Raw genomic sequence first — 57,671 nt, forward strand, 5'->3', positions numbered from 1 at the left:
TTGTTGTCTTCGCTGAGCAGGTTCTGGGCGACACCGACCGCACGCGAGGCGTCTTTCACGTATACGGTGGTGCCGTGGTAGCCGGGTTCGATTTTCACGGCGGTGTGCACGCGTGAGGTGGTGGCGCCGCCGATCATCAACGGGACTTCAAAACCTTCGCGCTCCATTTCCTTCGCCATGTGCGCCATCTCATCGAGACTGGGGGTGATGAGGCCGCTGAGGCCGATAATATCGACCCCGTGTTCGCGCGCCGCCTCCAGGATTTTCTGCGCCGGCACCATGACGCCAAGGTCAATGACTTCGAAGTTGTTGCATTGCAGCACCACGCCGACGATGTTTTTGCCGATGTCGTGGACGTCGCCCTTGACGGTGGCCATGAGGATCTTGCCCTTGGCGCGGGTGTTCTCGTCTTTTTCCGCTTCGATGTAGGGCAGCAGGTAGGCGACGGCTTTTTTCATCACGCGTGCGCTCTTGACCACCTGCGGCAGGAACATTTTACCTTCGCCGAACAGGTCGCCGACCACGTTCATGCCGTCCATCAGCGGGCCTTCGATGACCTGGATGGGGCGGTCGAATTGCTGGCGGCATTCTTCGGTGTCTTCTTCCACGAAGGCGTCTATGCCCTTGACCAGCGCGTGTTCAAGGCGTTTCACGACCGGCCAGCTGCGCCACTCCAGGTCTTCTTTCTTTTCGGCGGTGCTGCCGTCGCCCTTGTATTTACCGGCGATCTCCAGCAGGCGCTCGGTGGCGTCGTCGCGGCGGTTGAGTACCACGTCTTCGACGCGTTCGCGCAGTTCTTCCGGCAGGTCGTCGTAGATGGCCAGCTGGCCGGCGTTGACGATACCCATGTCCATACCGGCCTTGATGGCGTGGTACAGGAACACGGCGTGGATGGCTTCGCGCACCGGGTTGTTGCCGCGGAACGAGAAGGACACGTTGCTGACGCCGCCGGAGACCCTGGCGTGCGGCAAGGTCTGCTTGATCTCGCGCGTGGCTTCGATGAAGTCGACGCCGTAGTTGTTGTGCTCATCGATGCCGGTGGCGACGGCGAAAATGTTCGGGTCGAAGATAATCTCTTCCGGCGGGAAACCGATCTGCTCGGTAAGGATCTTGTAGGCGCGCGTGCAGATCTCGACCTTGCGCTCGCGGGTATCGGCCTGGCCGACTTCGTCGAAGGCCATGACGATAATGGCGGCGCCATACTTGCGGCACAGCTTCGCGTGTTTGATAAAGGCTTCTTCGCCTTCCTTCATGCTGATGGAGTTGACGACGCCCTTGCCCTGGATGCGCTTCAGGCCCGCTTCGATGATGTGCCACTTGGACGAGTCGACCATGATCGGCACGCGCGAGATGTCCGGTTCGCTGGCGATCAGGTTGAGGAAGGTGATCATGGCTTTTTCGCCATCGAGCATGCCTTCGTCCATGTTGATGTCGATGATCTGCGCGCCGTTCTCGACCTGCTCGCGCGCCACGTCCAGCGCTTCGTCGTACTGTTCTTCGAGGATCAGGCGTTTGAACCTGGCTGAGCCGGTGACGTTGGTGCGTTCGCCGACATTCACAAACAGCGAGTCATCGCGGATGTTGCAGGGCTCAAGACCGGACAGGCGCAGGGTGAAGTCGTGCTCGACCTTCTTGCGCGGTGGATATTTCGACACCGCCTCGGCAATCGCCTTGATATGCGGCGGGGTGGTGCCGCAGCAGCCGCCGATGATGTTGAGGAAACCGCTCTTTGCCCATTCGCCCAGTTCTTTGGCCATTTCTTCCGGCGATTCGTCGTACTCGCCAAACTCGTTGGGCAGGCCGGCGTTGGGGTGGGCGTTGACGTAACAGTCCGCGGTGCCGGCCAGCTCGTCGATGTACTGGCGCAATTGTTTGGCGCCCAGCGCGCAGTTGAAGCCCAGCGAAATCGGTTTGACGTGGCGCAGTGAGTTGAAGAAGGCTTCGGCGGTCTGGCCGGACAGGGTGCGGCCGGAGGCATCGGTAATGGTGCCGGAGATCATTACCGGCAGGGTTTTGCCCAGGTCCTCGAAACAGGTCTCCACTGCGAAGGTGGCGGCCTTGGCGTTGAGGGTGTCAAAAATGGTTTCGACCAGGATGATGTCAGCGCCACCCTCGATCAGTGCTTTGGTGGCTTCGTAATAGGTGTCGCGCAACTCGTCGAAGGTGATGTTGCGGAAGCCGGGGTCGTTGACATCCGGGCTTAGCGAACAGGTGCGGCTGGTGGGGCCGAGCACACCGGCGACGAAACGGGGTTTGTCTTCGCTGCTGAATTCATCGCAGGCGGCGCGCGCGAGTCGCGCGCCTTCGTAGTTCAGTTCGTAGACCAGCACTTCCTGCTGGTAGTCCGCCAGCGATACGCTGGTGGAATTAAAAGTGTTGGTCTCGACGATGTCCGCACCGGCCTCAAGGTAGGCCTTGTGGATGTCGCTGATGATCTGCGGCTGGGTCAGCGACAGCAGGTCGTTGTTGCCCTTCAGGTCGGTCGGCCAATCGGCAAAGCGCTCGCCGCGGTAGTCGGCTTCGTCCAGTTTATAGCGCTGGATCATGGTGCCCATGGCGCCGTCCAGGATGAGAATGCGTTCTTCGAGGAGTTGTTCGAGTGTTTTCATGAGCCTGGGCGAACAGTCAAAAGAAACGCATTATACCAGCGTCGTCAGGAGGATGCCGGAATACCGGCATTCGTGGCTCAGGCCCGTCCCTGCACGCCTGTTCAGGGTCAGTTCTTGCGGAGGACTTCCAGAATCGTCCCATCCACGCCGGTAACCTCGATCCGGGTGCCAGCAGGGCAGTCCTCGCCGCGTACCTTCCAGGTGGAGTCATCCACGCGGATCTTGCCGATACCGTCGACGATCGGTTCTTCCAGCGTGAAAACCCGGCCGACGTACTGCTCACCACGCCGGTTCAGGTGTGGCTGGTCGGTATCAGCGGGAGTGGATCGAAAGTACTTGCGCCAGATGACAATGCTGATAACCGACAGTACCGAGAACAGTAACAACTGGTATTCCCAGCCCATGTCCGGAGCCAGATAAACCATGCCACCGACCGCCACGGCGGAAATACCCAGCCAGAGAAAAAAGGCACCCGGCGCAAACACTTCCAGAATGATCAATACAGCGGCGAGAATCCACCAGTGCCAGTGGCCGATTGACTCCATCATACCCCGGGATTCCCTCTCGACCGATCTCCGGCCTCAGCTTGTTTCTGTTTACCCAGTGCATCTTTGGCCAGCTCGGCGATGCCGCCGATGGCGCCGATGACACTGGCTGCCTCGAGTGGCATCAATACCAGTTTCTGATTGGGTGAGGTGGCGATGGCCTGTAACGAGTCAATATATTTTGTCGCCACGAAATAGTTGATGGCGTTGATGTCACCGCTGGCAATGGCCGTGGAAACCATCTCCGTTGCCCGGGCTTCGGCTTCTGCCTGGCGTTCGCGCGCCTCGGCATCGAGGAAGGCCGCCTGGCGGTTACCCTCGGCATCCAGGATGACGGCCTGTTTCTCACCTTCCGCCTTGAGGATTTCCGCCTGGCGGAAGCCCTCCGCCTCAAGGATGTTGGCGCGCTTCTCTCGCTCGGCTTTCATCTGCCGCGCCATGGCGTCGACCAGGTCACGCGGCGGGGTGATATCCTTGATCTCGATGCGTGTCACCTTGACGCCCCACGGCGTGGTGGCGTCGTCGACCACGTGCAGCAGTTGTGCATTGATGGTGTCGCGTTGCGACAGCAGCGCGTCGAGATCCATGGAGCCCATGACAGTACGGATATTGGTCATGGTCAGGTTGAGGATAGCGAGTTCCAGCTGGTTGACCTCGTAGGCGGCCCTGGCGGCATCGAGCACCTGGAAGAACACCACGCCGTCGACGGTTACCATGGCGTTGTCGCGGGTGATGACTTCCTGCGAGGGCACGTCCATGACGCGTTCCATCATGTTCAGTTTTGCACCGACGCGGTCAATGATCGGTACGATGATATTGAGTCCCGGGCGCAGGGTTCTGGTATAACGGCCGAAACGTTCAACCGTATATTCTGTACCCTGTGGCACGGACTTGACGCCCATAATGACCAGCGCAACAGCCAGCACCAGTATGAGAATGACAAATTCCTGAAATCCGAACATGGTCTCTCCTTGTTTTAGCGAACGCGCTCAGCTTTTATCCAGATGCTTTCGCTGTAGCGGTCCCGGGTTGAATAGTGCTTGCCTGTCTGCGTGGAAGAACGTTTGATCTGGCTGGTGGTTCCACCCAGCGGAATCCACTCACCCAGACGGCCGCTGATGGTTGTGGCGGCACTGCGGGTATTGATGGCCCCGGCAGTGGATGCATCAAGTGAATCACGGTGGGGGCCGATATCCATAACGACCCGCTCCCCGTTCACGCGGGGCCGTACGTAGAACCCGCTGGTTACATCCTTGTAGGCGATACTGGACTCAACGATCTGCCGGTTGTCCTGCTGGTAGACATTGCCGGAGAAGTAGGGGATGGATTTGCCTGTTTCGATGTAGCCGGTGGTTCCCTCAGTGATACGCAGACGATGCACGGGATTGTCCTGCATGCGTGTACGCGTGCCGATGATCTTGCCTGTCGCCTGAATGCCATGCCCTTCTGTCGTGGTACTGCCCTTACCGATCTGGATGGTCGTGTCTCCATCCTGGTAGCGGATGCCGGCATCGACACCGAGTGCCTGCAGGTCGCGTTCGCTGCCGTGAAACACGGAGATCATGAGTTGTGCAGCGGCACGATCCAGCTTGCTGACCAGTGCGCGAATCTGTGCCTGACGTGTACTGTCAGCCTTGAGTATCAACTGGAACCCCCGTCCGCTGATCGACTCACCGGGATTCAGCATGGGTTTGAGCAGCGGGATGATGTCTTCCGCGGGACGATGGCGTAGTTCAATGACATCCAGTTCACTGGCAGCGATCGCAGTGGCCTGGAGCAGTAACAGCAGGGCGACAAGCATTCGCATGGCTACTAGAGGTACAGCCTGCGAAATTCAGGGTGGACTGCGCTGCGGTCCCAGACTTCGGTAAAGAAATCTGCCTTGCGTCGTGCTTCAACCGGTGCGTGGAAATTAGCTGTGCCCTCGTAGCGGTCGGACAGTTTCCGGTAAACCAGACCACATTGGTCAGCCACCAGGAAGGCTTCATTATGTTGCCGGTAGTCCGGGTGGGGCTGGCGCAGTTCGATAGAGCTGCTGAGCTTGCGCGCCAGTTCCAGCAGGCGCTGGCAGCGCTTTACCGCCTCAACCGGCTGTTGCACCAGAAAGCGGATGCGTGCCTTGCGGTTGCGCAGACACAGGCCACTCAGGTTGTCGAGAAAAGTGCCTTGCTCGTAGAGGCCCGGATCGAGGTGCCTGGAAAAGATATCCAGCGCGTCCTGCGCCTGTCCGGTCATCAGGTTGGTGGCATAGGCGGCTTCAGCGCGGGTGGTGAGTTCGATGTCCAGGTCTGACAGTCCAAGCCGCAGTTTCACGAAACGCTGAAAATTTTCTTCATTGTTCATAGCGCAAGCCTACTGCGACACGGGTTTACTGTACAGTCGTGCGCCACAAGGGTGCAAAAAGTTTAAGGCTTTGACATGACCTGCCGTTATCAGTGGGAAGGACTTGCAGCCAGTTATCAAGGATAGGACGCAAGTCTTCGTATTTCAAGGAAAATTCGGCCTATCGGGCGTTTCTCAGCCCGGTACTTTCCATTTTTTGTATCCCGGGCACTGAGGATTGGCATTGATGCCTTTCGGGTGAGCGCAACGCGTTGTGCCTGAAAACAACTACATGACTCAGGGATGGAGAAACGTGAATGAAATGCATTAAAGCTGTGACCGCTATGTCACAGGGTTTTGCGAGTTTAAGGATGAGGTTGGGGGATTTGTCTGTACGTGCCGTGGCGGTTGTGTTGCTTGCCAGCACCACCACCTGGCTGGCGCTGGATGTCGTTTATGACGGAGCAATGCGTGAACAGCGCACCTGGACAATGTTGTTCTTCGGCCTGTTGCTGGTGGCAGTGGCCGTTCATCTCATGGCCCGTGTTGAACGTGTTCATCATATCGTGGAGCGCTATGCACAGCGACTTGGGATCCCGTTGCCGGATTTTTCCCGCTGTGGCGTTATTGAACGTTTGCACAAGCGACTCGAGCGGCTCAGTGAAGAAGTCGTGGCGGAAAATTATGCGCTGGAATACCAGGCGCGACATGATAGTTTGACCAACCTGCCCAATCGTTCGCTGTTACTCGAGCGCCTTGAAAGCGAGTTGCTGGCCGCGCAGGAAGCCAACGAGACGATTGCGCTCTTTATCATGGATCTCGACCAGTTCAAGGAAGTGAACGACACGCTGGGACACCACATCGGCGATCGGCTGCTACAGGAGGTCAGCCGGCGGCTGGTTTCCGTGCTGCGCCATACAGATATGGTGGCACGACTTGGCGGTGATGAATTTGCCGTGTTGTTGCCGGGTGCTGACCGTGAACATGCAAAACTCATTTGCCGCAAGATTTCTACGGCGCTCGAACAACCGATCAAGATCGAAAACCTTCGCCTGCGCGCGGGCATCAGTATTGGTGTTGCGCTATGCCCCGAACATGGCCAGGACGCCAGCCTGCTGATGCGCTTTGCCGATGTGGCCATGTATGAAGCCAAGCGCAGGCAAAAAGGCTTTACCTTCTATGCAGCGGGTCGTGACGACAAGTCCATCAGCCGCCTCGGGCTTTCAGCCGAACTCAAGGAGGCGATCGAGCAGGACCAGTTGACGCTGGACTACCAGCCAATGGTAGACATATCCAGTGGCAGGATTTTCTGTGCCGAGGCGCTGGTGCGCTGGAACCACCCGCAATACGGCCTGGTTCCGCCCGAGGAGTTTATTCCGTCTGCCGAGCAGACCGGCGTGATCCGTCCTCTCACCTTGTGGGTGATCGATCACGCACTGGCACAGGTCGCGACATGGGCTGTTGCCGGTATTGATCTGAGTATCAGTATTAATCTTTCCGTGCGCAGCCTGCAGGACAGGCGGTTGCCGTCCCAGGTTCAGAAACTGGTCAGGCGGTATAACGCCAACCCTTCACGGATCATTCTTGAAATTACCGAGAGCGCAATTATGTCGGACCCGTTGACAGCGCGCCGTGTGATGCGACGCCTGTCGAACATGGGTTTCCAGTTATCGATCGATGACTTTGGAACCGGTTACTCCTCGCTGGCCTACCTGAAACAGTTGCCGGTTGATGAGATAAAAATTGACAAGTCTTTCGTCACGCAGATGGACAGCGATGAAAATGACGCGGTTATTGTCCGCGCGACGATTGACCTGGCCCATAACCTGGGCCTGAAAGTTGTAGCAGAGGGGGTGGAAAGCACCGACGTGTGGGATCTTCTGGAAATGCTGGGTTGCGATACGGCGCAGGGTTACTTTATCCGCAAGCCTCAGAGTCCCCACAAACTGGCCGAGTGGTTATGTTCCCGCGAGTGGAAGCAGGAACGCTGGGTGACGCCCCTGGCGGTGGCCGAATAACGAGCGAAGCAGGGTGTTGAGGTATTTATCCCCGCGTTTGCGGGGATTTTTTTCAGATGGATTTTGCCTGTTCCACGGCATTACCGATGTAACTGCCCGGTGTCAGTTTTTCCAGCGCATCCTTTGCCTGCTGCGGAATATCCAGTCCCTCGATAAAGGTCTTGAGGGATTCGGCATCGATGCCCTTGCCGCGCGTCAGTTCCTTGAGCTTTTCGTAAGGCTGTTCCACGCCATAGCGGCGCATGACCGTCTGTACCGCTTCGGCGAGAACTTCCCAGGTGGCATCCAGGTCCTCGGCAAGCCTGGCCGGGTTGGGTTCGAGTTTGCCAATACCACGTATCAATGAATCGTAACCAATGGCAGAGTGTGCGATGCCCACGCCCAGGTTACGCAATACCGTGGAGTCGCTGAGGTCACGCTGCCAGCGGGAGATCGGCAGTTTCATCGACAGGTGGTCGAAGATGGCATTGGCGATGCCGAAGTTGCCCTCGGCATTCTCGAAGTCGATGGGGTTGACCTTGTGCGGCATGGTCGAGGAACCGATTTCACCGGCCACGGTTTTCTGTTTGAAATAACCGAGCGAGATGTAGCCCCACACATCACGTGCAAAGTCGATCAGAATGACGTTAAAGCGCGATACCGCATCGAACAGTTCCGCGATGTAGTCGTGCGGCTCGACCTGGATGGTATAGGGGTTCCAGTCGAGACCGAGGCGGGTAACGAATTCACGGCTGAAGGCTGGCCAGTCAATCTCGGGGTAGGCCACCATGTGTGCGTTGTAGTTGCCGACAGCGCCATTGAGCTTGCCGAGCATGGGCACGGCGGCAACCTGGTCACGCTGGCGGTGCAGGCGCGATGCCACATTGGCCATTTCCTTGCCCAGCGTGGTGGGCGAAGCGGGCTGGCCGTGGGTACGCGACAGCATGGGCAGTTCCGCGTTGTCGTGTGCGAGCTGGGTGATGGCACGGATGATTTCGTCGAGTTGCGGCAGCAGCACCTGGCCACGCGCCTCGCGCAGCATCAGTGCGTGGGCAAGATTATTGATATCCTCGGAGGTGCAGGCAAAGTGGATAAATTCACTGATGGCTTCCAGTTCGCTGTTGCCGGCAATCTTTTCCTTAAGGAAATACTCTACCGCCTTCACATCATGGTTGGTGGTGCGTTCGATGTTCTTGACGCGCTGCGCATCTTCCTCGCTGAAGTTGGCGGCGATGGCATCGAGCAGGTTGCTGGCGTGCTCGCTGAGTACCGGCACTTCGGGAATCCCGCTGTGGGCGGCAAGTGCCTGCAGCCAGCGTACCTCGACCAGTACGCGATGACGGATGAGACCGTACTCGCTGAAGATCGGGCGCAGTGCTTCGGTCTTGCGGCCATAGCGGCCGTCAACAGGAGAAACGGCAGTAAGTGAAGTCAGTTCCATGCTCATATCAGGCTGCCAGTTGACGGAGTACATAGTGCAGGATGCCACCGTGCCGGTAGTATTCGACTTCCTGCGGGGTGTCGATACGCACACGTACGGTGAAGGTCTTTTCGCTGCCGTCGTCGCTGACCGCGCGCACCGTCAGCTGTTTGGCCGAACCGTCACCGAGGCCTTCGAAGCGGAAGGTTTCCTTGCCGGTCAGGCCGAGCGATGCAGCTGTTTCCCCCTGGTTGTATTGCAGGGGCAGTATACCCATGCACACCAGGTTGGTGCGATGGATGCGTTCGTAGCTTTCGGCAATCACCGCACGCACGCCGAGCAGGCGTGGACCCTTGGCGGCCCAGTCGCGAGACGAGCCGGAGCCGTATTCCTTGCCGGCCAGTACGATCAGCGGCACATTTTCGTCCTTGTAACGCATGGCCGCATCGTAAATGCTCATCGCTTCGCCGTCGGGCAGGTGCACGGTCACGCCGCCCTCGGTACCGGGCGCCAGCAGGTTGCGCAGGCGGATATTGGCGAAGGTGCCGCGCATCATGACTTCGTGGTTGCCGCGCCGCGAACCCAGTGAGTTGAAGTCGGCTGGCTGTACGCCCTGTTCCAGCAGGTACTGGCCCGCCGGGCTGTCGGGCTTGATGGCGCCGGCCGGGGAGATGTGGTCGGTCGTAACCGAATCACCAAGCATGGCCAGCGCACGTGCGCCGGTGATATCGGAAATTTCACCCACGTCCTGGCTCATGCCTTCGAAATAGGGCGGGTTGCGGATGTAGGTGGAATCGTCTTTCCAGCCGAACAACTGACCTTGCGGGGATTCCAGCGCATTCCAGCGGTTCTCGCCCTTGAAGACGTCTTCATACACACGGGTGAATTCCTCGCGGTTGACACTGCTGCTGATCAGCGCGCTGATCTCCGCCTGGCCGGGCCAGATATCTTTCAGGAATATATCGTTGCCGTTGGCATCCTGTCCCAGGGGTTCATTGACCAGGTCTGTGTCCATGGTGCCGGCAATAGCATAGGCCACCACCAGCGGCGGAGAGGCGAGGTAGTTCATGCGCACTTCGGCGTGCACACGGCCTTCAAAATTGCGGTTGCCGGAGAGTACCGAGCAGGCGGACAGGTTGCCGTCTGCAATGGCTTTGGAAACAGCTTCCGGTAACGGGCCGGAGTTGCCGATGCAGGTTGCACAGCCGTAACCGACGACATTGAAGCCCAGTGTTTCCAGATCATCCATCAGGCCGGCCTGGTTCAGGTATTCGGTTACCACCTGCGAACCGGGCGCCAGCGAGGTTTTAACCCAGGGTTTTACTTTCAGTCCTTTTTCGACCGCCTTGCGCGCTACCAGCCCGGCGCCGAGCATGACCGACGGGTTGGAGGTGTTGGTGCAGGAGGTGATGGAGGCGATGACAACCGCGCCATCGTTCAGTTCGAAGTGCTGGCCATCGATGCTGCCGGAAGCCGTGCGGCTTTCCAGCTTGCGCTCGTTTTTCAGCGCAGTGAGCGCTTCATTGAACATGCGCTTCGAGTCACTCAGCGGCACGCGATCCTGCGGGCGCTTGGGTCCGGCGAGGCTCGGTACGACGTCTCCCATATCCAGTTCCACAACGCTGGTATAGCGGGTGTCGGGCTGCCCCTTGACGCGGAACATACCCTGCTCGCGCGCATAGGCCTCCACCAGTGCGATCTGTTCCTCGCTGCGGCCGGACAGGTGCAGGTAGTTCAGAGTTTCTCCGTCAACCGGGAAGATGCCGCAGGTGGCGCCGTATTCCGGGGCCATGTTAGCCAGCGTTGCCCGGTCGGCCAGCGACAGGTGGTCGAGACCGTCGCCGAAGAATTCCACGAACTTGCCGACCACGCCGTGCTTGCGCAGCATTTCAACCACCCGCAGTACCAGGTCAGTTGCCGTTGCACCTTCGGGCAGTTCACCATTGAGTTTGAAACCCACGACCTGCGGGATCAGCATGGAAACCGGCTGACCAAGCATGGCGGCCTCGGCCTCGATGCCGCCCACGCCCCAGCCCAGTACGCCAAGGCCATTGACCATCGTAGTGTGCGAGTCGGTACCCACCAGTGTGTCAGGGTAGGCCTGCAGCACGCCGTTGTTTTCCTGCGCGAACACCACGCGCGCCAGGTATTCGAGATTGACCTGGTGGACAATGCCGGTATCCGGCGGCACCACCTTGAAGTTGGAGAAGGCCTTCTGGCCCCACTTCAGAAAGGCGTAGCGCTCCTGGTTGCGCTGGTATTCGATTTTGGCATTCAGGTCCATCGAATCCTTGCGCCCGAAGCTGTCGATCTGCACCGAGTGGTCAATCACCAGTTCGGCAGGCTGCAGCGGGTTGATCTTTTCCGGGTCACCGCCCAGGGCCTTCATGGCGTCGCGCATGGCGGCAAGATCGACCACGGCCGGGACACCGGTGAAATCCTGCATCAGCACACGCGCAGGACGGTAGGCGATTTCCTGACTGGGTGCGGCGTTCGGCTCCCAGTTGATGAGCGCTTCGATGTCGTCACGAGTGACGGTTTTGCCGTCTTCAAAGCGCAGCAGGTTTTCCAGCAGCACCTTGAGAGAGTAGGGTAGTGTGGAAACATCCTTTTCCAGCGCCGGCAGGCGATAGATTTCGTAGTCCTTGCCGTTGCAGTTAAGTGTGCTCCGTGTGGAAAAACTGTTGCTCATTCAAAGCTCCCGTGACCCGAATTCAAGTAAGCACGCCATTATGGGCTATTTGATTTGCGCTGGGTAGATGCGTCATGGCGAGCAAAGCGCGGCAATCTGCACGCCTGAAACCAGACGGTTGGAGATTGCTTCGTCGCTTCGCTCCTCGCATTGGCAAACTAATCATATGTTTAATATATATAACAGTATGATGGTGAATATATTTAAAGTGATATCAGTATTGATTGTGCTGGGTCTTGCCGCCTGCGCCACGCCGTATCGTTATCCCTCCAGTCAGATCTCCACGGAATTGTCGCTGCAGCCGGATTATGCGCTGATGCGCGACGGTTATCGGCTGCCGCTGTCGGTCTGGCAGCCACAACAGGCGGACACCTGTCGCGCGGTGTTGCTGGCGTTGCATGGCCTGAACGACTACCGCAATGCCTTTGCCGGCGTCGGCCCTTATCTGGCCGGGCGGGGTGTTACGGTTTATGCCTATGACCAGCGTGGCTTTGGCGAAACCGACGGTGCGGGTTACTGGCATGGCTGGCAGCGCATGGTGGATGACCTGCACGACATGCTCCGCCTGCTGCGCCGTACACACCCGGACTGCCCGTTGTATGTGCTGGGCGAAAGCATGGGGGGCGGCGTTGTACTTGCCGCACAACGTGAAGCGGCACTGGATGTGGCGGGTGAAATCCTGCTGGCACCGGCGGTCTGGTCACGTGACAGCATGCCCTGGTACCAGCGCGCCGGGTTGTGGTTTGCTGCGCATACCCTGCCCGGGAAACGACTGACCGGAGAGGGGCTCAATCTTCACCCGTCTGACAACATCGACATGTTGCGTGCACTGGGGCGTGACCCGAAAATCATCAGGGCCACGCGTGTCGATGTCCTGTATGGCGTGACCAACCTGATGGATGTTGCCGCTTCTATACCGGCGGTGCATTTCAATCGCTGCCTGTTGCTGTATGGCGCTCACGACGAGATTATTCCGCGCCAGCCAACCTGCCAGTTACTGGACCGCCTGCAACAGACACCGAACGCCTCACAGGTAAGGCTTTATCCACGGGGCTATCACATGCTGACACGTGACCTGAACGCGCAGGTGGTGCTGGAGGATATCGCTGAATGGTTACTTTCACCGGACAGGCTGATGTCAGACAGCGGAAAGATCGACGGGTTTTGCAGCACCACGGACAGCCCGTTTCAACACACCGGACAACATTAAAGCCAGACGGGTAACTGTCGTTATACCGTGCAGCAGTCATTTTTCCAGATCGTGTCCTGCACCTGCACGACTCCTGGGTTCCGGCCCTAACCCCGCCAGACAACATGCATTTTCCACCGGAGATGCAAAACAAAGGCGAGGGATCTGAGCGCATGGAACTATTCGTTAAATTCACCCTGTGGGCCACGCCCGCCATCGGCCTGCTGGGCGCTTTCTGGTACTGGCGCGGTAATCGCACGCCTGAGCGGGTAGAGGTTGAAACCCTTTCCCCCCTTGCAACCGATGAGGCGCAAACCTTGTCCCGCGAGTCTGCAGCTGCAGTTGCTGACGTCTGCGACAAGGCTTTCACGCTTTGGGCAAAACAGATCCGCAATGTGCGTGACTTGTCCGGGCGGGAAATCGAGACCCTGGTGGCAGATTTCCGGGAGATTGCCACAACGCTGCAATCATCACTGGATACCTCGATCGGAAAAACAGGAACGGAGTGCCAGCGTGCGGCGGACAGTGATTGCCCCTTCTATACCAGGGGCAGCGTATGCGAGGTCGAGGCACAGTTAAAAGCCGTAATCGACTCATTGCAGTCAACCATCGATACCAAGAATGATTTCCTCGAGCAGATGCGCGGGTTGTCGGAATATACCGTGGACCTGCAGAAAATGGCGCAAGCCGTGTCTTCCATCGCGGACCAGACCAACATGCTTGCCCTCAATGCCGCGATAGAGGCCGCCCGCGCCGGTGAAGCGGGGCGGGGGTTCTCCGTGGTGGCCGATGAGGTGCGAACACTGGCAACACGCTCCGGTGAAATCAGTGGCACGATCATCGATAGTTCCAGAAAGATCAATGAGGCGATTTCCCTGGCCGTTGGCAGCGCCGAAGACAGTGTGCAGCGGGAAAACGCACTGGTAGAGGAAAGCCAGGTTATCGTCAATGCCGTATCAGAGCGTTATGCGAGTCAGGTGAATGCGCTGTCCGATACCGCTGAAACACTTTCGCTGTCGGCGGGACACATACATCGGCAGATCGGCAAGGCGCTGATTGCTTTTCAGTTCCAGGATCGTGTCGACCAGATACTGGCCAATGTGGAAACGAACATGGGCCAGCTTGCCCTGCAATTTGACAGCATCGGAAGAAACGGCGAACAGATTGATGTTGCAAGTTGCCTGGAGCAAATGAAAGCTTCGTATACCACGGCAGATGAGCGCATGGCTCACGGGGTTGTTGTGGGCGATGTGTCCAGCGATGCAGCCACTGAATCAGAGGGCGACATAACGCTGTTTTGAAGTATTCGCTTCAACCCAGGCCACCAGTTCGCTGGCGGGTAGCGGACGGCTCATGTAATAACCCTGCGCCTTGTCACAACCCAGTTCTTTCAGCGCTTCCAGCGTCCTTTCATCTTCCACACCTTCGGCTGTTACCGAGCGTCCCAGGTTGTGCCCAAGGTCAATGGTCGATTTCACAATAACGGCATGCTTCGAATTGTTCAGCATGTCTGTGACGAAAGACCGGTCTATTTTGATTTCCGCAACGGGAAGTTGTCCGAGTGCTGCCAGTGACGAATATCCCGTACCAAAATCATCAATCGAAGCGCGCACGCCGATTTCCTCCAGGCGCATGAGGATCTTGCGAGCGTGCAACGGATCATCCATGAAGGCGCTTTCGGTGATTTCGACTATCAGCCTGGAGGCTGGCACTTCCCAGGCTTCCAGCAGCCCTGCTACCTGGTCGGGCAGTCTGGATTCCGCCAGGTTACGTGCTGAAAGATTCACTGCAACATTGAGATCCAGACCCATCTTTCGCCACAGGTGGCATTGACGCAGGGCAGCATTGAGCACCCACAGGGTAAGCGGCCGGATCAGTCCGCCGCGCTCCGCCAGTGGAATGAATTCGTCCGGGCCGATAAAACCGTGCTGGGGATGTGTCCAGCGCAGTAATGCTTCAACGCCGGTCACGCGACCATTGTCGAGATCCACTTTGGGCTGGTAGTAGAGCGTCAGGCCATCGTGCTCCAGTGCATGACGCAGTTCTCCCATCAGCGCCAGTCGGCGCATGCTGTAAGGATCTGATTCCGGCTCATAGATAAAGCATCCGCTGTTTCGCTGTTTGGCCTGGTACATGGCCACATCGGCCCGCCTGATGAGTGTATCGGCTTCCTGGCCATGGTCGGGATACACGCTGATGCCAATGCTGGTTTCTATGTCAAGGTACATATTTTCGATAACAAAGGGCCGTTCCAGAACGCTGATGATGTTGCGGGCGAAACGCACCGCCTGTACGGTATCGATTCCGGGCAACAACACGGCGAATTCATCGCCACCAAGGCGTGCAACCGTGTCGCTGTCCCGGGTTGCAGTCTGGATGCGGGCGCCGACCTGCTGGAGCAACAGGTCACCGCTGGTATGCCCGAGGGTATCGTTGATGTCCTTGAACCGGTCCAGATCCATGACCATCAGCGCGCCCTGTTTGCCAGTCTGGCCGGCGTCATGAATGGTCTGTTCGAGACAGTCGTACAACAGCGTACGGTTGGGAAGATCCGTCAGGTCATCGTGAAGGGCCTGGTGAACAAGGACAGCATTCTGCCGGTCCAGGCGACGGGATATATTGGCGGCCAGCAACAATGCACTCCAGGCCGCGATCCAGATCACAACAACGCCTGTCGCCACCAGCCGCGCTCCCAGGCTTTCCATGAACGCAGTAACTTCTGTTTGTGTCCGCTGGGTAACAATCAGTTTGTAGGGAATGCCCTCAATAGCCGCCGAGGCCCAGATATAGTCCTGTCCATCGAAACTGAAGCTTCCCCCTTCATCGTCCGAACGAATAAGTGTTTCGATGGGGAACTGCCGGTAGTTTTTCCCCAGAAACTCCGGCAGGGGTATCGATGGCGTGTAGTGTTCGTGTGCATCGACCAGAAACTTGAGCTGGTTGTTGTGGCCCTTCAGCCCCGTGACCAGGGATTTTAAATAATTTTCTGAATGGTGGTCGGCGATGTGCGAGAACAGTATTCCCGCCTCCTGTCGCACAAAGGTTCGAAACAGCATCACCTCTTTTTTGATCCCGGAGTCGAGAGCAATTCTGTGGGCGACAAAACCGAAAATAGCCAGCACCAGTATCGCGATGGCGATAAAGGAAAGGATCAGCCGTGTCTTGAGCGTCATAGCAGTAAACGCGGTACAGATAACAACAATGTGCCGTCCGTTACCACCTTTTCCCGGCTAGGTTTCGGATCGTGAGGTGGCCGAGCGGGTATTGATGCCGGCCAGCCGGTAAAGCGGGCAGCGGGCGGTCAGTCCGGCAAACAGGTTGATCAGGCCGAATACACCCAGTGCGCCAGCCAGATAGGCATCCCCGATCAGTGTGGTGTCGATGAATCCTGTGTACATCAGCAACAGGCCGGCAACTATACGAATTACCTGGTCTATTCTGGAAAGGTTCTTTTGTATCATTAGGTTACCCCGTCTGTGTCCGCTGGCTCCAGTGTCAGGCGCCTTGTGTTTTCGTGATTCTCGGGCGGGGTCTTGGCTCAGGAATACCTATCCTATCGGGATCTTTACGATCATCTTTAATGGAGCCAGGTACACCTACACAAAGCAATGTTGTTGCGGCATAAAGTTTGCTTCACATGGTTCACGGCATGTTGGCGGCGAAATTTTGACATCCGCGATTGTGATCTGGTGAACCTGCTGGCGCCTCCATCCGAACCATCATTCAGCTATTGGAAGACAGACAAGGAGACCTCGTAATGAGAGTTGGAACAATAAAACACGTGCTGATACGCACCCTGCTGACCATTGTGGTGGGGATAACACCCTGCCTCGGCCAGGCCGAGTTGGTGATTATCGGTAACAAGAGCATATCAGCAGACAGTGTGACAGCCGATGAGGTGCGCAAGATCTGGCTGGGCAAGCTCCGTCGACTGTCGGGCAGCGGAAAGCTCAGTGTGGTGGATCACCCTGAGGCCAGTGATGCTTATGTTGCGTTTTACAGCAAGGTGGTGAAAAAGAAACCCGCACAGATCAAGGCCTACTGGGCCAAGCGTTCGTTCACAGGCAAGGGGTTCCCCCCGGAGCAGCTTGGCAGTGACGCGGCTGTTGTGGAATGGGTCGCCAGCCACGCGAACGGGCTGGGCTATGTGGACAGCGCATCAGTGACTGATGCCGTCAAAATTCTGTTGCGCGTGAATTAAGGAGGGATACACATCATGTCACGGATAAAAAATACAGTTTTCATTTCGGCTTTGCTGCTGGGCTCGCCGGCTATGCCGGTACAGGCAGTCAACTTCGGTCTGTTTGGTGATGTCACACTAAATGACAGTAATGCGAAGGATGACAATTCCAATTTTGCACTGGGTGGACTCGATTTCTATGCCACGCACACGATTTCAGAAACCACGCGTGGATTCGTTGAATTCGTATTCGAAAATACGGATTCGGGCATCGTCACGGATCTCGAACGGTTGTGGATTGCCCATACCTTTGACGACAGGTTCACGCTGTCCGCGGGGCGTTTCCATACGCCACTTGGACGCTGGAACCGCACTTATCATCATGGCGCGTTGCTTCAGGACACCATTTCACGTCCGTTTTTCCTGGAATTCGAGGATGGCGCTACCGGTATCTTGCCTGTCCATGTCGTGGGACTGATGGCAACCGGCGACTTCGTCGGTGCAGGTGGAGAGTTCAGCTATGAACTCTCGATCGCCAACGGACCGTCTATCGACACTTCCGGCTCGGGTTTTGGCGCCACCCCGGCAAACAAGCCTGAAATCGACATCAACGACATCAGCGATCCCAACAGTGATAAATCTGCAGTGCTGCGAGTGGTGTATGGCCCTGACAGTTTACCATTGAAAACCGGTGTGTTTGCCATGCACAATGTTGTAGCGGAATCAGCCGATACCGGCGGTGTTGCGGCAAAAGGCGATGACCTGGTCACACAGATGATTTACGGTATCGATGTCTACTATGAGGGAGAGAATTTCGACCTGCTGGCCGAATTCTATCGTTTCGAGAATGACAACGAGGTAGGACTTTCCGGTAATAACAGCGCCAATGCATATTACATCCAGCTTGGCTACCAGCTGAATGAAACGCTGAAGGCTGTGGTGCGCTACGAGGATCTCGGTTTCGATGCCGACGACACCTATTTCCGACTGCTGGGTTCGCAGGAAGCAACCCGTGGCGTTTTTGCGCTGCGCTACGACGTTGACGATACCAACTCACTCAAATTCGAGGCAGTCAAGGAAGACCCGGACAGTGGCGATGATGTGACGTCTTACAGTCTGCAATGGGCATTTCTTATCCCGTAAGCCTGGGCCACCGTCTCGTGGCCGGTTTCACTCCGGTACACGGGGCAGTGTGTTCCAGCGGGATGGATTGCCGCAGTGCGGAACGATCAGTTAAAGAACTTCCACCATTTTGCCGATCCTGTAAGGCAGGTCGTTCTTTCATTTCAATCATATCGGGTGATTCAGTATGTGGTTTCTGCAGAATTTGAAAATCAGACATAAAATACTCAGCATCGCGCTTATCGGTGTCTTCGGCTTCGCTGTACATCTGGTGATGAATTACCAGGAGGCCACAGCGAATACCGAGCGCCTGAATGCGGTCCAGAATATCTACTACCCTGTACTGGAGCGCACAAGTTTCAATATTGCCCAGACGGACCGCCTGAAGGAAACCTGGAACTCTGCCGTGACGACAGGGGATGAGGACCTGGTAGAACAGGCACAGGAAATCGCCAGCGGTATCGAATCGACCTACCGGGAAATCGCAGCCATCGATCACACGGCAAAGCCAGCCGTTGACCAGCTTCTACGGTTGTTCTCCACCTATTTTGAAAGTGCCAGGGGGCTTACCCTGGGCATGATAGGAGGGACTGTCTCCAGTGATGAAATGAGAGCACTTTCCGGGCAGTTGTCGAGGCACAGGGAAACCTATGAGTCCGCACTGAATGCCTTTCACCAGGATATGAACAGGCAGTTCAATACCGTACTGCAAAATGCTGACGAGACCAGTCGCAGAAATGTTCTGTGGGGCGTGGTGATCGGTGTTGTCGTCATGGTTATCCTCGTGGTTTCGGCACTTGTTATCAGCCGCGATGTCAGTGCCGGTGTCAACAAGATCATGCACGGTATGGGGCGCTTGTCCGAGGGAGACCTTACGACCGAGATCGAACATTCCAGTAATGACGAGATTGGTCAGCTTGTCGACTACCACAACGAAACAGCGACGAAATTAAGAGGTCTGATTGACGGCATTATCAATGGCGTAATCCAGCTTATTGCTGTATCCGACCAACTGCGGGCAGCCATGAAACAAACGTCTGACAGCGTTAACCAGCAGCAACAGGAAACCGATCAGCTGGCCGCGGCTATTACCCAGATGGCGGCCACTGTCGGCGAGGTGGCTCGCAACACCAGCGATGCGGCGCATGCCACCCAGGAGGCGGGCGACCAGGCCAGCGAGGGCCTGAAAGTGGTGACGGCCACCGGCCAGTCGATTGATAAACTGGCCAGTGATGTAGAGTCTGCCGCTTCTACCATGCAGTCCCTGCAAACTGACAGCGAAAATATCGGCACGGTGCTGGACGTGATCAAGGCGATCGCAGAACAGACCAATCTGCTGGCGCTGAATGCGGCCATTGAAGCTGCCCGTGCCGGAGAACAGGGCCGTGGTTTCGCCGTAGTGGCCGACGAAGTTCGCAGCCTGGCCAGTCGCACCCAGGAGTCGACTCTGGAGATCCAGGCGACCATCGAAAAACTGCAGGTGCGGGCACAGGATGCCGCCGTTGTGATGGAAAAAGGACGCGAGCAGGCTCAGGAATCTGTTGAGCACGCCAGCATGGCCGGTGAACTTCTGAACAATATCAACCAGTCCGTAAACGCCAGCTCCGATCTGAATATCCAGATTGCCACAGCCGCCGAACAACAGGCTGCCGTGGCCGAGGAAATCAATCGGAATATTGTCAGCATTAATACTCTTGCGGAAGAAACCGCTGGCTATGCACGGGAATCTTCCGCCAATGCGGTCGAAATGGAAACGCTTGCCGAGAACCTTACCGAACTGGTGGCCTGTTTCAAGGTGAATTAATGGTTGAGCCTGTCCAGCAGTCTGCCGGCCATTTCCACCATCTTTTTGCGCCCGAAAATCAACCCGATCCGGGTACCGCCACACTGACGCCATAACACGGCGGCGCGCATGGCAGCGAGCAGCAGGGCGCGTACCCGGTTGGCGACACCGGTGTCAGAAAGGTGTTCCGGCTGGCCATTGACCATGATGCGTGGCTGCAGCTCGCTCACTGTTTTGGTATAGAGGTCTGCAAGACTGGCGACCAGGTTGTCGTGCACCACGTCGAAGTGCCCGGCCTGCACCTGCGCACGTTCAATACCGGTAGCCAGGCGGTCGAGCAGGTCGGGGCGTTTGCTGAGTTTGCGCTCGAGGTGCAGTAGCGTGACAAGGTAACGGCTGAGTTCGGCATCCGGTTTGCGCTGTGCACCGACAAGCTGTGTTTTCAACAGCAGCAGGCCCGGGCGCAGCTTGTCCACTCCGCCATAAACGGCTTCTACCGAGTCAGCGTCGACCACCAGAATACTGCCAAGGCTGGCCTGCATGGACGCCAGGTCGCAGGGCTTGCCGTAAGCGGTTTGCTGCACCAGTTGCAATGCCTGCAGGATGCCGGCAAAGGCCAGTGTCCGGTCTTCGATACTGTGCTCACTCATTGCTGGATGGTCCCGCCGCCAAGGCAAATGTCACCCTGATAAAATACAACAGCCTGACCGGGGGTAACTGCACGTTGGGGTACATCAAATCTCACTTCACAGTGATGCTCGCCGAGTACCAGGATGTCACAGGCCTGGTCCGGCTGTCGGTAGCGTATGCGGGCATGGCAGCGCAGCGGGATTTCCGGTTGTGTGCCCGCGATCCAGTGCATGTCGCCGGCGCTCAGTGATGACCGGAACAGGGCGGGATGTTGCCTGCCCTGTGCAACGATAAGCCGGTTGCTGCCGATATCCTTGCCGCAGACGTACCAGGGTTCGCCGCTGTGGTGCTGCATGCCGCCTATCCCGAGTCCCTGGCGTTGCCCGATGGTATGAAACATCAATCCATCATGGCGGCCGATGATATGCCCTTCGGTATCGACAATGTCTCCCGGTTGAGCCGGGATGAAACGTTGCAGAAAGGTTTTGAACTTGCGCTCACCGATAAAACAGATGCCGGTGCTGTCTTTCTTTGCGAAGTTCGGGAAACCTTCGCGTTTTGCCAGCGCACGGACTTCCGGCTTGTGCAGTTCGCCCAGCGGGAACAGGGTGTAGTTGAGTGCATGCTGACCGAGCCGGTACAGGAAGTAACTCTGGTCCTTGTCCGGGTCAAGGCCCTTCAGCAGTTGACGGCTGTTTTTTTCACCGCTGACACGCGCGTAATGGCCGGTTGCAATCCAGTCTGCACCGAGATCCAGGGCGTAGTCGAGAAAGGCGCGGAACTTGATTTCCTGGTTACAGAGAATGTCAGGGTTGGGTGTGCGGCCGGCGCGGTATTCGGCAAGAAAATATTCAAACACTCTGTCCCAGTATTCACTGGAAAAACTGATCGTACGCAGTTCAATGCCGAGTTGTTCGGCAACGGCCCGGGCATCGGCCAGATCCTGCTCGGCCGGGCAATGGTCTTCCTCGTCGTCCTCATCCCAGTTTTTCATGAACAGGGCTTCGACCTCATAGCCCTGTTGCAGAAGCCGGTGCGCGGCAACGGCAGAATCCACGCCGCCGGACAGACCGACGATAACTTTTTCCTTTTTCATGACAGGGTGTCAGGTGACATCAACAAGCAGGTCGAGTGGGTAGCGTTTACCGGCGAGGTAATCTTGCAGTGAACGCAGTACCAGCGGGCTGCGCAGTTGCGCTTTATGCGCATGAATCTCATCGAGTGTCATCCAGTGCGCGGCAATAATGTCCTCGTCCAGCGGACGTCCGTGTTCGGGGCCGGTACATTCGCCACAGAAGGTTGCCCGCAGGTAGGTGTCGTTGTTGTTGCTGTTGCGCCAGCGATAGAGGCCGACCAGTGCCTGTGGTTTGAAAAACCAGGCCGTCTCTTCGAGACATTCACGCACGGCGGCATCGATCAGGCTCTCCCGGTCTTCGAGGTGTCCGGCAGGCTGATTGAAGCGTGTCTTGCCATGCACCTTTTCCTCAACCATAAGAAATTGTCCGTTTTTTTCGCAGATAATGGCAACAGTGGCGCGTGGTTTCCAGATCATGATGTTTGTAATATGCCCGAATAAGATTATGATTTAAAAGTATAAACAATCAGTTATCCGTTGTAATTGTGTTACCGCGCGAAAATAATTGATCGGCAGATGCGTCATAGACTTGACATTACCTGCCGGCAACATAAAGTAACACCCATGACCGACGCTGATTTGCGCGGGTTCGCCTCCGGTTCCTCAGGAACGTCAGCAGGTTTACGAACCCGGGGAGCCGGCAAAGAGGCGAAGGCCATAATAATAATGCAGGAATTGCCCCGCGCAAATTCCCGCAGTAACCTAAATCTATAAAGATCTATCACGACAAAACGTGAGGAGGAGTCATCATGCTAAAAGTCGTAAAACAGTTGTTCCTGTCCGGCGCCCTGGTTGCGCTTACGTTCGGCAATGCCTTTGCCGAAGAAGTTCTCAAACCGTTTGTACTGGGTTACAAGACCAGTGGTGATATCCAGGCCATCGCCGACGAAGTCAAGGGCAAGGTTGAAGCGGCCGGTTTTGAAATTGCCGGTTCCTACTCGCCTTACGATGGCGCCATTGTTATGGCTATCACCAATGACGACCTGAAAAAAGCGGCAGCCAGCACCGAGTTTGGTGGGTATGTTGCCGGTCAGCGCGTTACCGTGACCAGGGTCGGTGACGAAGTCCAGGTCAGCTACACCAACCCGATGTACCTCGCCAACACCTACCGTCTGGAAGATACCGCGGGACCGGCCAATGCACTGAAGAGTCTTGAAGCTGCTCTGGGTAAGGAAACCGAATATGGCACGGGCGAGAAGCAGCTGTCGGCTGCCGACCTGCGCAAGTACCACTACATGTTCGGTATGGAATACTTCGACGATCCCAGCGAGCTGGCTGAATACGACAGCTACGAGGAAGCCGTTGCTGCGGTCGAGGAAGGTCTGGCACAGGGTCGTGGCGGCGCCACCAAGGTATATCGCATCGATATCCCGGGCCGTAACGAAACCGTGTTCGGTGTCGCGCTGAACGACAGCGGTTGCAGTGGTGACGAGTACATCATGAGCCGTGTTGACAGGGATGCCATCCGTTCCACCGGTCACCTGCCTTACGAGATCCTGGTTTCCGACGGTGATGTCTATGCGCTGTATGCCCGTTTCCGCATTGCGATCAGCTGGCCTCACCTGCCGATGATCAAGAGCGACACCGGCGCGACCTTCTTCAACATCATGTGCGCCCCTAACGCCATTGAAGAAGCGCTGATTGATGCCGCGGGTGGCGACATCTAGAAACGACAGTTAAAGCGTCGTATTTGAGCCCCCGCAGCCGCTGGCTGCGGGGGTTTTTTATTTGTGCGGCTACAGGCCTCTGGTACAATCGCGCGATCTTTTCAGCCTAATCAGGAATCCACATGGGATATCAAAACATTAGCCTGCCCGAACAGGGCGAGAAAATTACTGTCAACGCCGATCATTCGCTGAATGTGCCTGATCAGCCCATCGTGCCGTTTATCGAAGGCGACGGCATTGGTGTGGATATCACCCCGGTGATGCGTGATGTCGTGGATGCGGCTGTTGAGAAGGCGTTTGGCGGAAAACGCAGCATCAGCTGGATGGAGATCTATGCCGGGGAAAAAGCCAATGCGGTTTATGGCGAAAATACCTGGTTGCCGGCAGAGACAATGGAAGCGATTCGGGAATTTGTGGTTGCCATCAAGGGGCCTCTCACCACGCCGGTCGGCGGAGGCATACGCTCGCTCAATGTTGCGCTGCGCCAGGATCTCGATCTGTATGTCTGCCTGCGCCCGGTACGCTATTACGACGGAACCCCCAGTCCACTCAAGGAACCGGAAAAAACCGACATGGTGATTTTCCGTGAGAACTCCGAGGATATCTATGCGGGTATCGAGTGGGAATCCGGTTCGGATGAAGTCAAAAAGGTCATCGACTTCCTGCAAAACGAAATGGGCGTCAGCAAGATCCGGTTCCCGGAAACCTCCGGTATCGGTGTCAAACCGGTTTCAGAAGAGGGCACGAAGCGTCTGGTTCGCCGTGCACTTCAATATACCGTTGACCAGGATCGTGACTCGCTCACCCTGGTGCACAAGGGCAACATCATGAAGTTCACCGAGGGTGCCTTCAAGAACTGGGGTTATGAGCTGGCGAAACAAGAGTTCGGTGCAAGGGAAATCGACGGTGGGCCCTGGTGCAGTTTCAAAAACCCGCTCACAGGCCGCGAAATTATCGTCAAGGATGTGATCGCCGATGCATTCCTGCAGCAGATCCTGTTACGCCCGGCCGAATACAGTGTGATTGCCACCCTGAACCTGAATGGTGACTATATTTCCGATGCACTGGCCGCGCAGGTTGGTGGTATCGGTATGGCGCCCGGTGCCAACCTTTCGGATACGGTTGCGCTGTTTGAAGCCACGCATGGCACTGCGCCCAAGTACGCGGGCAAGGACCAGGTCAACCCGGCCTCGCTGATTCTGTCAGCCGAGATGATGTTGCGGCACCTGGGCTGGAATGAAGCCGCTGACCTGATCGTCAAGGGGCTGTCAGGGGCGATTGCCGCGAAGACGGTGACCTATGATCTCGATCGTCTGATGGAAGGCGCAACAAAACTCAGTTGCTCTGGTTTCGGTAAGGCCATTATCAACGATATGTAGCGCGCGCAGTCACCTGCCGGACTTCAACCCGGCAGGTGGCTGTGTTGCAGTTTTTCAGTGTTGCCTGCTTACTGAGCGGGAGCACCGGCTGCCAGCATGATCTTGCTGGCCTGCAAACCTTTCGGGCCGTCGGCTACGTCGAACTCAACGCGCTGCCCTTCTTTGAGACTCTTGTAGCCTTCCATTTCAATTGACGAGAAGTGGGCAAAAATATCCTCGCCCCCTTCGTCCGGTGAGATGAAACCGTAACCCTTTGCGTTACTGAACCACTTAACAATACCTGTTGCCATGGTCGTGTATCCTCACTTCAGTTCTGATGGTGGATGCCCACCTTTCTTATTGCTTACGCGCCGCTCCATTCCCCCCCGGGCCTGAATGCGACTCCTCCTTATCCCGCACGGGGATCAGGATATTGTTAGTCTCCTGACCAAATTAGTCAAGTACTTGCAATACCCCGTGTTTTTATTGAAATCCCCGCAACAGGCATGCGCTTTGCTAATATAAATATCAGGTGTATTGTTTCAAAAAAGCGTTGATATTCTGACGCCGGGAATGGTCTAATCAGTCAAGCTTGCGAGATATGGGAAAGGACACACGACATTCCGGGGACCAGGGGCTTTCAGTACTGGAGGCCAGACCCAAACTCAGGCAACCGCCCATGTACAAGGTCGTGTTGCACAACGACGATTACACGCCGATGGAGTTTGTTGTGTTGCTGCTGGAACAGTTATTCGGCATGTCGAGGGAGAAAGCGACACAGGTAATGCTGCATGTACACACCCGGGGAAAGGGCGTATGTGGAGTGTTTACACGGGAAGTTGCGGAGACAAAAGTGGCGCAGGCCAATGAGTATGCGCGTGAAAATGATCATCCGTTACTTTGTGCCATGGAGGAGGCCTAGAAGCGCAGTGCAGTAGTCGAGGTAGTCAAGATGTTAAGCAAAGAACTGGAGTTTACACTCAACCTGGCATTCAAGGATGCGCGCGAAAAGCGCCATGAGTTCATGACAGTCGAGCACTTGCTGCTCGCCTTGCTGGATAATCCTGCCGCCGCCGAAGTACTTCGCTCAAGTGGCGCCGATCTCGATGTGCTGAAGAAAGAACTGACAACCTTCCTCGAGGAAACCACCCCCTTACTACCGCCCAATGACAATCGCGAGACCCAGCCGACCCTGGGCTTTCAGCGCGTATTGCAGCGGGCCGTATTCCACGTCCAGTCATCCGGCAAAAAAGAAGTCACCGGCGCCAACGTGCTGGTGGCGATTTTCAGCGAGCAGGAATCGCAGGCCGCCTATTTCCTCAACAAGCAGGATGTCACGCGTCTGGATGTGGTGAACTATATTTCCCACGGCATTTCCAAGGTCTCCGGCGATTCGCAGGGAGAGGAAGAAACCTCTGCCGGGAATGAAGCTTCCGGTACGGCCGAAGCACCGCAGAAGAAGCCGCTGGAAAACTTTGCCACCAACCTCAATGAAATGGCCATGAAGGGCAGGATCGACCCGCTTATCGGTCGCCGTAACGAGGTGGAACGGACTATCCAGATCCTTTGCCGCCGCCGCAAGAACAATCCGCTGTACGTCGGTGAGGCCGGTGTCGGCAAGACAGCACTGGCTGAAGGCCTGGCCAAGCTCATTGTTGATGGTGATGTGCCCGATGTGCTGCTCAATGCAACCATCTATTCGCTGGATCTCGGTGCACTGGTTGCCGGTACCAAGTACCGGGGTGATTTTGAAAAGCGCCTGAAAAGTGTGCTGAGCCAGTTACGCAAGGAAGAAGGTTCGATTCTCTTTATTGACGAGATCCATACCATTATCGGGGCTGGTGCAGCCTCGGGTGGCGTGATGGATGCATCCAATCTGATCAAGCCCATGCTGGCTTCCGGCGAACTCAAGTGTATCGGCTCGACCACCTACCAGGAATATCGCGGCATTTTTGAAAAAGACCGCGCACTGGCGCGGCGTTTCCAGAAAATCGATGTGCCGGAGCCGACCATTGACGAGGCCGTCAGCATCCTCAAGGGGCTGAAGTCGCGCTTTGAAGAACACCACGAGGTCAAGTACTCACTGAAAGCGTTGCGTACAGCGGTTGAGTTGTCGTCACGCTATATCAATGACCGCTTCCTGCCGGACAAGGCGATTGATGTGATCGATGAGGCAGGCGCCAGTCAGCGCCTGTTGCCGCCATCACGGCGCAAGAAGACGATTGGTGTCAATGACATCGAGGCGATCGTGTCAAAGATTGCGCGCATCCCGCCGAAAACCGTGTCCGCTTCGGACAAGGACTCCCTGCGTACGCTGGAGCGTGATCTTAAAATGGTGGTCTACGGTCAGGATGAAGCGATTGAAACCATGGCCGGCGCCATCAAGATGTCGCGTTCCGGCCTGGGCAATGAAGACAAGCCCATCGGTTCCTTCCTGTTCGCCGGGCCGACCGGTGTGGGCAAGACCGAAGTCACCCGCCAGTTGGCCATGATCATGGGCATTGAACTGATTCGCTTTGACATGTCCGAGTACATGGAACGCCATACGGTATCGCGTCTTATCGGTGCGCCGCCGGGTTATGTCGGCTTTGATCAGGGTGGGTTGCTGACGGAAGCCATCAACAAGCACCCGCACGCCGTGGTGTTGCTCGACGAGGTCGAGAAGGCCCACCCCGACGTGTTCAACCTGCTGCTACAGGTCATGGACCATGGCACACTCACCGACAACAATGGCCGCAAGGCGGACTTCCGCAATGTGGTGCTTGTGATGACGACCAATGCCGGTGCATCGGAAATGAGTCGCCCGTCGATTGGTTTCACCCACCAGGATCATTCCACCGATGGCATGGAAGCCATCAAGAAACTGTTCAGCCCGGAATTCCGCAACCGGCTCGATGCCATTATCCAGTTCCGTGCACTCGACCCGGCCGTGATTACCCGTGTCGTGGACAAGTTCATCTATGAACTGGAAGCGCAGTTGCAGGACAAGGGTGTGACGATCGAGTTCGAGGATTCAGCACGCGAGTGGCTGGCCGAACACGGTTTCGATCCGAAAATGGGCGCGCGCCCCATGGCGCGTATTATCCAGGAGCATGTCAAGAAGCCACTGGCGGAAGAACTGCTGTTCGGCCGCCTGGCAAACGGTGGTCAGCTGGTGATCCGCGCCGAAGGCGGCGAGCTGATTCACGACATCAAGGAAGAAGAAGAGGCGCTGTAGCCGGCAGGCGCACCGGCAGGTGTGTGGTGCGGTTCAACGTGCCCGGTAGGTGATGCGGCCCTTGGTCAGATCATAGGGCGTCAGCTGAACTGTCACCTTGTCACCGGTCAGAATGCGGATGTAATGCTTGCGCATTTTCCCCGAGATATGTGCGGTCACGACGTGTCCGTTTTCGAGTTCTACCCGAAACATGGTGTTTGGCAGGGTCTCGATGACCGTGCCTTCCATTTCAATGTGATCTTCTTTTGCCACCGTTCCTCACTTGTGCGCTGTCCGAATCAGCCGCGAAGTATAACCGAATTCCGGCCTGCGGGGGGTATTTATCCCATTGGAGATAGCGGGGGAGGCGGGTCGGCCGTTTCCGGGGCCTGCGAGTAATCCCTGTCCGGGTCGAAATCCTGCCAGCATCCGTGCCGGAACACCTGCAGGGGCCGGAAGCGGTTTTTGTACGCCATCTTCTGACAGCCCGGTACCCAGAAACCCAGATATAGCCAGTCCAGCCCCAGCTGCCGGGCGGTTTCGATTTGCGTCAGGATAGCCAGGGTACCGGGGCTGCGCGCTGCGAAGTCGGGGTCAAAGAAGGTGTAGACCGAGGAAAGCGCGTCCGGCAGGCAGTCGGTAACCGCAATGCCTGTCAGCGTGTCACCGGCACGAAATTCAAGGAACAGGGTGTCACTCCAGTCGCTGGTCAAAAAGCCCAGATATTCCTCGGGCGATGGATTTTCCATTCCACCGCCACGATGCCGATGTGACAGGTAGCGGCAATAGAGCTCGAAATGTTCCTGTCGGAAACGGGTATCCAGAGGCGAGCAGGTGATATCCCGGTTCCGCCGCCAGACCCGTTGCTGGTTTCGGCTGCGGCGAAAATCCCTGACCACGACCCGTGCCGGGATACACTGGTTGCAGGCCGGGCAGGATGGTGTGTAGAGACCACTGCCGCTGCGGCGAAAACCCAGTGGCGCGAGTTTGTGGTAAATGTCGGTCGACAGTGTGGCATCCGGGTCGGCAAACACCGAGATCGCGTCACGCTTCTCGAGGTAACTGCACGGCTGCGGTGCCGCGGCATAAAAACGCAGCGTCTGTTGCGTATTGCCCGGTCGGTTGTCGCGATTCATGGATGCGTGTTCACAGGTCTCTGGCCAGTCTGCCAGGCTTCGGCTGCCGGATCGAGTTTGCACAGCAGGTCGAGTTGTTGCAGGAATTGCTCACGGGGAATGCTGCGGGCGCCGAGGCTGGCCAGGTGGGGCGTATAGACCTGGCAGTCGATCAGCCCGTATTGCCAGTCCAGCAACTGGCGGGCAAGCTGCACAAATGCAACTTTCGAGGCATCGCGTACCCGGCTGAACATGGACTCGCCGAAAAACACCCGGCCGATCGCTATGCCGTACAGTCCTCCGGCCAGTTCACCGTCCTGCCAGCATTCAAAGGAATGCGCGTGGCCGAGACGATGCAGCCTGATGTAGGCCTGCATCATTGCATCCGTAATCCAGGTGCCTGCCTCGTTGTCGCGCGGTGCTGCACAGGCCCTGATAACGGCTTCAAAACTGCGGTCGTAGCTTGTTTCAAAGCGCCCCTGACGCAACACCTTGCGCAGGCTGCGGGATATTTTCGGCTGCCCGGGGTCGAGTACGGTTCGCGGGTTCGGCGACCACCACAGAATCGGCTGTCCAGCGCTGTACCAGGGAAAGATCCCGCGCTGGTATGCGTTCAGAATCCGCTCTGGCGAAAGGTCGCCACCCACTGCCAGCAGTCCATCCGGCTCGGTCAACGCAAGGCTGACATCAGGAAAATCGATATCGGCATCGTCCGGCGAGATCCAGAAAGGCCCAGGCTGGTTCATGCCGGAACAGACGCCTTGAACGGTGAGCGCTGGCCCAGTTCTTCGATGTATTCGTGCATGCCCCGGGTTTCGTGGTCGAGGAAATGCGCGATCAGTTCCCGGAATGACTCGTTGGCAATCCAGTGCGCAGACCAGGTCGGCGTGGGTAAAAAACCGCGACTGATCTTGTGTTCCCCCTGCGCGCCCGGCTGAAAGACGTTTAATCCATGTTTGATGCAGTAATCGATACCCTGGTAGTAACAGGCTTCAAAGTGCAGGCTGTGGTAGTCCTCGTAACAGCCCCAGTGCCGGCCATAGAGCGTGTTATCTCCCCGCAGGCAGATGGCGCCTGCTACCATCCGCTGGTGCTTTTCCGCGATGAAAAACACCAGCTGTTCGCCCATGGTCTGTGCAACCTCGTGGAAAAAATCCAGCGTCAGTGTCGGGTGCCCCCACTTCTTTTCGAAGGTGCTGCGATAGAATTCATGCATGGTGTGTAGTTGCAGTTCAGTGGCTTCGTTACCGTGCACGGTAATGAGTTCGATGTTCTGCTCCTGAACATAACGCCGCTCCCGGCGCACCTTCTTGCGCTTGCGCGCGTTGAAACCGGACAGGTAGTCTTCGAAGTCACGGTAGCCGCGGTTCTCCCAGTGAAACTGGCAACCCAGCCGCAGCAGAAATCCCTGTTTGCGCAGCTGCCCGGTATCCGTGTCATCCGTAAACAACCAGTGTAATGATGACAGCGCTTCACTTTGCGACCAGCTGCGTGCCAGTTCGATCAGTTGTGTGGAAACTGTCTCGCGGCAGGCTTGCGGGTGTACCAGGATACGCGGCCCCGGTGTCGGCGTGTAGGGAATGGCGACCACGGATTTAGGGTAGTAGGGCAGTCCTGCGCGCTGGTAGGCCTCGGCCCAGGACCAGTCGAATACAAATTCACCGTATGAATTGTCCTTGAGGTACATGGGTACCGCGCCCACCAGTTCACCGTTGTCATCGAATGCGACAAGGTGGCGGGGCAGCCAGCCATGTTGCTCCCCGACACAGGCGTTGCGCTCAAGGGCTGCCAGGAACTCATGGCGGAGAAAGGGGTTTCCGGTGCCGGACACGGCATTCCACTGCGCAGCAGCTATTGCATCGATGCCGTTGAGGATTTTCAGTTTCATACCCGCATTGTAACCGTGTGCGGGTGAAGCAGGTATGTGTTAAGTCACTCTGTCGGGGTCAGGTTTTTGTTTGTGCCAGCGCATCCAGATAGCGTTCGGCATCCAGTGCCGCCATGCAACCGGAACCGGCCGAGGTAACTGCCTGACGGTAAATGTGATCGGCCACGTCACCCGCGGCAAACACGCCTTCGATACTGCACGCGGTGGCATCGCCTTCCAGCCCGCTTTTCACTGCCAGGTAGCCGCCCTGGTGCATGTCCAGCTGACCGGCGAACAGATCGGTGTTGGGTTTGTGGCCGATGGCGATAAAAACACCATCCAGCGTAATGTCTTTGCGGCTGTCATCTTTTACGTTTTTGATGCGCATACCCGTTACGCCGCTGTCGTCACCCAGCACTTCATCCAGAACGTGGTTCCATTCTATGCTGACCTTGCCTTCTTTTTCGCGTTCGAACAGACGATCCTGCAGGATTTTCTCGGCGCGCAGCGCATCACGACGGTGGACCAGTGTGACGTGCGAGGCAATGTTGGACAGGTACAGGGCCTCTTCAACAGCCGTGTTACCACCGCCGATGACAGCCACCGGTTTTTCACGGTAGAAGAACCCGTCACAGGTCGCGCAGGCGGAAACACCGCGCCCCTTGAAGGCCTCTTCCGAGGGCAGGCCAAGATATTGCGCCGAGGCGCCGGTACAGATGATCAGGGCATCACAGGTATAGGTTCCCGCATCGCCTTTCAGTACCATGGGCTTCTGTTTCAGGTCGACGTCGTTGATGTGGTCGAAAACGATATCGGTATTGAAACGTGCCGCGTGTTCGCGCATGTTTTCCATCAGCGCGGGACCCTGCAGGCCATCTTCTCCACCCGGCCAGTTTTCCACGTCCGTCGTGGTCATGAGCTGCCCGCCCTGTTCCAGTCCGGTCACCAGCACCGGGTCAAGGTTGGCGCGCGCGGCGTAGATGGCGGCGGTATAGCCGGCCGGGCCGGAGCCGAGTATCAGAAGACGGCTGTGTCTGGTTTCGCTCATGTATAATCACTCCGAACTACGACGGGGGTTCAGTCCTGTGCTGCCAGCCAGCGCATTGCCGGGCAACCTGGTCAGCCGCGTATGGTACGGAATGCCCCGGACAGGGTAAAGGAGAAGCAATGCATATCGGGGTTCCCCGTGAAATCAAGCCGTTGGAAGGCCGGGTAGGGCTGGTGCCGGATGCGTGTTCCGAACTGGTCGCCGCCGGGCATGCCGTATTTGTCGAACGCGGCGCCGGAAGCCTGTCCGGTTATCCCGATGCGCAGTACCGTAGCGCCGGCGCAACCCTGCGTGACACGGCACAGCAGCTTTATGCTGAAGCCGAACTGGTTATCAAGGTCAAGGAACCGGTTGAAGGCGATCTCCGCTATCTTCGCCGTGAGCATATACTGTTCAGTTATCTTCACCTGGCCGCCGCACCGGAATTACTGCAGCAGCTGCAGGAGATCGGGTTGACCGCCATTGCTTTCGAGACGGTGCAGGAGGAATCCGGGTTTCTCCCGCTGCTGGCACCCATGAGCGATATCGCCGGACGCTTGTCGATCCAGCTGGGTACCGGTCTGCTGCATATGCCACAGGGGGGCAGGGGACTGCTGCTCGGCGGTGCGCCGGGTGCAGAGCGTGGCAGGGTGGTGGTTATTGGCGCTGGAACAGCGGGTACCGCTGCGGTCTGCGTTGCGGCAGCGCTGGGCGCGCAGGTCACAGTGTTCGACCGCAAACGTGAACGTCTTGAGGCCATGCGCGAAGTCGGAAACAATGTTACCGCCCTGTACGCCTGGCCGGATGGCATCGAGGCGGCCGTACGGGAAGCTGACCTGGTGGTGGGTGCCGTGTTGATCCCGGGTGCGCGTGCCCCGCATGTCGTGACCGCTGAACAGGTCTCGCGCATGGCGGCCGGCAGTGTCATCGTGGATATTTCCGTGGACCAGGGGGGGTGCATTGAAACCACCCGTCCCACCGACTACACCAGCCCGACCTACCGGGTGGATGATGTGGTGCACCTGGCCGTTACCAACCTGCCCGGCGGCGTGCCGCGAACGGCCTCACAGGCGCTTTCCGCCGCCCTGTCGCCATTCCTGTTACCCTTGGCGGGTGGCAGGCTGGACGAGCATGCGGCGCTGCGGCGGGGCATTAATGTCAGGGCTGGCAAGGTCTGTCATCCCGCCTTGCTATCTTCTCTCGAAGAGAAGTAAAATCATCCTATCTTTTAATGTCTTAAATACAATACTTAGCGAAACTTCTTACCTTGGCTCAAGCGCGTCGTAAAAAGGCTGAAACGCCGAAAATCAATCCACAGGTCAGCAAGGGTCTGCGCGAGGGCATGCTGTTCATCCTTTCTGCGCTGGCTGTGTACCTGTTCCTGTCACTGGTGACCTACAACCCGCAAGACCCCGGCTGGTCGCACCGCGGTCCCAGCGATACGGTACAAAATTTCGGTGGCGTTGTCGGCGCCTGGTTTGCGGACATTTTTCTCTACCTGTTCGGGGTGATGGCCTACCTGTTTCCCCTCATGGTGGGTTTCAGTGGCTGGCTGGTCTACAAGGGCCGTACGCCGAGCGGGGGCATCGATGTCCATGTGCTGAGCATCCGCTGGGCCGGGTTCCTGCTGACCGTGGCATCGGGCTGTGGCCTGGCAACGCTGCATTTCTATGTTGAACCTGGCAGTTTGCCGCTGGATGCCGGTGGCGTGTTCGGCAACCTGGTGGGACAGAATCTTGCATCACTGTTCAGTTTCCTTGGCGCCACACTGTTCCTGCTGGCGCTGTTCCTGACCGGAGTGACCCTGTTTACCGGCCTGTCGTGGCTGGGCCTGATGGACTGGACCGGCAAGCTGACGCTGCTGTGCATTGCCTGGCTGGGGGAACGCATTTCCGGCCTGCGTGAGCAGCTCGAGGCACGGCGTGCACGCAAAAAACGTGAAGCGCCCACGGAAACCAGACGCAAGAAACAGAAGATTGTGAAGCGCAAGGCGCCGCGTATCGAGCCTGTTATCAAAAAAGTCGAACCTGGCGAGCGGGTAGAGCGCGAACGGCAGGTCAAACTGTTCGATGCGCCACCGAATACCGAACTGCCCCCCCTGTCGTTACTGGACGATGCGCGGGAACATGTCGATGGCTATTCAGAAGCTGCGCTGGAAGCCCTGTCACGGCTGGTGGAAATGAAACTTGCCGACTTTGGTATCGAGGTGGAGGTGGTGGCCGTGCAGCCGGGCCCGGTCATCACCCGCTTCGAACTGTTGCCGGGTTCAGGTGTCAAGGTCAGCCAGATCAGTAACCTGGCCAAGGATATCGCCCGTGGCCTGTCGGCCATCAGTGTGCGCGTGGTCGATGTCATTCCGGGCAAGTCGGTTATCGGCCTGGAGATCCCCAACGAAAGCCGCGAGATCGTGGCACTGAGCGAAATCCTCTGTTCCAGCGATTATGACGAGGCCGGTTCACCGTTGACGCTTGCGCTCGGCAAGGACATTGGCGGGCGTCCTATCGTGGCTGACCTGGCACGCATGCCGCACCTGCTGGTAGCGGGCACCACCGGTTCGGGCAAATCCGTCGCCATCAATGCAATGGTGCTGAGCCTGCTGTACAAGGCATTGCCGAAAGACGTGCGCATTATCATGATCGACCCGAAGATGCTGGAACTGTCCGTCTATGAAGGTATCCCGCACCTGCTGACACCGGTCGTCACCGATATGAAGGAAGCCGCCAATGCACTGCGCTGGTGTGTCGGTGAAATGGAACGCCGCTACAAATTGATGTCGGCACTGGGTGTGCGCAACATCGGTGGCTATAACAAGAAAGTGAAGGAGGCCATCGACAGGGGTGAGCCGATCCCGGACCCGTTGTTCAACCCGGAAGATGTGCTGGAAGAAAATCCGCAGCCACCCATGCTCGAACCGCTGCCATTCATCGTGATTATCATCGACGAACTGGCCGATATGATGATGGTGGTCGGCAAGAAGGTGGAAGAGCTGATTGCCCGGCTGGCACAGAAAGCGCGCGCTGCCGGTGTACACCTGGTTCTCGCTACCCAACGCCCCTCGGTGGATGTGATTACCGGCCTGATCAAGGCCAACATCCCCACGCGTATCGCCTTCCAGGTATCCTCCAAGATCGATTCCCGCACCATTCTCGACCAGCCCGGTGCGGAACAGTTGCTCGGGCACGGCGACATGCTCTACCTGCCACCCGGCACGGCGATTCCCACCCGCGTGCACGGCGCCTTTGTGGACGATGCGGAAGTGCACCGCGTGGTTGCGCACCTCAAGGGGATTGGTAAACCGGACTATATTGAAGACATTCTGCAAACCACCACGGACTTCCTGCCCGGCAGTGGCGGCCAGGCCGCCGGTGGAGATGATGCCGAGAGCGACCCGTTATTCGATGAGGCGGTACGCATCGTCACCGAGACACGCCGGGCGTCTATCTCCGGCGTGCAGCGGCGCCTGAAAATCGGTTACAACCGCGCGGCACGCATGATCGAACAAATGGAAAGTATCGGTATCGTCGGGCCGCAACAAACGAACGGCAACCGTGAAGTGCTTGCACCACCACCGCCCGAGGCGTAAGGAACATGCAGATTTTTACGCAGTCTACGAACGCTATGCAAGACAACAGGGCGAAAATATGATTCTGATTCACCCGTCATCCCGGCGCATTAATCCGTCATCCCGGCGCAGGCCGGGATCCAGGGTTTTCAATGCACTGGCCCCCGGCCTGCGCCGGGATGACAGCAAGGGGATTTGTCCTCACTTCCCCGGGTTTCTGTGCCTGCTCTTCATGTTGATGCCAGGGTTACCGCTTGCCGCCAGCGCCGACCCGGTCAGCGCTTACTTTTCTGCGTTGAAAACCTTCGAGGCAAAATTCACCCAACGGGTGGTCGATGCCAACGGGGATGTGCTGCAGGATGCCAGTGGCGAAGTATGGATCAGCAAACCGGGGCGTTTCCGCTGGAACTACACCCGGCCCTACCGGCAGATCATTGTCGCCGACGGCGAACGGCTGTGGAACTATGACGCCGATCTCGAACAGGCCAGCGTCAGCCCCATCGACGACACCCTCACCAGCACACCGGCCATGCTGTTAAGCGGCCTGCGCCCCCTGAGCGAAGTGATGAATACCACACCGATCGGTACCTCGGATGGCGTAGACTGGTTCCGCCTGCAACCGAAAGGACCGGATGCCGCTGTCGAGGCAGTCACAATCGGGCTTCGCAAGGGTCAGCTGGAAGTTATTGAGGTTGTCGACGGTTTTGCTAACCGGACGCATATCCGTTTTTCCGACATCACATTGAACCGGCCGCTTGACCCGGCATTGTTCAGCCTGCAACTGCCGCCCGGCACGGATGTGATCGGCGACCTCCCGTGAGTGAAGCACTGGCCGCATTCAGGCCGCTGGCAGACCGTATGCGCCCGGCCAGCCTCGATGCCTTTATTGGCCAGACGCACATCCTCGGCCCCGGCAAGCCCCTGCGCCTTGCTGTAGAAAGCGGGCAACTCCATTCCATGATTTTCTGGGGGCCGCCCGGCACCGGCAAGACCACACTGGCACACTTGCTGGCAAAAACCTCCGGCGCGGAATTTGTCGCGATTTCTGCGGTGCTGGCCGGCGTCAGGGACGTGCGCCAGGTGGTCGAGATCGCAAAACAGCGCCAGGCGGTAGAGAAACGCCAGACCTTGTTGTTTGTCGATGAGGTGCATCGTTTCAACAAGGCGCAACAGGATGCCTTCCTGCCATTTGTCGAGGATGGCACATTGCTGTTGGTGGGCGCCACCACCGAGAACCCGTCCTTTGAATTGAACAATGCGCTGCTGTCGCGGGCGCGTACCTATGTGCTGAAGCGGCTCGGGGAACAGGAGCTGCTCCAGGTTTTGCGTCAGGCACTCAGCGACAGTGAACACGGCCTCGGTTCGTCGGGACTGGTGCTGGAAGACACACAGCTGGAACAACTGGTAGCTGCGGCCGACGGTGATGCGCGTCGTGCACTGGGCCTGCTGGAGATCGCCAGTGACCTTGCCGACGCGCAGGGCCGGATCGAAGCGTCGGTGCTGGCGGAAGTCATCGCTGGTGGTCTGCGCCGTTTTGATAAAGGCGGCGAGGCGTTCTATGACCAGATTTCCGCCCTGCACAAATCCGTGCGCGGTTCATCACCGGATGCGGCCCTGTACTGGCTGGCACGCATGATCGACGGCGGCTGTGACCCCCTGTACATTGCCCGGCGTGTAATACGCATGGCCTCTGAAGATATCGGCAACGCCGATCCGCGCGCACTGGCGCTGGCGCTCGATGCCTGGGAAACCCAGGAACGTCTCGGCAGCCCGGAAGGTGAACTGGCCATCGCCCAGGCCGTGGTCTACCTGGCCTGTGCCGCCAAGAGCAATGCCGTCTACACGGCATGGAAAGCCGCCGTGAAGGACGCGCGTGAACAGGGCTCGCTGGAAGTGCCGCTGCAGCTGCGCAACGCACCGACAAAACTGATGAAAGAACTCGGCTACGGCAAGACTTACCGCTATGCCCACGACGAGCCTGATGCCTATGCAGCCAGTGAAAACTACTTTCCCGATGAACTTGTGGGCAGGCGCTACTACCGGCCGGTCGAGCGTGGCCTGGAAATAAAAATTGCCGAAAAGCTGGCGCGCCTGCGCGAGCGCGACCAGCGTGAGGCGGACAAATGAATGCGCGCCGGCAAGGCTTCCGGTATCCTTCGCGCTCATGAGTCAGGTACTTGCCATTGCAGGTGGCGGCGCACTTGGCGCCGTATTGCGTTACTGGGTGTCTACCTCGGTCTACGCCATGGCGGGTCGCGGTTTCCCTTACGGAACACTGGTCGTGAATGTGCTGGGCAGCCTGTTGATGGGGTTCCTGTATATCTGGTTACTGGAGCGTTCACTGGAAAGTACCGCCATGCGGGCCTTCCTGCTGATCGGGTTACTCGGCGCCTTTACCACCTTCTCGACCTTTTCCATCGAGACGCTGTTGCTCATGGAAGGCGGTCAATACCTTCGCGCCCTGATCAACACGCTGGCCAGTGTTGTATTGTGTGTTGCAGCCGCAGCCGTCGGCGTCATATTAGCGAGGCAGCTATGAACTGGGAAACTGTAACATTCGTTCGCGTCTATCTCATGGAAGCGGACAAGACACTGAAGCCGTTGCTGAAACGGCTCCATGATGAAGAGAAAGTGCGTGGTGTTACCGTGTTTCGTGCTGTCAGCGGTTTTGGTGGCAGCGGGCGGCTTCATACCGCTTCACTGGTTGACCTGTCGCTGGACCTGCCGGTCAGCGTGGAATTTTTCGACACACCAGAGAAAACCGACCGCATTCTCGAACACCTCCAGGACCTTATCGGCGCAGGCCATATCGTGCGCTGGCAGGCTGAAATGAACCACTGAACAAGAGAAGAATATGCTGGACCCGAAACTTTTCAGAAGCGATCTCGTCGCTGTTGCTGAACAACTCGCGCGGCGTGGCTTTAACCTTGACACGGCCGCCATCAGGACACTGGAAGCGCGTCGCAAGGATAGCCAGGTAAAGACCGAGTCCCTGCAGGCCGAACGCAACAGCCGTTCAAAGGCCATCGGCAAGGCCAGGGCGGCCGGTGATGACATCCAGCCCCTGCTGGATGAAGTGGCGGGCCTGGGTGAGCAACTCGATTCTGCGCGGCGTGAACTGGAAGCGATTCAGCAGGAACTGGACGCCATGTTGATGTCTATCCCTAACATCCCGCATGAATCCGTACCGGAAGGCGATGACGAAGCGGACAACCTGGAAATCCGCCGCTGGGGTGAACCGCCAGCATTTGATTTCGAGGCGAAAGATCACGTCGACATTGGTGAAGCCTTGCATGGCATGGAATTCGATTCAGCCGTCAAGCTTTCCGGTTCACGTTTCGTTGTACTGCGTGGCGCACTGGCACGACTGCACCGTGCCCTGACCCAGTTCATGCTCGATGTGCATACCGGCGAGCATGGCTACCAGGAATGTTACGTCCCGTACCTGGTGAATGCCGACAGTTTGCGCGGCACCGGGCAGTTGCCCAAGTTCGAGGAAGACCTGTTTGCAACCCGTGGTGAAGATCCATTTTACCTGATACCGACCGCTGAAGTGCCGGTCACCAACCTGGTTCGTGACATGATTATCGAGTCGGACAGGATGCCGCTGCGCATGACAGCACACACGCCCTGTTTTCGTTCAGAGGCCGGTTCGTACGGCAAGGACACGCGCGGGCTGATTCGGCAGCACCAGTTCGAGAAGGTTGAAATGGTGCAGATTGTACGGTCGCAGGACTCCTATAGCGCGCTGGAAGAACTGACCGGTCACGCGGAAACGATTTTACAGAAACTCGCTTTGCCGTACCGTGTGGTGACCCTGTGCAGCGGTGATCTTGGCTTCTCGGCCGCAAAAACCTACGACCTTGAAGTCTGGCTGCCGGCACAACAGACATACCGGGAGATTTCCTCGTGCAGCAATTTTGAGGATTTCCAGGCACGGCGCATGAAAGCCCGCTGGCGTAACCCGGATACCGGCAAGCCGGAACTGGTGCATACCGTGAATGGTTCAGGCCTGGCCGTAGGGCGCACACTGGTTGCCGTGCTGGAGAACTACCAGCAGGCAGACGGGTCGGTTGTTGTTCCGGAAGCACTACATCCCTACATGGCAGGCGTGCAGCAACTTACCGCGGGCGATTGACGTTTGTCATGAAGTCGATTCCGGCACGTCACGGCCAGCACTTTCGCAGCGGGCCACCTGTTCAGATACAGGGCGGGCCAGGTAGTAGCCCTGCACGTAGTCGACGCCGGTTTTGGCCAGTGCCCGAAGTGTTTCCCGGTCCTCGACGAATTCCGCCACAGTCGTCTGGCCGAGGAAATGTGCAATATCATTCATGGAGATGACCATGGCGTGATCCGTGGGATCATGGGTCATGCCACGCACAAACATCCCGTCGATCTTGATACAGTCCACGGCAAGGTGCTTGAGGTGGGAGAAGGAACTGAACCCGGTACCAAAGTCATCGAGCGAAAAATGACAGCCGATCGCGCTCAGCTCATTGATGACTTTCTGGGCGGCGGGAATGTTTGCGATAGCGCTGGTCTCGGTAATTTCAAAAGATATATCCGACGGGCTTACACTGTACTCGTGCAACAGGCCCTTGATGGTGTCAACGAGTTCCGGCTTCACCAGGCTCTGGCCGGCCAGGTTGATGGAGAACATGACTTCTTTCCAGACTGCACCGAAATGCGCAAGCTGACGAATGGCGTGACGTAATACCCATAAGTCGATTTCCGGCATTAAATGAAAGCGTTCTGCCGTGGGCAGGAAAGCGCCGGGCATGATCAGCGAATCACGGCCTTTCAAGCGGATCAAAACCTCGAAGCACATCTTTACCTGCGAAGGATTGCGGGCAATTTCCTCCCATATCGCACCGGATTGTTGCGGCAGATTGTCCATGTCGATGGCAGACAAGGGCAGGATAGGATGGAAGTACAGTTCAAAATGATCATTATCGATGGCCTGGCGCAAGCGCGCAGACCAGTTCAGGTCCCGGCCCATCTCGGAACGGAAGTCACTGCTGTCGGCGTAGATGTGGGTGTGGTTGCCACCTTCTTTCTTGGCGATATGGCAGGCAATATCCGCGTGTGCAAGCACATCCCCGGGTGACGGCGTATTCCGATCGAACAGTGCTGCGCCTACGCTGCCGTGCACATCGTAGCTGCGGCCCTGGTAGAGGAACCCCCCTTCACTGAGCACGGCGCGGAATGCATCAGCGGTCCGGTCAAGCATTTGCGGGTCAACGTTGCGCAGTAATACGGCGAACTCATCGCCACCAAGCCGCGCAAGCGTGTCTGAGCTGCGCAGGCGGGAGCGCAGTCTCTGGCTGACCTGGATCAGCAGTTGGTCGCCGGCATCGTGGGTTGCGGTATCGTTGATATATTTGAAGCGATCAAGGTCGATGTAGAGCAGGGCGCTTGTCTCTTCGCTTCGGCGTAGTCGCTCGAACTCGACCTCAAGGCGCTCTTCAAAATACCTCCTGTTGAACAACTCGGTGAGGGCGTCATGGCTTGCCTGCCAGCGCAGTTTCTCTTCGAATGCCTTTCGCTCCGAGATGTCCTGGAATGCAACCACAGAACCTTCCTGCCGACCTTTCATATACATGGGAAACACGGTGCATTCTACGGGGAGGATCGTGTTGTGGCGTGTCCAGAACACTGTTTCCCAGTTTTTCAGGATATCGGGTTTTCCGTATGTGCGTTCAAGCTTGCTGGATAATACTGACAGCGTCTGTCCATGCTCATCAGAATGGTGCAACCGTTTCATCGGGCTTTCACCAAGCAGCTCCGCTTCATTGTCGTAACCCAGAATACGCAATGCGGTCGGGTTGATGAATGAAATTCTGCCGTCGTTGTCAACGCCGTAAACACCGTCGCCGACAGAATGGAGAATGCTCTGCAATCGCTGGCGTTGCGCTTCAATGGAATTCTTGATGTGGATCGAACGGCTCATGGCGGCGATACGGGTCAGGAACAGGGCATCGACTTCATTCTTGAACATGCATTCAGTCGCCCCGGCATCGAGCGCATCTTTTATCACCTGGTCAAGATAGGTCCCGGTGAACATGGCAATGACAATACCGCGGGTGGCGGCATGATTCTGAAGCCGGCGACACAGGACATCACCATTCTCACCCGGCATGAAGTAATCGATGATTGCAATATCGTACTGTCCCTGCTCAGCCTTGTGAAAACCTTCCTGCACGTTTGACGCAACATCGATTTCGTAGCCGTGATCAAGAAGCAGCTTGCGGTAATACGAGCGCACACTGGGAGAATCATCAACCAGTAGCAGACGGACAGGCTTTATGTCATTTGTGATTACGGGTTGTGAGATGGCGGGTAATGGTGTCGTGGTACAGAGTGACTTCAGTGTTTCGTCGAGCGTACTGCGATCCGACCAGTCGAGTACCGCTGTACAGGGGCGCTGGCTTGCCCAGAGTTTTATCGCTGCATCAGGCTCATGAGAAAGAATGAGTACCGGGATGGTTGTGAGCGGCACGCGTTCGAGGAGAACGAGTAATTCATCGGCAGCCGGCTGAGTATGTGCCGGCCAGCCGAGGATGATGGATACAGGGCGTTGTGAGCTGTCGGCAATGTCCTGAAGAAGTTTCAGACCGCTGCTGTAGCTGTCCTCAACGCTGACCTCGTGGCCTTCACCGCGTAGCGCCTGCTGAAGTACGTACCGCTGTGTGGCCGATGACTCGATCAGCAAAATTTTTTGTGAAATATCGTGCATTTGCCGGATACAATCCCCGGGCGCCTGCTATTTCGTCCGATGAGCTGCCAGGTGCCGTAGTTTTCCTTATCGGAGAGCATTTCCCGATGCAGCTACCGGGATACGGAGCTTGCCTGCTCTTCGTCAAAAGGAAATCGGCCGTTTGCGCCCGATCTTTATGCTATTTCAGGAAGATATCTCGATCAGTGTCTCGTCGGGATTGACGCTGTCCCCCCTGGCAACATACACCGTCCTGATCGTACCGTTGATCGGCGCCTGGATTTCTGTTTCCATTTTCATGGCCTCGGTGATCAGCACCGGGTCACCCGCTGACACCATATCACCCACCTTGACCAGCACATCGATCACTGTGCCGGGCATGGAGGTGGCAACGTCACCGGGATGGGTAGCGTGCGGGCGCCTGCTGCCCTTGATCGAGGTGGTGTCAGTAGCCTGGGTTTCCAGTTCCGACAAGGTTTCGACCAGTACTTCCTCGGGTACGCCATCGACGGTCATATAAAAGGGACGATCCTGCTGACCGGGATGGCCGGTACCGGTGATCTGTATATGGTAGGTTTCGCCGTGCAGGGTAACGTTAAACTCGGTAGGGCGGGGTTGTGAACCCACATCGGTACTGGCCGGTTCCAGCGGCTCCGGCGCCAGGATGTTTGCATTACGTTCGGTAAGAAAATCACGGCCAAGTTCGGGGAACATGGCACAGGTGAGGACATCTTCCTCACCGTTGGCAATGTCGGCGGTTTCCTCACGCAGCCGGTCCATTTCATCACCGAGCAGGTCAGCGGGGCGTACATCAATGATATCCTCGTTGCCAATGGCCTGTTGCCGCACCATGGCGTTGACATGCCCGGGCGCGCGGCCGTAGCGTCCCTGCAGGTAAAGTTTTACTTCGTTGCTGATGGTCTTGTAGCGCTCACCCGTCAATACATTCAGTACCGCCTGTGCACCGACAATCTGCGACGTCGGCGTAACCAGCGGCGGGTAACCCAGGTCTTCACGCACACGCGGTATTTCCTGCAGGACTTCCTCGATACGGTTCAGCGAGCCCTGTTCACGCAACTGGGTATGCAGGTTGGAAATCATACCGCCCGGCACCTGGTAGACTTGCACGCGCGTGTCCAGCCCGGTCATGTCGCTTTCAAACTGGTGGTACTTCTTGCGCACTTCGCGGAAGTAGAAACCGATCTCCTGCAGGGCTTTCAGGTCCAGGCCGGTTTCCCAGCGCGTATTGCGCAACGCTGCAACCATGCTTTCCGTCGGCGGGTGCGAAGCCCCGCCGGAGAAGGCCGAGATGGCAGTATCGATATGACGGCAGCCATTCTCGATGGCCTTCAGGTGACACATCTCTGCAACACCCGCGGTCGCGTGCATGTGCAGGTGGATGGGCAGGGAAACGGCTGCGGTCAGCGCATCAAACAGCTCAGCGGTAATCATCGGTGTGAGCAGACCTGCCATGTCTTTCACGGCGATGCTGTGGCATCCAAGGTTTTCCAGCTGTTTTGCCATACTGACAAACTGCTCGATGCCATGCACCGGGCTGGTGGTATAGCAAATGGTGCCCTGGGCATGTTTGTCTGCCTCGCGGACCGCAGCAATCGAGGTTTCCAGGTTGCGGACATCGTTCAGTGCATCGAAGATACGGAACACGTCTATACCATTCTCCGCGGCACACGCAATAAAGGCGCGCACCACATCATCGGAATAGTGTCGGTAACCGAGCAGGTTCTGGCCACGCAGCAGCATTTGCAACCGTGTTCCGGGCAATGCGGCGCGCAGTTTCCGCAAGCGTTCCCAGGGATCCTCCTTCAGGTAACGAATACAGGCATCGAAGGTCGCACCACCCCAGACTTCCAGTGACCAGTAACCGATTCGATCCAGTCGTTCGCAGACCGGCAGCATGTCTTCCGTGCGCAAACGGGTGGCGATCAGCGACTGGTGGGCATCGCGCAGAATGACGTCGGTGAGATTGACTTTGCTCATGGGGTTATCAGTATCCTGCGTTGGCGGCAATGGTAGCGGCAATCACGGCGGCGAGTTCACGGGTCGGGCGGCTGGCCTTGTAATTAACCAGTTCGGGGTGCGCCTCGACAAAGCTGGTATCAAAGCTTGCCGCGCGGAACTCTGCAGAATCCAGTACCGCAAGATAGTAGGGAATGGTGGTTTTGACACCATATACGCCGGTGTCATTCAGGGCGCGCCGGGCGCGGTTGATCAGTTCATCCCATTCCAGTGCCCACACAGTGATCTTGGCGCACATGGAGTCGTAATAGGGCGGGATGGTGTAGCCGCTGTAGATGGCCGCGTCGGTACGCACACCCGGGCCACCCGGTGCAAAGTAACGGGTAATGCGCCCGAAACTGGGCAGGAAATCATTTTTCGGATCCTCGGCATTGATGCGGAACTGCATGGCATAACCGCGTCGTTTGATTTCCGACTGGGCAAAGCGCAGTGGTTGACTGTCGGCGATACGAATCTGCTCACCCACAATATCGATGCCGGTAATCGTCTCCGTTACCGTGTGTTCGACCTGCAGGCGGGTGTTCATTTCCATGAAGAAGAACTCACCCTTGTCGGTCATCAGGAACTCGACCGTACCGGCATTCACATAGCCCGCGGCCTCGGCTGCCCTGATCGCCCATTGCCCGAGCATTTCACGTTGCTCATCATTCAGCTGGGGAGAGGGTGCAATTTCGATCAGTTTCTGGTGGCGTCGCTGAATGGAGCAGTCGCGCTCAAACAGGTGAATGGTATTTCCATGGCTGTCGGCCAGTATCTGCACTTCGATATGGCGCGGACGATCGATGCATTTCTCCAGGAAAATGTCAGCGCTGCCGAATGCCTTGGTCGCCTCTGAAAGGACGCGTTCATAGTTTTTACGCAGCGCGGTTTCGTTGTTACAGCGCCGAATTCCACGACCGCCGCCACCTGATGTTGCCTTGAGCATTACCGGATAGCCAATTTCACTGGCCAGCGCAATGGCTTCATCGAGACCCGACAGGTTCTCGTCACTGCCTGGAACCACCGGCACGCCGGCCGACTGCATCAGGCGCCGCGCCTCGATCTTGTTGCCCATGCGGCGAATGACTTCGGCCGGCGGCCCGATGAAGCGAATGCCACGGCGTTCGCAGATGTGTGCCAGCTGGGGATTTTCGGACAGAAAGCCGTAGCCTGGGTGCAGCGCATCACAGCCGGTCGAAACGGCAAGATTGACGATACGGTGTGCGTTCAGGTAGCCGGCCAGCGGATCGTGGCCGACAGAATAGGCCTCACTGGCTTTTTTGACATGCAGGGCATGACGGTCCGGCTCGGCATAGATCGCCACCGATTCGATATTGGCTTCCTGGCAGGCACGCACAATACGGACGGCAATTTCACCCCGGTTGGCAATAAGGATTTTCCTGATCAAGCGTCCCCCGTTTCCGTCCGTGTAGCTGTCGGCGCTTGCCCTGAGCATAGCGGGATTTCCCGCCAGCGGGTGAAAAACACGCCAAAGAGCTTGTTTTTCTACGTAAAACCCGTGCGCCTGTCAACCATACACGAAGCGGCCGGCGAAGGGAGATTCGTGGCCACGGCAGGTAGACAGGGCATCCGTGTACCTGTTGCTAACATACCGGTTTTTCAGCATTTTAGCTTTGACAGCACGCCTTGCCAGCGAGTATCATGGCGCGCTTATGTTGGATCGTCTGCCGGAGCAAATCGAGCCCATGGGGCTTGCCGATGTGGGTCGCTCCTTTCGCGGTGTGGTAGCGGTTGATCAAATGGATCGGCTTGCGCCATTACTGGCCTCGAAAGAAGGCGAGCTCAGTGTCGAGTTGCAGTTCAATCTCGACGAGCGACGGATCCGCACATTGAAGGGCAGGATCAAGGGCGAAATCAGTCTGGTCTGCCAGCGTTGTCTCGGCAGGCTGAGCTTTCCACTCGACCTTGGCTTCAGCCTCGGCATCATCAACAGTGATGACGAGATGGCACAGTTGCCGGAAGGTTACGAGCCTATGCTGGTGACCGGCGATCCACTGAAAACCTTCGATGTGATTGAAGACGAGGTGTTGCTGGCCGTGCCGTCTGTCCCGATACACCAGGGCGCGGAACGTTGCCGGGCAAACCATCTGAACCAGCCGGTACCGGAAAAGGGAAATCCTTTTGCGGCACTGGAAAAACTGAAACGCTGAAAGACGCTTTAGCAAGCAGGAGATAGACTCATGGCAGTACAAAAGAGCCGCAAGACCCCTTCCCGGCGTGGCATGCGCCGTTCGCACGACAGCCTGAAGGGCGCGGCGCTGTCTGTCGAGCAGACCACAGGGGAAACCCATCTGCGCCATCACATCAGTCCCGACGGTTATTACCGCGGTCGCAAGGTTGTTAATAAAGACCTCGACTGATCCGCTTTGCGGGTCCCGGGTATTCGTTATTACTACAGGACACGCTGCTTCCCGGTTACGGGGGCAGCGTGTGTTTTTTAGTGCATGACTGAAAAAATTACTATTGCGCTGGATGTGATGGGTGGTGACCACGGTGTCGATGTGGTGTTGCCTGCCGCGAAGTCTGTGCTGCAAAAGCGTAGCGATATTGAATTGCTGCTGGTCGGCGACGAGGCTGTCATCAGCCGCGCACTTGACGACCTGGGTCTGGCAACCCATCCACGCCTGACACTCCAGCACGCCTCGCAACACGTGGAAATGGATGAACTGGCCTCACATGCCCTGCGCTTCAAGAAAGATTCTTCCATGCGCGTGGCCATTAATATGGTCAAGGAAGGGCGGGCGCAGGCGTGTGTCAGTGCAGGCAATACCGGCGCCCTGATGGCAACGGCACGCTACGTGCTGAAGACCCTGCCAGGCATTGATCGTCCTGCCATATGCACCTCGTTACCCTCCATCCACGGCCATACCTGGATGCTGGACCTGGGCGCCAATATCGACAGCACACCTGAACAGCTGTTTCAGTTCGGGCTGATGGGCTCGGTGCTGGCCAGTGCGCTGGACCATAACGAAGCACCACGTGTGGGATTGCTCAACGTTGGCGAAGAAGAAATGAAGGGCAACGAGACCGTCAAGGAGGCCGCCGGCCTGCTGTCGTCCGGCGCCCTGAACTATGTCGGTTTCGTCGAAGGTACCGATGTATACTGCGGCGATGTAGACGTAGTGGTGTGTGACGGTTTCGTGGGCAATATCGCACTGAAGACCAGTGAAGGCGTGGCAAAAATGATCGCCCACTTCATCAAGAAAGAGTTCACGCGCAATATCCTCACCCGTATGGTTGCACTGTTTGCCTTGCCGGTACTGAAAGCCTTTCGCCGACAGATCGATCCACGACGCTATAATGGGGCCAGTCTGCTCGGTTTACGCGGCTCGGTGATCAAGAGCCACGGCGGGGCGGATGTACTGGCCTTCAGCAATGCTATCAACGTGGCGGCCGAGGTCGTCGAACAGAACGTACCGGAACGCATCAAGTCCCGGCTACACGTTATTCTCTCGGAAAGGCAGACAGGCTGATGTACGCACGCATTACAGGGACAGGCGGATACCTTCCGGACAAGGTTCTGACCAACAAGGATCTGGAAAAGATCGTCGACACCACAGACCAGTGGATACGCGAACGCACCGGCATCAGCAAACGCCACGTTGCTGTTGAAGGGCAGAACACGGTCGACCTGGCCGAACACGCCGCACGCCGCGCACTGGATGCCGCGGGCCGTGATGCGCAGGACATCGACCTGATCATTGTCGCCACCACCACTGCCGACCGCGTATTCCCCAGTACCGCCTGCCTGTTGCAAAAGCGACTCGACCGGCACGGTTGCGCAGCGTTTGATGTTCAGGCGGTATGTACCGGCTTTGTCTATGCACTGGGTATCGCAGACAAGTTCATTCGCACCGGTGCAGCGAAATGTGCGCTGGTGGTCGGCGCAGAAACCCTTTCCCGGGTACTGGACTGGACCGACCGCAGCACCTGCGTGCTGTTTGGCGATGGCGCGGGTGCGGTTATCCTGGAAGCCAGTGAGGAACCCGGCATCCTTTCCACGCACCTGCACGCCGATGGCGCCTATGAACACCTGCTGACCGTCCCCGGTGGCGTCAGTCAGGGTTACGACAGTCTCAGGGACGGCAACGGTTACGTGACCATGAAAGGCAACGAGGTATTCAAGGTCGCGGTGAATACGCTGGGACGTATTGTCGACGAGACACTTGAAGCCAACAACCTGGAAAAGTCCGATATCGACTGGCTGATTCCGCACCAGGCCAATATCCGCATTATTCAGGCGACGGCGAAGAAACTCGGTATGTCCATGGACAACGTCGTGGTAACCGTGGATGAACACGGCAATACCTCCAGTGCGTCGGTACCACTCGCGCTCGATGTGGCCGTACGTGACGGTCGCATCAAACCCGGTGAAACCCTGCTGATGGAAGCCTTCGGCGGCGGTTTCACCTGGGGTTCCATTCTTCTCAAATTCTGATTTATTCGTCCAGGCTATGACTACTTCAAATACGCAGCCAGCACTTGCCATGGTATTCCCCGGGCAGGGTTCACAATCCGTCGGTATGTTGTCGGCACTGGCCGATGCTTTCCCGCAGGTCGGTGAAACCTTTGCCGAGGCATCGACCGTACTGGGTTACGACCTCTGGGAGCGCGTACAAAACGGCCCGGCTGAGTCTCTGAACCAGACCGCCTGTACGCAGCCGGCGATGTTAACAGCCGGTGTCGCGACCTGGCGCTGCTGGCAGGCAAAAACCGAAACACGTCCCGCGCTGATGGCCGGGCACAGCCTGGGTGAATACACCGCACTGGTGTGTGCCGGCGCCATGTCTTTTGCCGATGCAGTCGCACTGGTTGAAAAACGTGGTGAGTACATGCAGAACGCCGTGCCGGCCGGTGTTGGCGCCATGGCCGCCATACTGGGGCTTGCGGATGAACAGGTCGAGTCTGTGTGCGCCGAGGCGGCACAGGACGAAGTGGTCAGCGCCGTCAACTACAACTCGCCGGGGCAGGTGGTGATTGCAGGCAATAAAGCCGCTGTCGAACGCGCCATGGCACTCGCCAAAGCCGCCGGCGCGAAGCGGGCCTTGCCATTACCGGTATCCGTCCCGTCGCACTGCAGCCTGATGCAACCTGCCGCGGAACAACTGGCTGAACGACTGGCAGGCATCGAAATCCAGGCGCCTGCGATTCCCGTAATTCACAACGTCGATGCCAGCTCGCACGATGATCCGGCAGCCATTCGCGAAGTGCTGGCAGCGCAGTTGTACCGTCCCGTGCGCTGGGTCGAGTGTGTGCGCGCCATGCATGCACAGGGTGTCAGCATGCTGGTGGAAGCCGGCCCGGGCAAGGTGCTGGCAGGGTTGACCAAACGTATTGAAAAATCGCTGGGCGCGATGCCGATCCAGACGGCTGAGGATCTGGACAGGGCCATCGCCTCGATCAGCTGAACACGAAGGAGCAAAAGCATGTCGTTGGACGAACAGATTGCGCTGGTGACCGGCGCAAGCCGTGGAATAGGCCAGGCGATTGCACGCACGCTGGGAAAACAGGGTGCGCGCGTTGTCGGTACGGCAACAACCGAAAAAGGTGCGGCGGCGATACAGGCAGATTTTGACGAACAGCGTATTACCGGCCTGGGGCTTGCGTTGAATGTGACCGATGTCGAATCCGTTGACGCCTGCATGGCAGCCATCAAGGAAAAATTCGGCGGCTCACCGACGATCCTGGTGAATAATGCCGGCATCACACGTGATAACCTGCTCATGCGCATGAAAGAAGACGAGTGGAACGATGTGATCGACACCAACCTGACGTCGGTGTTCCGTCTCAGCAAGGCGGTACTGCGCGGTATGATGAAAGCAAGGCAGGGGCGGATTATCAATATTGCTTCCGTCGTAGGCTCCACCGGCAACCCCGGTCAGGCCAACTACTCCGCGGCCAAGGCGGGTATGCTCGGTTTTACCAAATCGCTGGCGCGGGAAGTCGGATCGCGCGGGATTACGGTCAATGCCGTCGCCCCCGGCTTCATTGATACCGACATGACCCGTGCGCTGCCGGAGGAACAACGCAAGATGCTGGTTGGCCAGGTGCCGCTGGCGCGCCTCGGCGAGGCCGGGGACATTGCAGCGGCTGTCGCCTTCCTGGCATCGTCACAGGCCGGTTATATCACCGGCGAAACCCTGCACGTGAATGGCGGTATGTTTATGGCCTAGCCGCAATATCCGGCACTCCAGTGCAGGCCGTGATCCAGGGTTTGCCGGTACGACGAATAAGTTGATGTTTAACTATGTGGCATAAGATATTATTAAATATAGATAATATTATTTACAATTTGTCGTTCCGGGGTCATTGTCAGGATTTTTGATCTGCGACAAATTAATGATAACTGTATGACTGGCGTGGCTATGACCTTTTCTCTAAAATACGCGCGCAGTCAGGAATGAATATAAATTAACTGAGGAAATTTCAGCGATGAGTAATGTTGAAGAACGCGTCAAGAAGATAGTCGTCGAGCAGTTGGATGTCAGCGAGGACTCTGTCACCAACGAAGCGTCATTTGTAGATGACCTGGGCGCGGACTCCCTGGATACCGTGGAACTGGTTATGGCGCTTGAAGAAGAGTTCGAGTGCGAAATCCCGGATGACGAGGCAGAAAAGATCGGCACTGTCCAGCAAGCGATTGACTACGTCAGCGCCCACCTCGGTTAACCACCGCCTTTGTCGAGTACAGAACGCTGGTCACCCGCAAGGGTGCCGGCGTTCTGGTCTTTTAGTCACCACCATTTTGTTTACAGACTGGAGTAACGCACTGTGTCCAAGCGCCGTGTCGTAGTTACGGGTCTGGGCGCTGTCACGCCGGTCGGTCTGACAGTACCCGAAACCTGGGAAAATATTGTCTCTGGCAAGAGCGGTATTCGGCCGATTACTTCATTCGATGTGTCTGCGTTCCCGGTGCGTTTCGGTGGCAGTGTCCAGAACTTCGATATTACGCAATACGTGTCGAAGAAGGACGCCCGGAAAATGGATACCTTTATCCATTACGGGGTGGCGGCAGGTGTACAGGCAATCCGTGACGCCGACCTGGAAATCACGGATGCCAACGCCGAGCGTATCGGTGTTTCACTGGGCGCCGGGATCGGCGGTCTGCCCGGTATCGAGAAAAACTATCAGGCCTATCTTGATGGCGGTCCGCGAAAGATTTCACCCTTCTTTGTGCCGTCCAATATCATCAATATGATCTCCGGCAACCTGTCGATCATGTTTGGTCTGAAAGGACCCAATATGGCCATGGTGACCGCCTGTTCGACCGGCACCCACAGTATCGGCGAAGCCGCACGCATCATTGCCTATGGCGATGCCGATGCGATGGTGGCCGGTGGCGCGGAAATGGCGACGACACACACCGGGCTGGGTGGTTTCGCCGCCGCCAAGGCACTGTCCACGCGGAATGACGATCCACAGGCGGCAAGCCGCCCCTGGGACCTCGATCGCGACGGGTTTGTGCTCGGTGACGGTGCCGGTGTGCTGGTGCTGGAAGAATACGAATACGCCCGGGCGCGTGGCGCCAGGATTTATGCCGAAGTGGTGGGCTATGGTATGAGTGGCGACGCCTATCACATGACACAGCCTTCGCCGAATGGCGAAGGTGCGGCACGCTGCATGCGCAATGCGTTGCGTGATGCCGGCCTTAACCCGGACGATGTCGATTACATTAACGCACACGGCACTTCAACCCCCGCGGGAGATATCGCCGAGGTCAGCGCCATCAGGATTGCCATGGGGGGTCATGCTTCCCGTGTGGCGATCAGTTCCACCAAGTCCATGACCGGTCACCTGCTGGGCGCAGCCGGCGGCATCGAGGCGGTATTCTCGATACTGGCGATTCGCGACCAGGTGGCGCCGCCGACCATCAACCAGTTTACCCCGGACCCGGCCTGTGACCTCGATTTCGTACCCAACGAAGCCCGTCAGATGAGAATCGATATCGCCATTTCCAACTCGTTCGGGTTTGGCGGTACCAACGGAACGCTGGCTTTCTCGAAACTCCGGTGACCCGGCTGCCGGCCTGTGGTGGCGATGAATCCTGACCCCTGCCATACGCGTCATGCTCATGCGGCCGGAGCAAAGCCCGCTGCAGACTTATGGCACGTCCGTCTGGCAAAAGCCCCTGACCTGCTGGCGCTGCACGAGGCCTGCCCGGCGCGCTATCCCCACTTGCTGGAAAGTGCCGCGGCCGGTCAGCAGGGTCGCTATGACATCCTGTTTGCCTTTCCTGGCGCCAGCATCGAACTGCGGGATATCGATGCCTTCGATTTTCTTGCCCAGCTGGATCTGGCCTGGCGCGCCGAACGGATAACAGAAGTCCCTGCGCAGGCGACGGAGTTACCGTTTCGTGGCGGCTGGTTTCTGTACCTGTCCTACGAACTGGCCGGGCAGATAGAACCCCGCCTGAAGCTGCCGGCCGATAACAGCGGATTGCCTGTCGCCAGTGCCACACGCTTCCCTGCAGCCATTATTTTCGATCACAAAAGCGGGCAGGCAACGCTGGTGTCGGAACAGCGGGCGTTACTGGAACAGATGCGCACAGACCTGGATCAATTACCGGCTAACGACAACAACCGGCATGCTTTCGCCATAACCCTTCGCGAACAGCCGGACGAAAACTACACGCGAGCCGTCGGGCAGATACTCGACTACATTCGTGACGGGGATGTTTTCCAGGTAAACCTGTCACGTGCCTGGACAGGTGACTGGCCGGCGAACACCAGCACCGCACAATTGTACCGGCGCCTGCGTGCCGCCAACCCGGGGCCGTTCAACGGGCTGGCCAGCTTCGGCGACAACGCTGTTCTGAGTTCATCACCGGAGCGACTGGTCGAGGTGCGTGACAGGCAGGTGCAAACCCGACCGATTGCCGGTACCCGCCCGCGGGCGGGTAACGCGCAGGAAGATTCGGCGTTGTCGCGCGAGCTCATGGCACACCCCAAGGAACGCGCCGAACACATCATGCTGATCGACCTGGAGCGCAACGATCTCGGGCGCATTGCCGTACCCGGCAGCGTCAAGGTCAGTGAACTGATGGTGCTCGAATCCTACGCCAGTGTGCATCACATTGTTTCCAATGTTTGCGCCACGCCACGCCCTGACGTTACCCCGGGTGAGGTGATTCGCGCTGTCTTCCCGGGCGGCACCATTACCGGCTGTCCCAAAGTCCGCTGCATGGAAATCATTGCCGCACTGGAGGGCAGCGGGCGTGGCGCCTATACCGGTTCAATGGGCTACCTGAATCGTGATGGCAGCCTTGATCTCAATATTCTGATCCGCACGCTGGTGCGCAATGGAGACCGCCTGGGCTTTCGCACCGGCGCCGGTATCGTAGCCGACTCGAATCCGCAGCACGAGCTGGAAGAAACCCGCGCCAAGGCAGACGCCATGTTACGTGCACTGGCAGGAGACGGGGCGTGACCTGCTGTCTTGTCGATGGCAGGCCTGCCAGCATGGTGCCGGTGAATGACCGGGGCCTGCAATATGGTGACGGTTTATTTGAAACATTTGCCATACAGGCAGGCCAGCTGCCGTTCTGCGAGCGTCATTACACCCGCCTTGCCGCCGGCTGCGAACGGCTGGGTTTTCCCTCCATTGACTGGCCCGCGCTTCGCGAAGAAGTCACGGCATTCGCCGCCAACCGGCACACAGGCGTACTCAAACTCATCCTCACGCGGGGCAGTAGTCAGCGTGGTTATGTGAGCGATAACAGCTTGCCTGTGCGACGTATCCTGTGTCATTCAGACCTTCCGCACTGGCCCGCAGAGCCTGACTGGCAAGGTGTCCGGGTACAGTTGTGCCGTACACAGCTGGCTATCCAGCCGCAACTCGCCGGCATAAAGCACCTGAACCGCCTGGAGCAGGTGCTGGCGCGGCGCGAATGGCAGGCTGATGCCATTCGTGAAGGCCTGTTGTGTGACACGCAGGGTCATATTATCGAAGGCACCATGAGCAATCTGTTTCTGGTGCACAATGGCGTGTTGAAAACCCCGCGCCTGGATAACTGCGGCGTGGCCGGTGTGATGCGCTCCATCATTATCGATATCGCCAATGAGGCATCCCTGGCGCTTGAAACCGGTTATCTTTCCAGACAGGATGTGCAGCAGGCCAGCGAGATTTTTATCTGCAACAGCCTGATGGGTATCTGGCCTGTGGTGAGGATAGATGATGTGGGTGAATATCCTGTCGGAACATTCACGCGTCGCCTGCAAACCCTGCTGCAAGACTATGACGACCATAACAACAAGACCTGGTACGCGACGTGACGCTCAGTAACCCCGCCAGACCGCGTGTAAAAGACCGCCTGTTCCGGCTGGCAGGTCTGTTGTTGCTACTGGCCAGTTTTGCCGGCGCCTGGCTGGCAATGGAGTTCGACAGTTTTCGTAACACCCCTCTGGTCACCGGTGACCAGGATATTCCCCTGCTGGTCAGGCCCGGTGCTTCCTTCAAATCGGTCGCCGCCGAACTGCATGCACGCGGTGTGCTGGAGCACCCGACCTGGCTGGTGCTGCTGGCGCGCTGGCAGGGTGTCGATGGCAGGATCAAGGCAGGTGAATATGCGCTGCCTCCCGGCCTGCTCCCGGAGCAGTTACTGCGGCAACTCACCGAAGGGCAGGTGCTGCAATATGCGCTGACCCTGATCGAGGGTGATACCTTTCGTGACATGATGCGACGTATTGCCGAGGCCCCCGCGCTTGAACAGACACTGCCCGATCACAAGGGCGAAACCGTGATGCAGGCCATCGGTTACCCCGGCCTGCACCCGGAAGGACGCTTTCTGCCAGAGACGTATCATTACCCGCGCGGCACCCGCGATGTCGATGTGCTGCGGCGTGCCTTCCGTGACATGGAAATCTTCCTCGATGCCGAATGGTCAAAACGTGAAGCGGACCTTCCATTGAAAACGCCCTACGAGGCCCTGATTCTTGCCTCGATCGTGGAAAAGGAAACCGGTCTTGCTTCAGAACGACCGCAGATTGCCGGGGTTTTCGTCCGCCGACTCAGAAAGGGCATGCGCCTGCAAACCGATCCCACGGTCATCTATGGCATCGGGGAAAGCTTCGATGGCGATATTCGTTTCCGTGACTTGCGCAGGGATACGCCGTATAACACCTACACGCGCGCCGGTCTGCCGCCGACACCCATAGCCATGCCGGGCAAGGATGCCATACGCGCCGTGTTACACCCGGCGCCCGGCGACAGCCTGTACTTCGTGGCGCGTGGCGACGGCAGCCACCAGTTTTCCGCAACACTTGGCGCACATAACCGTGCCGTGGACAAGTACCAGAGAAAAAGGCGCTGATGCTGTGAACACCGCAACCTGCACAGGTCGTTTTATTACGCTCGAAGGAGGCGAGGGCGCGGGCAAGTCCACCAATGCGGCTTACCTTGCCGCGCGCCTTGAAGCGGCCGGCATCAGCTTGCGCGTCACGCGTGAACCGGGCGGGACAAAACCGGGCGAACGCATCCGTGAACTGCTGCTCGACCCTTCCAGTGACGGCATGCACGCCGATACCGAACTGCTGCTGATGTTCGCGGCGCGCGCGCAACACCTCAACGAAGTCATCCTGCCCGCCCTGCAGGCCGGTGAATGGGTGTTATGCGATCGCTTCACAGACGCCACCTATGCCTACCAGGGCGGTGGGCGCGGTATCGACATGCAACGTATAGCCGAACTGGAGGCCTGGGTACAACGGGGGTTTCAACCGGACATGACCATCCTGTTCGACCTGCCGGTTGAGACCGGACTGGCGCGTGCCGGCAAACGCGGTGAACTGGATCGTTTCGAGCAGGAGCAGCAGTCGTTTTTCAATGCCGTGCGTGATACCTACCTGCAACGTGCAAAACAGGATCCACGGCGGTTCCGCATTGTCGATGCGTCACAGCAACTGAACCAGGTTCAGCGCCAGCTTGATACGCTGATTGAAGAACTGCTGGCGACTCAGCGTACAGAGGTTGAGCAGCGTGGCCGCTGACACCCCCTGGCTGGAACCGGTCTGGCAACAGATTAACCGGGCGCGCCTGCAGTCCCGCATGCCGCACGCCATGCTGCTGACAGGCAGTGAAGGCGTTGGAAAACATGTACTGGCCGAGCGCGTGGTTCACGCACTGTTGTGTGAAGCAGCGGATGAACAGGGCACGCCGTGCGGGCAATGCGCCGCCTGCGGCTGGCTGCGCGCAGGAACACATCCCGATCTGCTGGTCCTGGAACCGGAAGAAGCGGGCAAGGCCATCAAGGTCGACCAGGTGCGTTCCCTGTGTGCCGGGCTGGCTATCACCAGTCATGGCGGACGCTACAAGATCGCTATCATCAGGCCTGCTGAAGCCATGAACGTCAATGCAGCAAACAGCCTGCTGAAAACACTCGAAGAACCGACGTCCAATACCCTGCTGATGCTTGAGAGTGCCGCGCCGGGCCGGTTAATGGCGACCGTGCGCAGCCGCTGTCAGCAGCGACAGGTTCCACTGCCACAGCACGAACAGGCACTCGGCTGGCTGGCGGCACACGGCCTTGAGGGGGACGCTGCCACGCGCAGCCTGTTAATTGCCGGTGGCGCGCCATTGCGCGCACTGGCATTACATGAAAGCGGTGCCGAGGCGCTGATGGCTGAATGCCTGGACCAATTGCAGGGTGTCAGCGAAGGCCGCCTTGATCCGCTGGCCGTCGCCAGTGACTGGCAGGGCGACGATGTGGCATTGCGACTGGAAGGGTGGCGTCAGTGGATGCAGTGGCTGATCCGTACCCGGCTGGCGGCTGCCGATGAACCGGCAGGAAAACTGGCGCAAAAGTTGCAGACCGTTGTAGAGTCGGTAGACTGTCAAAATCTCTATGCGCTGCTGGATCGTATTGACAGCACGATGAATGCGCTGGGTTCCGGCCTGAATCGCCAGCTGGCGCTGGAGGATCTGTTGATACGCTGGGCGGCTATGCCGACAAGACGTCAAAATAATGTCACGCAAGGTAGCAGGTAAGTTATGGCAATGAAACCCGGTGGCGGAGCCAGGCAGGGCATCCTCTCCCTGACGATCAAGGACAAGAGCGCGCTCTATGCCGCCTACATGCCCTTCGTCAAGAACGGGGGCCTGTTCATTCCCACCAATAAAACCTACCAGCTCGGCGACGAGGTCTTCATGCTGTTGACACTGATGGACGAACCGGAAAAGATTCCTGTGGCCGGCAAGATCATCTGGATTACGCCCCGGGGCGCGCAAGGGGCGCGTGCGGCCGGTATCGGCGTACAGTTCAGTGATAATGACGGTGGTTCGGCACAGAAGAAAATCGAAACCTATCTCGCCGGTGCGCTGACAGCGGACCGTCCCACTCATACCATGTAATATTCCACAATCGGTCCCGGTTGTATTTCTGATTTAGCAAGGTTGCCCGACATGCTGGTTGATTCTCATTGCCATCTCGATCTTCTGCGGCTGGAAGGTGAAACCCTCGATGATGTGGTGTCCGAGGCACAGGCCGCCGATGTACAGCAAATGCTGTGCGTA

Annotated in this window: 53 protein-coding genes (1 of these 53 running past the window's edge); 32 read left to right on the forward strand and 21 right to left on the reverse strand. The window is 57.6% G+C overall.

Annotated elements, in window-relative coordinates; all coding sequences use genetic code 11:
* The 5 genes from metH to ACW81B_RS02995 all read right to left on the reverse strand — a co-directional run.
* A partial coding sequence (metH, locus tag ACW81B_RS02975) for a methionine synthase (protein ID WP_491578722.1) occupies window positions 1-2,609 on the reverse strand: 2,609 nt, incomplete at its 3' end.
* Between the two features lie 107 nt (window positions 2,610-2,716).
* On the reverse strand, window positions 2,717-3,157 hold the full coding sequence (locus tag ACW81B_RS02980; protein ID WP_491578723.1) for an NfeD family protein: 441 nt from the start codon (window positions 3,155-3,157) through the stop codon (window positions 2,717-2,719).
* Complete coding sequence (locus ACW81B_RS02985; protein WP_491578724.1) at window positions 3,154-4,116, reverse strand: SPFH domain-containing protein; 963 nt, start codon at window positions 4,114-4,116, stop codon at window positions 3,154-3,156. Before ACW81B_RS02985 ends, ACW81B_RS02980 begins: the two co-directional genes overlap by 4 nt.
* A 14-nt stretch (window positions 4,117-4,130) precedes the next feature.
* Window positions 4,131-4,955 (reverse strand): secretin GspD/PilQ domain-containing protein, encoded by an 825-nt coding sequence (locus ACW81B_RS02990; protein WP_491578725.1) that lies wholly within the window; start codon window positions 4,953-4,955, stop codon window positions 4,131-4,133.
* A gap of 11 nt (window positions 4,956-4,966) precedes the next feature.
* Window positions 4,967-5,497 carry a DUF7931 domain-containing protein gene (locus ACW81B_RS02995; RefSeq protein ID WP_491578726.1) on the reverse strand — a complete coding sequence of 177 codons (531 nt, stop codon included), beginning with the start codon at window positions 5,495-5,497 and terminating at the stop codon, window positions 4,967-4,969.
* Between the two features lie 365 nt (window positions 5,498-5,862).
* Here ACW81B_RS02995 and ACW81B_RS03000 point away from each other — a divergent pair, with 365 nt between their 5' ends.
* Window positions 5,863-7,494, forward strand: coding sequence for a putative bifunctional diguanylate cyclase/phosphodiesterase (locus ACW81B_RS03000; RefSeq protein ID WP_491578727.1), 1,632 nt, complete (start codon window positions 5,863-5,865; stop codon window positions 7,492-7,494).
* 52 nt (window positions 7,495-7,546) lie between these two features.
* On the opposite strand, the gene purB is transcribed toward ACW81B_RS03000, so the two are convergent.
* Both purB and acnA read right to left on the reverse strand, forming a co-directional pair.
* Complete coding sequence (purB, locus tag ACW81B_RS03005) at window positions 7,547-8,914, reverse strand: adenylosuccinate lyase (RefSeq protein ID WP_491578770.1); 1,368 nt, start codon at window positions 8,912-8,914, stop codon at window positions 7,547-7,549.
* A gap of 7 nt (window positions 8,915-8,921) precedes the next feature.
* Complete coding sequence (acnA, locus tag ACW81B_RS03010; RefSeq protein ID WP_491578728.1) at window positions 8,922-11,585, reverse strand: aconitate hydratase AcnA; 2,664 nt, start codon at window positions 11,583-11,585, stop codon at window positions 8,922-8,924.
* Window positions 11,586-11,793: 208 nt separating this feature from the next.
* Here acnA and ACW81B_RS03015 point away from each other — a divergent pair, with 208 nt between their 5' ends.
* Window positions 11,794-12,795 carry an alpha/beta hydrolase gene (locus ACW81B_RS03015; protein ID WP_491578729.1) on the forward strand — a complete coding sequence of 334 codons (1,002 nt, stop codon included), beginning with the start codon at window positions 11,794-11,796 and terminating at the stop codon, window positions 12,793-12,795.
* A gap of 152 nt (window positions 12,796-12,947) precedes the next feature.
* A complete protein-coding gene (locus tag ACW81B_RS03020; protein WP_491578730.1) occupies window positions 12,948-14,075 on the forward strand; it encodes a methyl-accepting chemotaxis protein in 1,128 nt (375 codons plus the stop codon).
* On the opposite strand, the gene ACW81B_RS03025 is transcribed toward ACW81B_RS03020, so the two are convergent.
* Together ACW81B_RS03025 and ACW81B_RS03030 are read right to left on the reverse strand one after the other, a co-directional pair.
* Window positions 14,049-15,947: a putative bifunctional diguanylate cyclase/phosphodiesterase gene (locus ACW81B_RS03025; protein ID WP_491578731.1), complete on the reverse strand. Its 1,899-nt coding sequence runs from the start codon at window positions 15,945-15,947 to the stop codon at window positions 14,049-14,051. The genes ACW81B_RS03020 and ACW81B_RS03025 overlap by 27 nt on opposite strands.
* 57 nt (window positions 15,948-16,004) lie before the next feature.
* The gene (locus tag ACW81B_RS03030; protein ID WP_491578732.1) at window positions 16,005-16,235 is read right to left on the reverse strand and encodes a YgaP family membrane protein; all 231 of its coding nucleotides are present in this window, start codon (window positions 16,233-16,235) and stop codon (window positions 16,005-16,007) included.
* 296 nt (window positions 16,236-16,531) lie between these two features.
* On the opposite strand from ACW81B_RS03030, the gene ACW81B_RS03035 reads away from it, so the two are divergent.
* The 3 genes from ACW81B_RS03035 to ACW81B_RS03045 all read left to right on the forward strand — a co-directional run bounded on the left by ACW81B_RS03035 (window position 16,532) and on the right by ACW81B_RS03045 (window position 19,880).
* A complete protein-coding gene (locus ACW81B_RS03035; RefSeq protein WP_491578733.1) occupies window positions 16,532-16,975 on the forward strand; it encodes a hypothetical protein in 444 nt (147 codons plus the stop codon).
* 15 nt (window positions 16,976-16,990) lie between these two features.
* On the forward strand, window positions 16,991-18,097 hold the full coding sequence (locus ACW81B_RS03040; protein ID WP_491578734.1) for a hypothetical protein: 1,107 nt from the start codon (window positions 16,991-16,993) through the stop codon (window positions 18,095-18,097).
* A 184-nt stretch (window positions 18,098-18,281) separates the two neighbouring features.
* Window positions 18,282-19,880 carry a methyl-accepting chemotaxis protein gene (locus ACW81B_RS03045; protein ID WP_491578735.1) on the forward strand — a complete coding sequence of 533 codons (1,599 nt, stop codon included), beginning with the start codon at window positions 18,282-18,284 and terminating at the stop codon, window positions 19,878-19,880.
* Here ACW81B_RS03045 and hflD read toward each other — a convergent pair.
* The 3 genes from hflD to ACW81B_RS03060 are packed head-to-tail and all read right to left on the reverse strand — an operon-like array spanning window position 19,877 to window position 22,041.
* Window positions 19,877-20,509, reverse strand: a complete 633-nt coding sequence (hflD, locus tag ACW81B_RS03050) for a high frequency lysogenization protein HflD (protein ID WP_491578736.1) — start codon at window positions 20,507-20,509, stop codon at window positions 19,877-19,879. The genes ACW81B_RS03045 and hflD overlap by 4 nt on opposite strands.
* On the reverse strand, window positions 20,506-21,585 hold the full coding sequence (gene mnmA, locus ACW81B_RS03055) for a tRNA 2-thiouridine(34) synthase MnmA (protein ID WP_491578737.1): 1,080 nt from the start codon (window positions 21,583-21,585) through the stop codon (window positions 20,506-20,508). The genes hflD and mnmA overlap by 4 nt, the downstream gene beginning before the upstream one ends.
* A 9-nt stretch (window positions 21,586-21,594) precedes the next feature.
* Entirely contained in the window at window positions 21,595-22,041 is a 447-nt protein-coding gene (locus ACW81B_RS03060; protein ID WP_491578738.1) for an NUDIX hydrolase, read from the reverse strand.
* A 332-nt stretch (window positions 22,042-22,373) separates the two neighbouring features.
* Here ACW81B_RS03060 and ACW81B_RS03065 point away from each other — a divergent pair, with 332 nt between their 5' ends.
* Window positions 22,374-23,291 carry a hypothetical protein gene (locus ACW81B_RS03065; RefSeq protein WP_491578739.1) on the forward strand — a complete coding sequence of 306 codons (918 nt, stop codon included), beginning with the start codon at window positions 22,374-22,376 and terminating at the stop codon, window positions 23,289-23,291.
* Between the two features lie 122 nt (window positions 23,292-23,413).
* Complete coding sequence (icd, locus tag ACW81B_RS03070) at window positions 23,414-24,670, forward strand: NADP-dependent isocitrate dehydrogenase (RefSeq protein ID WP_491578740.1); 1,257 nt, start codon at window positions 23,414-23,416, stop codon at window positions 24,668-24,670.
* 68 nt (window positions 24,671-24,738) lie between these two features.
* On the opposite strand, the gene ACW81B_RS03075 is transcribed toward icd, so the two are convergent.
* Window positions 24,739-24,960 (reverse strand): cold-shock protein, encoded by a 222-nt coding sequence (locus ACW81B_RS03075; protein ID WP_491578741.1) that lies wholly within the window; start codon window positions 24,958-24,960, stop codon window positions 24,739-24,741.
* A 290-nt stretch (window positions 24,961-25,250) separates the two neighbouring features.
* Between ACW81B_RS03075 and clpS the strand changes: the two genes are divergently transcribed.
* Together clpS and clpA are read left to right on the forward strand one after the other, a co-directional pair.
* A complete protein-coding gene (gene clpS / locus ACW81B_RS03080) occupies window positions 25,251-25,571 on the forward strand; it encodes an ATP-dependent Clp protease adapter ClpS (protein ID WP_491578742.1) in 321 nt (106 codons plus the stop codon).
* Window positions 25,572-25,601: 30 nt separating this feature from the next.
* Complete coding sequence (gene clpA, locus ACW81B_RS03085) at window positions 25,602-27,866, forward strand: ATP-dependent Clp protease ATP-binding subunit ClpA (protein ID WP_491578743.1); 2,265 nt, start codon at window positions 25,602-25,604, stop codon at window positions 27,864-27,866.
* Window positions 27,867-27,899: 33 nt separating this feature from the next.
* Here clpA and infA read toward each other — a convergent pair whose 3' ends face one another.
* The 5 genes from infA to trxB form a co-directional block, all read right to left on the reverse strand.
* On the reverse strand, window positions 27,900-28,118 hold the full coding sequence (gene infA, locus ACW81B_RS03090; protein ID WP_491578744.1) for a translation initiation factor IF-1: 219 nt from the start codon (window positions 28,116-28,118) through the stop codon (window positions 27,900-27,902).
* 68 nt (window positions 28,119-28,186) lie between these two features.
* Window positions 28,187-28,981, reverse strand: coding sequence for an arginyltransferase (locus tag ACW81B_RS03095; RefSeq protein ID WP_491578745.1), 795 nt, complete (start codon window positions 28,979-28,981; stop codon window positions 28,187-28,189).
* Window positions 28,978-29,706, reverse strand: a complete 729-nt coding sequence (gene aat / locus ACW81B_RS03100; protein ID WP_491578746.1) for a leucyl/phenylalanyl-tRNA--protein transferase — start codon at window positions 29,704-29,706, stop codon at window positions 28,978-28,980. The genes ACW81B_RS03095 and aat overlap by 4 nt, the downstream gene beginning before the upstream one ends.
* Complete coding sequence (locus ACW81B_RS03105; protein WP_491578747.1) at window positions 29,703-30,848, reverse strand: GNAT family N-acetyltransferase; 1,146 nt, start codon at window positions 30,846-30,848, stop codon at window positions 29,703-29,705. Before ACW81B_RS03105 ends, aat begins: the two co-directional genes overlap by 4 nt.
* 58 nt (window positions 30,849-30,906) lie before the next feature.
* The gene (gene trxB, locus ACW81B_RS03110) at window positions 30,907-31,875 is read right to left on the reverse strand and encodes a thioredoxin-disulfide reductase (protein ID WP_491578748.1); all 969 of its coding nucleotides are present in this window, start codon (window positions 31,873-31,875) and stop codon (window positions 30,907-30,909) included.
* A gap of 119 nt (window positions 31,876-31,994) precedes the next feature.
* Between trxB and ald the strand changes: the two genes are divergently transcribed.
* Genes ald through serS form a run of 7 tightly spaced genes read left to right on the forward strand, consistent with a single transcriptional unit; the run spans window position 31,995 to window position 39,554 of the window.
* Entirely contained in the window at window positions 31,995-33,068 is a 1,074-nt protein-coding gene (gene ald / locus ACW81B_RS03115) for an alanine dehydrogenase (protein ID WP_491578749.1), read from the forward strand.
* Between the two features lie 53 nt (window positions 33,069-33,121).
* On the forward strand, window positions 33,122-35,437 hold the full coding sequence (locus ACW81B_RS03120) for a DNA translocase FtsK (protein ID WP_491578750.1): 2,316 nt from the start codon (window positions 33,122-33,124) through the stop codon (window positions 35,435-35,437).
* 58 nt (window positions 35,438-35,495) lie between these two features.
* Window positions 35,496-36,236, forward strand: a complete 741-nt coding sequence (gene lolA / locus ACW81B_RS03125) for an outer membrane lipoprotein periplasmic chaperone LolA (protein ID WP_491578751.1) — start codon at window positions 35,496-35,498, stop codon at window positions 36,234-36,236.
* A 38-nt stretch (window positions 36,237-36,274) separates the two neighbouring features.
* Window positions 36,275-37,543, forward strand: a complete 1,269-nt coding sequence (locus ACW81B_RS03130) for a replication-associated recombination protein A (protein ID WP_491578771.1) — start codon at window positions 36,275-36,277, stop codon at window positions 37,541-37,543.
* Between the two features lie 37 nt (window positions 37,544-37,580).
* Window positions 37,581-37,955, forward strand: a complete 375-nt coding sequence (gene crcB / locus ACW81B_RS03135) for a fluoride efflux transporter CrcB (protein WP_491578752.1) — start codon at window positions 37,581-37,583, stop codon at window positions 37,953-37,955.
* Window positions 37,952-38,257, forward strand: coding sequence for a DUF190 domain-containing protein (locus ACW81B_RS03140; RefSeq protein ID WP_491578753.1), 306 nt, complete (start codon window positions 37,952-37,954; stop codon window positions 38,255-38,257). Before crcB ends, ACW81B_RS03140 begins: the two co-directional genes overlap by 4 nt.
* Before the next feature lie 13 nt (window positions 38,258-38,270).
* Window positions 38,271-39,554, forward strand: a complete 1,284-nt coding sequence (gene serS / locus ACW81B_RS03145; RefSeq protein ID WP_491578754.1) for a serine--tRNA ligase — start codon at window positions 38,271-38,273, stop codon at window positions 39,552-39,554.
* A gap of 6 nt (window positions 39,555-39,560) precedes the next feature.
* On the opposite strand, the gene ACW81B_RS03150 is transcribed toward serS, so the two are convergent.
* From ACW81B_RS03150 to ACW81B_RS03160, 3 genes are all read right to left on the reverse strand, one after another.
* On the reverse strand, window positions 39,561-42,152 hold the full coding sequence (locus tag ACW81B_RS03150) for a two-component system response regulator (RefSeq protein ID WP_491578755.1): 2,592 nt from the start codon (window positions 42,150-42,152) through the stop codon (window positions 39,561-39,563).
* 165 nt (window positions 42,153-42,317) lie between these two features.
* Entirely contained in the window at window positions 42,318-44,129 is a 1,812-nt protein-coding gene (gene oadA, locus ACW81B_RS03155; protein ID WP_491578756.1) for a sodium-extruding oxaloacetate decarboxylase subunit alpha, read from the reverse strand.
* A 7-nt stretch (window positions 44,130-44,136) separates the two neighbouring features.
* Window positions 44,137-45,555 carry an acetyl-CoA carboxylase biotin carboxylase subunit gene (locus tag ACW81B_RS03160; RefSeq protein WP_491578772.1) on the reverse strand — a complete coding sequence of 473 codons (1,419 nt, stop codon included), beginning with the start codon at window positions 45,553-45,555 and terminating at the stop codon, window positions 44,137-44,139.
* 265 nt (window positions 45,556-45,820) lie between these two features.
* Between ACW81B_RS03160 and ACW81B_RS03165 the strand changes: the two genes are divergently transcribed.
* From ACW81B_RS03165 to ACW81B_RS03235, 15 genes are all read left to right on the forward strand, one after another.
* A complete protein-coding gene (locus tag ACW81B_RS03165) occupies window positions 45,821-46,318 on the forward strand; it encodes a YceD family protein (RefSeq protein WP_491578757.1) in 498 nt (165 codons plus the stop codon).
* A 30-nt stretch (window positions 46,319-46,348) separates the two neighbouring features.
* Entirely contained in the window at window positions 46,349-46,528 is a 180-nt protein-coding gene (rpmF, locus tag ACW81B_RS03170) for a 50S ribosomal protein L32 (protein WP_491578758.1), read from the forward strand.
* A gap of 84 nt (window positions 46,529-46,612) precedes the next feature.
* Window positions 46,613-47,641, forward strand: coding sequence for a phosphate acyltransferase PlsX (gene plsX / locus ACW81B_RS03175; RefSeq protein ID WP_491578759.1), 1,029 nt, complete (start codon window positions 46,613-46,615; stop codon window positions 47,639-47,641).
* The gene (locus tag ACW81B_RS03180) at window positions 47,638-48,606 is read left to right on the forward strand and encodes a beta-ketoacyl-ACP synthase III (protein WP_491578773.1); all 969 of its coding nucleotides are present in this window, start codon (window positions 47,638-47,640) and stop codon (window positions 48,604-48,606) included. Before plsX ends, ACW81B_RS03180 begins: the two co-directional genes overlap by 4 nt.
* Before the next feature lie 16 nt (window positions 48,607-48,622).
* Window positions 48,623-49,576: an ACP S-malonyltransferase gene (gene fabD, locus ACW81B_RS03185; RefSeq protein WP_491578760.1), complete on the forward strand. Its 954-nt coding sequence runs from the start codon at window positions 48,623-48,625 to the stop codon at window positions 49,574-49,576.
* An 18-nt stretch (window positions 49,577-49,594) separates the two neighbouring features.
* Window positions 49,595-50,341 (forward strand): 3-oxoacyl-ACP reductase FabG, encoded by a 747-nt coding sequence (gene fabG / locus ACW81B_RS03190; RefSeq protein WP_491578761.1) that lies wholly within the window; start codon window positions 49,595-49,597, stop codon window positions 50,339-50,341.
* Window positions 50,342-50,600: 259 nt separating this feature from the next.
* Window positions 50,601-50,837 carry an acyl carrier protein gene (gene acpP, locus ACW81B_RS03195; RefSeq protein ID WP_132972124.1) on the forward strand — a complete coding sequence of 79 codons (237 nt, stop codon included), beginning with the start codon at window positions 50,601-50,603 and terminating at the stop codon, window positions 50,835-50,837.
* Window positions 50,838-50,939: 102 nt separating this feature from the next.
* Window positions 50,940-52,181, forward strand: coding sequence for a beta-ketoacyl-ACP synthase II (gene fabF, locus ACW81B_RS03200; protein WP_491578762.1), 1,242 nt, complete (start codon window positions 50,940-50,942; stop codon window positions 52,179-52,181).
* Window positions 52,182-52,205: 24 nt separating this feature from the next.
* On the forward strand, window positions 52,206-53,594 hold the full coding sequence (locus ACW81B_RS03205) for an aminodeoxychorismate synthase component I (RefSeq protein WP_491578763.1): 1,389 nt from the start codon (window positions 52,206-52,208) through the stop codon (window positions 53,592-53,594).
* Entirely contained in the window at window positions 53,591-54,439 is an 849-nt protein-coding gene (pabC, locus tag ACW81B_RS03210; RefSeq protein ID WP_491578764.1) for an aminodeoxychorismate lyase, read from the forward strand. The genes ACW81B_RS03205 and pabC overlap by 4 nt, the downstream gene beginning before the upstream one ends.
* Window positions 54,436-55,476 (forward strand): endolytic transglycosylase MltG, encoded by a 1,041-nt coding sequence (gene mltG / locus ACW81B_RS03215; RefSeq protein ID WP_491578765.1) that lies wholly within the window; start codon window positions 54,436-54,438, stop codon window positions 55,474-55,476. Before pabC ends, mltG begins: the two co-directional genes overlap by 4 nt.
* A 4-nt stretch (window positions 55,477-55,480) precedes the next feature.
* Window positions 55,481-56,149 (forward strand): dTMP kinase, encoded by a 669-nt coding sequence (gene tmk / locus ACW81B_RS03220; RefSeq protein ID WP_491578766.1) that lies wholly within the window; start codon window positions 55,481-55,483, stop codon window positions 56,147-56,149.
* Window positions 56,139-57,146 (forward strand): DNA polymerase III subunit delta', encoded by a 1,008-nt coding sequence (locus ACW81B_RS03225; RefSeq protein WP_491578767.1) that lies wholly within the window; start codon window positions 56,139-56,141, stop codon window positions 57,144-57,146. The genes tmk and ACW81B_RS03225 overlap by 11 nt, the downstream gene beginning before the upstream one ends.
* Before the next feature lie 3 nt (window positions 57,147-57,149).
* On the forward strand, window positions 57,150-57,509 hold the full coding sequence (locus ACW81B_RS03230; RefSeq protein WP_491578768.1) for a PilZ domain-containing protein: 360 nt from the start codon (window positions 57,150-57,152) through the stop codon (window positions 57,507-57,509).
* Between the two features lie 51 nt (window positions 57,510-57,560).
* Window positions 57,561-57,671: the start of a TatD family hydrolase gene (locus tag ACW81B_RS03235; protein WP_491578769.1), read on the forward strand. Its footprint extends 657 nt past the window's final position; 111 of the gene's 768 nt are visible here — the first part of the coding sequence; its start codon is at window positions 57,561-57,563; the stop codon falls past the right edge of the window.

It is taken from the genome of Thiogranum sp. (assembly GCF_058323355.1).

What these genes read in the sequence shown, in the direction of transcription:
- ACW81B_RS02990 (WP_491578725.1), bottom strand. Translation starts at nt 4,955, where the DNA reads ATGCTTGTCGCCCTGCTGTTACTGCTCCAGGCCACTGCGATCGCTGCC.
- icd (WP_491578740.1), top strand. Translation starts at nt 23,414, where the DNA reads ATGGGATATCAAAACATTAGCCTGCCCGAACAGGGCGAGAAAATTACT.
- ACW81B_RS03040 (WP_491578734.1), top strand. Translation starts at nt 16,991, where the DNA reads ATGTCACGGATAAAAAATACAGTTTTCATTTCGGCTTTGCTGCTGGGC.
- clpA (WP_491578743.1), top strand. Translation starts at nt 25,602, where the DNA reads ATGTTAAGCAAAGAACTGGAGTTTACACTCAACCTGGCATTCAAGGAT.
- ACW81B_RS03230 (WP_491578768.1), top strand. Translation starts at nt 57,150, where the DNA reads ATGGCAATGAAACCCGGTGGCGGAGCCAGGCAGGGCATCCTCTCCCTG.
- hflD (WP_491578736.1), bottom strand. Translation starts at nt 20,509, where the DNA reads ATGAGTGAGCACAGTATCGAAGACCGGACACTGGCCTTTGCCGGCATC.
- ald (WP_491578749.1), top strand. Translation starts at nt 31,995, where the DNA reads ATGCATATCGGGGTTCCCCGTGAAATCAAGCCGTTGGAAGGCCGGGTA.
- ACW81B_RS02995 (WP_491578726.1), bottom strand. Translation starts at nt 5,497, where the DNA reads ATGAACAATGAAGAAAATTTTCAGCGTTTCGTGAAACTGCGGCTTGGA.
- purB (WP_491578770.1), bottom strand. Translation starts at nt 8,914, where the DNA reads ATGGAACTGACTTCACTTACTGCCGTTTCTCCTGTTGACGGCCGCTAT.
- mnmA (WP_491578737.1), bottom strand. Translation starts at nt 21,585, where the DNA reads ATGAAAAAGGAAAAAGTTATCGTCGGTCTGTCCGGCGGCGTGGATTCT.
- ACW81B_RS03075 (WP_491578741.1), bottom strand. Translation starts at nt 24,960, where the DNA reads ATGGCAACAGGTATTGTTAAGTGGTTCAGTAACGCAAAGGGTTACGGT.
- ACW81B_RS03140 (WP_491578753.1), top strand. Translation starts at nt 37,952, where the DNA reads ATGAACTGGGAAACTGTAACATTCGTTCGCGTCTATCTCATGGAAGCG.
- ACW81B_RS02985 (WP_491578724.1), bottom strand. Translation starts at nt 4,116, where the DNA reads ATGTTCGGATTTCAGGAATTTGTCATTCTCATACTGGTGCTGGCTGTT.
- acnA (WP_491578728.1), bottom strand. Translation starts at nt 11,585, where the DNA reads ATGAGCAACAGTTTTTCCACACGGAGCACACTTAACTGCAACGGCAAG.
- ACW81B_RS03130 (WP_491578771.1), top strand. Translation starts at nt 36,275, where the DNA reads ATGCGCCCGGCCAGCCTCGATGCCTTTATTGGCCAGACGCACATCCTC.
- ACW81B_RS03165 (WP_491578757.1), top strand. Translation starts at nt 45,821, where the DNA reads ATGTTGGATCGTCTGCCGGAGCAAATCGAGCCCATGGGGCTTGCCGAT.
- lolA (WP_491578751.1), top strand. Translation starts at nt 35,496, where the DNA reads ATGATTCTGATTCACCCGTCATCCCGGCGCATTAATCCGTCATCCCGG.
- clpS (WP_491578742.1), top strand. Translation starts at nt 25,251, where the DNA reads ATGGGAAAGGACACACGACATTCCGGGGACCAGGGGCTTTCAGTACTG.
- fabG (WP_491578761.1), top strand. Translation starts at nt 49,595, where the DNA reads ATGTCGTTGGACGAACAGATTGCGCTGGTGACCGGCGCAAGCCGTGGA.
- rpmF (WP_491578758.1), top strand. Translation starts at nt 46,349, where the DNA reads ATGGCAGTACAAAAGAGCCGCAAGACCCCTTCCCGGCGTGGCATGCGC.
- serS (WP_491578754.1), top strand. Translation starts at nt 38,271, where the DNA reads ATGCTGGACCCGAAACTTTTCAGAAGCGATCTCGTCGCTGTTGCTGAA.
- aat (WP_491578746.1), bottom strand. Translation starts at nt 29,706, where the DNA reads ATGAACCAGCCTGGGCCTTTCTGGATCTCGCCGGACGATGCCGATATC.
- ACW81B_RS03065 (WP_491578739.1), top strand. Translation starts at nt 22,374, where the DNA reads ATGCTAAAAGTCGTAAAACAGTTGTTCCTGTCCGGCGCCCTGGTTGCG.
- ACW81B_RS03030 (WP_491578732.1), bottom strand. Translation starts at nt 16,235, where the DNA reads ATGATACAAAAGAACCTTTCCAGAATAGACCAGGTAATTCGTATAGTT.
- ACW81B_RS03025 (WP_491578731.1), bottom strand. Translation starts at nt 15,947, where the DNA reads ATGACGCTCAAGACACGGCTGATCCTTTCCTTTATCGCCATCGCGATA.
- acpP (WP_132972124.1), top strand. Translation starts at nt 50,601, where the DNA reads ATGAGTAATGTTGAAGAACGCGTCAAGAAGATAGTCGTCGAGCAGTTG.
- ACW81B_RS03035 (WP_491578733.1), top strand. Translation starts at nt 16,532, where the DNA reads ATGAGAGTTGGAACAATAAAACACGTGCTGATACGCACCCTGCTGACC.
- ACW81B_RS03020 (WP_491578730.1), top strand. Translation starts at nt 12,948, where the DNA reads ATGGAACTATTCGTTAAATTCACCCTGTGGGCCACGCCCGCCATCGGC.
- trxB (WP_491578748.1), bottom strand. Translation starts at nt 31,875, where the DNA reads ATGAGCGAAACCAGACACAGCCGTCTTCTGATACTCGGCTCCGGCCCG.
- crcB (WP_491578752.1), top strand. Translation starts at nt 37,581, where the DNA reads ATGAGTCAGGTACTTGCCATTGCAGGTGGCGGCGCACTTGGCGCCGTA.
- ACW81B_RS03105 (WP_491578747.1), bottom strand. Translation starts at nt 30,848, where the DNA reads ATGAAACTGAAAATCCTCAACGGCATCGATGCAATAGCTGCTGCGCAG.
- fabD (WP_491578760.1), top strand. Translation starts at nt 48,623, where the DNA reads ATGACTACTTCAAATACGCAGCCAGCACTTGCCATGGTATTCCCCGGG.
- ACW81B_RS03060 (WP_491578738.1), bottom strand. Translation starts at nt 22,041, where the DNA reads ATGATCTGGAAACCACGCGCCACTGTTGCCATTATCTGCGAAAAAAAC.
- ACW81B_RS02980 (WP_491578723.1), bottom strand. Translation starts at nt 3,157, where the DNA reads ATGATGGAGTCAATCGGCCACTGGCACTGGTGGATTCTCGCCGCTGTA.
- oadA (WP_491578756.1), bottom strand. Translation starts at nt 44,129, where the DNA reads ATGAGCAAAGTCAATCTCACCGACGTCATTCTGCGCGATGCCCACCAG.
- ACW81B_RS03095 (WP_491578745.1), bottom strand. Translation starts at nt 28,981, where the DNA reads ATGAATCGCGACAACCGACCGGGCAATACGCAACAGACGCTGCGTTTT.
- plsX (WP_491578759.1), top strand. Translation starts at nt 46,613, where the DNA reads ATGACTGAAAAAATTACTATTGCGCTGGATGTGATGGGTGGTGACCAC.
- ACW81B_RS03205 (WP_491578763.1), top strand. Translation starts at nt 52,206, where the DNA reads ATGAATCCTGACCCCTGCCATACGCGTCATGCTCATGCGGCCGGAGCA.
- ACW81B_RS03150 (WP_491578755.1), bottom strand. Translation starts at nt 42,152, where the DNA reads ATGCACGATATTTCACAAAAAATTTTGCTGATCGAGTCATCGGCCACA.